Here is a 55,631-nt window from a genome sequence, read left to right on the forward strand (position 1 = left end):
GCCTGCGCCTGTCGACACCGGCATTGTGTTTTGTCGTGCCGACCTGGACCCTGTGGTGCAGATTCCTGCTCGCGCAGAAAATGTTGGCGAAACCACGATGTCGACCACTCTGGTCAACGGTGACGTCAAAGTGGACACGGTGGAGCACTTGCTCTCGGCCATGGCTGGCCTGGGCATCGATAACGCCTACGTCGAGCTCTCCGCGTCCGAAGTCCCGATCATGGATGGTAGCGCCGGACCCTTCGTATTCCTGATTCAATCTGCTGGCCTCGAAGAACAGGACGCAGCTAAAAAGTTCATCCGCATCCTTCGTGAAGTGACCGTGGAAGACGGCGACAAGCGCGCCACTTTCGTGCCTTTCGATGGTTTTAAAGTGAGCTTCGAGATCGATTTCGATCACCCGGTTTTCCGTGACCGCACCCAGAGTGCAAGCGTGGACTTCTCCAGCACTTCGTTTGTAAAAGAAGTCAGCCGCGCCCGTACCTTTGGTTTCATGAGTGACATCGAGTACCTGCGCAAGCACAACCTCGCACTCGGCGGCAGCGTGGAAAACGCCATTGTGGTCGATTCGGATGGCGTACTGAATGAAGACGGCCTTCGTTACGAAGACGAATTCGTCAAGCACAAGATCCTGGATGCAATTGGTGACCTCTACCTGCTGGGCAATAGCCTGATAGGCGAGTTCAAAGGCTTCAAGTCGGGCCACGCACTGAACAACCAGCTACTGCGCAAGTTGATTGAGCAGAAAGATGCCTGGGAAGTCGTGACCTTCGAAGACGCCAGTACTGCACCGATCTCTTACATGCGTCCGGTCGCGGCCGTGTAAGTACTCTCTCTTTCCTTTTGTTTTTGAAGGCCATCCCCCCGGATGGCCTTTTTTTATGCCTGAGATTTCAGGCGCTGCGCGGGTAGCCGCTGTAGGACATGTTGGAAACCACCCGATTGCGACCGCTGTGCTTGGCCTGATACAGCGCCTTGTCGGCGTCGCTCACCCATTGTTCCAGAGCGATATCGGGATGGCCTGACCAGGTGTTGATGCCAATGCTCACGGTCAGTGGCGTGGCCTGCTCGCTGACGGCCGGCAAGGCGGCGATGCTGGCGCGGATCTTCTCCGCCAGGACTGCGGCGCCGGCACTGTCGGTCCCCGGCAGGACGACCGCAAACTCCTCGCCGCCAAAGCGTGCCGCCAGGTCCGACGGCCGCCCGACGCACGCATCCATGCATTGCGCCACCGCACGCAGGGCCTGGTCTCCCAGCGGATGGCCGAAGCGGTCGTTGAAGGATTTGAAGTGATCGACGTCGATCATCAATAGCGACAACGGCAGATGGGTGCGTCGGGCCCGTGCCCATTCGTTGCTCAGCACCTGATCCAGGGTACGGCGATTGGCCACGCCGGTGAGGGCGTCGACGGCCGCCAGGCGCGCCAGCGCCTGTTCGGCGTTCTGTCGGCGCCGCAGTTCGCGACACAGTTGCCAGGTCAGCCAGAACAGAGCGATGCACAGCCCCCCAGTGGCGCCGCTGATCAGCAGCGCGGTGCGTTGCCAGGCAGCGAAGACCTCGTCTATGGACAGCGCGACAATCACGATCAGCGGCAGATCGCCGACCTGGGAAAAGGTGTACAGGCGTTGCATCTGATCAACACTGGAAACGCTTATGAAGCTGCCATTGCCTTCGCGCAGGATGCGCACGAAGTTGGGACGATTGCTGAAGCTCTTGCCAATCAGGTCGTCCGCCAGGGGCGGCTGTTGGGCCAGCAGTACTCCATCGCGACTGATCAGATTGATCGAGCCGTTGCGCCCGATATCCAGATTCTTGAACAGCTCGTTGAAGTAGCTCAGGCGCATGGCCGCTTCGGCCACTCCGATGAACTGGCCATGCTCATCGCTGAGCCGCCGGCTGAAGCTGATTCGCCAATCGTGATCGGCGCCGCGGGCACGGAATGGCGGACTGATCATCATGCCCGGGTCCGGATTGTCGATGTGCGATCGAAAGTACTCGCGATCGGCGTAGTTGCCTGTGCGTGGCACGACCGAGGCCGAGTCGGCCAGCACGTCGCCATGCTTGTCCAGCAGCAGGATATCGCCCTTGTAGGGCGCTGCCGTGGCCCGATCGAACAGTGCCAGATGACGGATGGAAGCCGAAACATTCTTGAGGTCGTCGCGTTGCGTGGCGTCGATCAGGCCCTTGACTGACAGGTCGTAGAGCTCGACGTTGCGCAACACGTCGGCATCGATCAGCTGCACGATGTTGTTCGCGGCACGGGTCGCCGCCTGCTTGGCAGCCGCGTGTTCGCGGATCAACAGGTAGGTGACGATGCTGAGAATGGCCACGACGATCAGCGAGCTGGCCAGGACCACCAGGCGTTCCGTCTTTGACGCGATTTTCCCTGTGCGAGGGGGCGCACTGCTCACGTTCATGATTTTGATTTCTGCTACGTCGACAGGTGTCAGTCTAGTGTGGACGTGGGCTACAGAAATCGGTCACGCCGTCGCGCTTGTATAAATCCCGGAAACAAAAAAGGCCAGCAAAACATGCTGGCCTTTTTTGCCTGACGCGCCTTAGAAGACGTTGATCGGGTAGTCGATGATCACTCGGTATTCATCGGTGTCGTTATCCAGCGCGCCGTAACCGTTGCCGCCACGGTTGGTCGCCCATTGCAGGCGTACGGCGAGGTCCTTGGCGCTGCCGCCCTGGACCACGTACTTCAGATCCAGATCGCGTTCCCAGTGCTTGGCGTTCTTGCCGTCGGCACTGTACCAGGAGGCGTAGCCACGGCTTTGCGGATCGACCTTGGTCAGGTCCAGTTCACCGTGGGAGTAGGACAGCGACGAAGTCAGGCCCGGCAGGCCGAGGCCGGCGAAATCGTAGGCGTACTTGAGCTTCCACGAGCGCTCGTTGGGGCCGTTGAAATCCGAGTATTGCTGGGAGTTGTCCAGGTAGATGCTGTCGCCTTGAGCGATGTAGTCGAACGGCGTGTTGCCGTTGACCCGCTGGTAGGCGGCAGTGACGCTGTGACTGCCCACGCCGACGGTGAAGTGCAGGCTGTAGGTGTTGTTGTCGATGTTGCCCAGCAGGGCCTGGCCGGTGTCCTGGGTGTGATAGAAGTGCAAGCCAGGGTTGAGGCTGACCAGGTCGTTGACCGCGTAGGTGTAGTCCAGGTCGTAGTAGTACTGGTTCCAGATGTCCTTGAGTTCGGCGGCGTAGAGATTGCTGGTCAGCCCCGGAACGCCGCTCCAGGCCACCCCGGCCCAGTTCAGGTGCCGGCTCTCGTCGCCATCGCGCAGACTGCCGTAGGAGCTGCCGATGCGTTTGTGTCCGCTCTGGTTGTAGGGTTTGGTGAAGCTGGCCTGGCCACCCTCGATCATCCAGCCGTCGAAGCTGCGGTTGGTCAGGCTGATGCCGCGGAAGGTCTGCGGCAGCATGCGGCTCATGCCCCCGGCAATCACCGGGTTGTTGAGAAACAGGTCGCCGGCCTTGAGCTCGGTGTCGAAGGCTCGCATCTTCAAGGTGGCGCCAGCGGTGGAGAACGCTCCGGGCGCTTTTCCGTTGCCATCGCTGATGGGCAGGATGCTCGAACTGTCGGTGCCGCCACCGCCATCGAGCTTGAGGCCGAGCATGGCATTGGCATCCAGGCCGAAACCCACAGTGCCCTGGGTGTAGCCGGACTCGAAGACACCGAGCAAACCCTGGCCCCACTCGATGTTGTCATCCGCCTGCTGCTGGCGGTTGCGGTTCATGTAGTAGTTGCGCGCATTGAGCTTGAGGCTCGAACCGGCGATGAAGCCTTCGTTCTTGCTCTCTTCGCCGGCCTGGGCCGAGGCGGGGATCGTTGCAGCGATTGCAATGAATAGTGGACTGGCTTTGAGCGAGATCCTGAACAACGTGTAGCTCCTTTGGTGAATGAACTTGGATTTTTATTGTGAATTCGCGAGTTGCTTGCTCTGGGCCCGATGCCTGGGGCGCGGGTTCTTGCATGGCAAAAAAAAGCCGCTGAAGTCAGCGGCTTTAAGACAACTTGCTCCGGGGTTGAAAGCAGAGAAGTTGTCGAGGGAAACGAGTCGGTAGCGCGGATCAGCTGTCTTTTCGAGCGTCGCTCTGGCTTTGCTCGGCCGTGACTTTCTGGGCTTGCTGACTGTTTTGCTGCTGGGCGGCCTGGGCGATCTGGGCTTGTTCGAAGGCGGCGGCGCGTGCGGCATTTCTGGCCACGAATCCCTGGGATTCCTCGGCCATGGCCATTGGCACCACGAACAGGGAAGACAAAACAAAGGCGCTGGCGATACCCATACTGTTGGACATTTCTGAAGACCTTCTTGCGGAGCAAGTTCAATTCGGTGCGACAAAAATATAACCAGTGGGCTGCAGGAAAAAGAGCTGAACAGGATAAGGACTGTTACCAAAAAAACAACAGTTGGCGCTGGCTTGCCAGCGCAAGCGTCATATCGCCTTGCAGCGGATGTGTTGACGTCTTCGCTGGGCGGCCAGCCGGCGCTTACAGAATCCGCCACTCAGAGAGGCAGATAGAGCCCAAAGGTATTGACACCCCGGTCGCTGCGCACGAACACGTCGCCGCCGTGCATCAGGGCGATGGCCTTGACGATGGCCAGCCCCAGGCCATGGTTGGCGCCGCTGTTGCTGCGCGAGGCGTCGACCCGGTAGAAGCGCTCGAACAACCTGGGCAGGTGTTCACTGGCAATGCTCTGGCCCGGATTGCTCACGGCGATCGTCACCTGATGTTCCTGCACCTCGATCCGTACTCGGATCACTTCGCCCGCCGCCGTGTGCTGCACGGCATTGCTCAGCAGGTTGATCAGGGCCCGGCGCAGGTGGGCAATCTCGATCCGCACCTGGGCATCGCCCTGGACCTCGACCCGCACCTGGGCGTCTTCGAGGATGAAATCCAGGTAGTCCAGGGTGGTGGCCACTTCCGCCGCCAGGGAGGTACTGGTGAGCTTGGTGGCCTTGCTGCCCTGGTCGGCGCTGGCCAGGAACAGCATGTCGTTGACGATGGAGCGCAGCCGTTCCAGTTCTTCAAGGTTGGATTGCAGCACCTCGAAGTAATGCTCCGCCGAGCGGCCACGGGTCAGGGCCACCTGGGTCTGGCCGATCAGGTTGGTCAGCGGCGAGCGCAGTTCATGGGCGACGTCGGCGTTGAACGATTCTAGGCGCGAGTAGGCCTGCTCGACCCGTTCCAGGGTGGAGTTGAAGGAGTTGACGAACTGGCTCAGCTCCGGGGGCAGGGGCGAGAGTTGCAGGCGCCCGGACAGCCGTGGCGGTGCCAGGCGCTGGGCCTCCTGGGACAGCTTGATCAGCGGCTTGAGGCCGATCCGCGCTACCCAGTAACCCAGGGCCGAGGCCAGCACGACGCCGACGATGGCCAAGCCGATCAGCGCCATCAGCAACTGGTGCTGGGTCTGGTGAAAGGTGTCGGTCTCGATGGCGATCAAAAAGCGCAGGGGCGGGCGTTGTTCCTTGGCCGGCAACTGGCTGACCAGCACCTTCAATGGATAGGGATGGTCGCTCAGGTTCAGGTCGCGCATGCCCAGCGGCCCTTCGGCGAATGCACGGATCTGCGGGTCAGGGTTGCCGTATTCATAACCGACGTCGTCGCTCACCGCCCAGAAACGGATGCGCCTGTCTTCCTCGCTGAGCAGCTTGAGCTTGGCGTTGATCTTGGCCCAGTGTTCCGGATTGCCATAGCGGTTCAGGGCCGACTCCAGCACGCTGTAGCGCGCGTCCAGCTCGGCTTCCGGCAGCAGCCCCAGGCCCTTGTCCACCTGTTGATAAAGGGCGCCGCCAATCAGCAGGAAGATCAGCAGGGCCACCAGGGTGAACAGCCCGCTCAGGCGCAGGGCGATGGAGTTACTCGCCACTGCGGTTCTCCAGCACATACCCCATGCCGCGGATGGTGTGCAGCAGCTTGTGCTCGAAAGGTCCGTCGAGCTTGGCCCGCAGGCGCTTGATCGCCACTTCGACGACATTCGCGTCGCTGTCGAAATTGATGTCCCAGACCATCTCGGCAATCGAGGTCTTGGACAGGATCTCGCCCTGGCGCCGGGCCAGCACGCTGAGCAGCGAGAACTCCTTGGCGGTCAGGTCCAGGCGGGTGCCGGCGCGACTGGCCTTGCGGCTGATGAGGTCGATCCACAGGTCGGCGATGCTGATCTGTACCGGCTCGTGCCCGCCACTGCGGCGGGTCAGGGCCTGCAGGCGGGCCACCAGTTCAAGGAAGGAAAAGGGCTTGCCCAGGTAATCGTCGGCACCCTCGCGCAGGCCGCGAATCCGGTCCTCGACGCGCTCGCGGGCGGTGAGCATGATCACCGGAGTCTGCTTGCGCGCGCGCAATGCCCGCAGCACGCCAAAGCCGTCCAGCCCGGGGAGCATGACATCCAGCACGATCACCGCGTAGTCGCTTTCCAGCGCCAGGTGCAGCCCCTCGATGCCATCCCGGGCCAGGTCGACGGTGTAACCCTGCTCGGTCAGCCCGCGGTGCAGATAGTCCGCGGTTTTTTCTTCGTCTTCGATAATCAGAACGCGCATGACCCGCCTCAGGTGTGGGTGTCCGGCAAAAGGGCTGGCCGGGGCCGGTGGAACAGCCGCTCGAGCCACAAGTATATGACTGGCGTGGTGAACAGCGTCAGCGCCTGGCTCACCAGCAGGCCGCCGACCACGGCGATACCCAGGGGCTGGCGCAGTTCGGCGCCGGTGCCGTAGCCGAGCATCAGAGGCAGGGCGCCGAGCAAGGCGGCCAGAGTGGTCATGATGATCGGCCGGAACCGGGTGATGCAGGCCTGGTAGATCGCTTCTTCAGGAGGCAGGCCGCCGTTACGCTGGGCTTCTAGGGCGAAGTCGATCATCAGGATGCCGTTCTTCTTGACGATGCCGATCAGCAGTACCAGGCCGATCAGCGCCATGATGGAAAAGTCCTGGCCACAGAGCCAGAGCATCAGCAAGGCGCCGAGCCCCGCCGAGGGCAGGGTGGAAATGATCGTCAGCGGATGCACGAAGCTTTCGTACAGCACCCCGAGAATGATGTACACGGCCACCAGCGCGGCGAGGATCAGGTACGGCTGGCTGGCCAGGGAGCTCTGGAAGGCCTGGGCCGCGCCCTGGAAGTTGCCGCTGATGGCCGCCGGCATGCCGATCTCGTTCTTGGCCTGTTGCAGCAGGATCACCGCGTCTCCCAGGGCCACGCCGGGAGCCAGGTTGAATGACAGGTTGGCGGCCGGGAACATGCCGTCGTGAGCGATCGACAGCGGGCCGATGCTGGGCGCATCGAAACGCGCCAGGGCCGACAACGGGACCATGTCCCCGGTCAACGGCGAGCGCAGGTAGAAGTAGTTGAGGCTCTCGGCCTTGCCCCGTTGCTGGGTGTCGAGTTCGAGGATCACGTTGTACTGGTTGATCTGGGTCTGGAACTCGTTGATCTGACGTTGGCCGAAGGCGTCGTACAGCGCTTGGTCGACATCGCTGGCGGTGAGGCCGAAGCGCGCGGCGGCGGTCCTGTCGATGTTGATGTGGGTGATGCTGCCGCCCAGTTGCAGATCGTTGGAGACGTCGCGAAACGCCGGGTTGCCGCGCAGTTTCTCGGTCAGGCGCTGGGTCCAGGTGGTCAGGGTCGGACCGTCGTTGCTTTTCAGCACGTACTGGTACTGGGCGCGACTGGGGCCGGAACTGAGGTTGATGTCCTGCCCGGCTCGCAGGTAGAGGACGATACCGGGCACCCGCATCAGTTGCGGGCGGATGCGGTCGATAAAGGCGCTGGCCGAGACATCCCGCTCGCTGCGTTTTTTCAGCGAGATCCAGAAGCGGCCGTTGGCGATGGTCTGGTTGCTGCCAGAGACGCCCACCGAATGGGAGAAGGCCTGCACCGCCGGGTCGGCGGCGACGATCTCGGCCAGCGCCTGGTGTTTCTTCACCATGTCCGGGTAGGAAATGTCCGCGGCGGCTTCGGTGGTGCCGAGCACGAAGCCGGTGTCCTGCACCGGGAAGAAGCCCTTGGGAATCAGGATGTAGCCGGCAATGGCCATGCTCAGGGTCAGGCCGAAAATCCCCAGCATCAGTTGCTGCCGGGCCAGGGCCCGGCGCAGGACACGCTCGTAGAGGGCCAGCAGGCGCTCGCCGAAGCCCGGCTTGGCGTGGGCCGGGTGCACCGGGGCGCGCATGAACAGGGCGGCCAGGGTCGGCGCCAGGGTCAGCGAGACCAGCACCGAAATCATGATGGTGGAGGTGGCGGTCAGGGCGAACTCCTTGAACAGCCGACCAACCACGCCACCCATGAACAGCAGGGGAATGAACGCCGCCACCAGGGAGAAACTGATGGACACCACGGTGAAGCCGATTTCACCGGCGCCCTTGATCGCCGCCTCGCGCATGCCGTCGCCGGCTTCCAGATGGCGGTGGATGTTCTCCACCACCACGATGGCGTCGTCGACCACGAAGCCCACGGCGATGACGATGGCCACCAGGGTCAGGTTGTTCAGGCTGAAGCCCATCAGGTACATCAGGGCGAAGCTCGCGGTCAGCGATACCCCCAGCACCGCGGAAACAATCAGGGTCGCCGACCACTGGCGCAGGAACAGTGCCATCACCGCCACCACCAGCAGCACCGCGATCAGCAGGGTGATCTCCACCTCATGCAGCGAGGCGCGGATGGTCTGGGTGCGGTCCACCAGCACCTTGACCTGCACCGAGGCCGGCAGCATCGCCTCAAGGCCCGGCAGGGCGGCCTGGATGCGATCCACGGTATCGACGATATTGGCCCCCGGCTGGCGCGAGATCACCAGGTTGACTCCCGGCTGATCGCCGGACCAGGCCTGGACGTAGGCGTCTTCCGGGCCGCTGACCACCCGGGCCACGTCCTGCAGGTGCACCGCTGCGCCGTCCTTGTAGGAAACGATCAGCTGAGCGTATTCCTCGGGATCGAACAGCTGATCGTTGGTGGACAGAGTGGAGATGCTCGACTCACCGTACAACGCGCCCTTGGCCAGGTTGAGGCTGGTCTGCTGGATCGCCAGGCGGATGTCGGCCAGGGTCAGGCCGATGGCCGCCAGCTTGTCCGCCGCGGCCTGGATCCGGATCGCCGGACGTTGCTGGCCGGTGATGTTGATCTGGCCGACGCCGTCGATCTGGCTGATCTGCCGGGCCAGCAGGGTTTCCGCGTAGTCGCTGAGCTCGGTGCCGGGCATCTGCGTCGAACTGATGCTGAGGATCAGCACCGGGCTGTCGGCCGGGTTGACCTTCCTCCAGGTGGGCAGGGTGGGCATGTCCTTGGGCAGTTTGCCGGCGGCGGTGTTGATCGCCGCCTGCACTTCCTGGGCCGCGGTGTCGATGCTCTTGTTCAGGGTGAACTGCAGGGTCAGCAGGGTCGAGCCCAGGGCACTGCTGGAGGTCATCTGGGTCATGCCGGGGATGGCACTGAACTGCACTTCAAGGGGCGTGGCCACCGAGGACGCCATGGTGTCCGGGCTGGCCCCGGGCAGGGAAGCGGAGACCTGGATGGTGGGGAACTCGGCCTCCGGCAGCGGCGCCACCGGCAGGCGCGGAAAGGCAACCGCTCCCAGCAACACCAGGGCAAAGGTCAGCAGCACGGTGGCGACCGGATGGTCGACGCACCAGGCGGATAGAGAGCCGTGCCCCTTCATGGCTTGGGCTCCCGTGCTGGCGCCTGCGGCGGGGCATCCAACACCTGGACCCGGGAGCCGGGCTTGAGCCGCGACTGGCCGTCACTGACCAGCACATCCCCGGCCTGGACCCCGGTAATGATGTTCAGCTCGCTGTCCTGGTACAGCACCTGTACCGGCACGCTTTCCACCTGCTGGCCCTTGATCCGGAACACGAAGTGCTGATCAAGGCCACGCTGGACCACCGTGGGCGGTACGGTCAGCGCACCCAGTTCCCGCGCGGTCTGGATCTTCACGGTCACCAGTTGCCCGGGCCAGAGCTTTTGCTGGGGATTGTCGAACTCCGCCTTGGCGCGCAGGGTCCCGGTGCTGGTGTTGATCTGGTTGTCGATCAGACTCAGATGGCCATTGCCCAGCAGGGTGCCGGTCTTGTTGCTGTCGGTGCCCAGGTAAGCCTGGACCGCCGCCGGGTCCTGGGCGCGGACCAGTTGCTGCAGGGTGGGCAGCATCTGCTGGGGCAGGGAGAACTCGACGGCGATGGGGTCGATCTGGGTCACCGAGAACAGGCCTTGCGCGTCGCTCATGCGCAGGAAGTTGCCTTCGTCCACGCTGCGAATGCCCACCCGGCCAGTGACGGGCGAGCGGATCTGGGTGTAGGACAGTTGGACCTGCGCGGCATCGATGGCGGCCTGGTTGCCCTGGGCCGTGGCGTTGAGCTGATTGACCAGGGCCGCTTGCTGGTCGTAGGTCTGTTTCGAGACGCCGTCATCCACCGACAGCAGCTTGTAGCGCTTGAGGTTGACCTGCGCCACCTGCAACTGGGCCTGGTTCTGTGCCAGCTGGGCCTTGGCCTGATCCAGGTTGGCGCGGATCGAGCGGTCATCGAGGGTGGCCAGCAGGTCCCCGGCCTTGACCAGTTGGCCTTCCTTGACCAGCAAGCGGGTGAGGATGCCATCCACCTGGGGACGGATGATCACGCTGTGCAGCGAAAGCACCGTACCGATGCCGCTGACGTAGCGCGGCACATCCTGCTGGACCACCTGCACCACTCGCACCGGGATTGCCGTGGGCGCGGCCAGCCTGGCGGTCGCCGGCTTGTTGAGAAACCAGGCCGCGCCAGCGGTGAGGCCCACCAGCAGCGCTGCGGTCACGACGGTTTTCTTGGCAATGGGCATAGAGGTAGAACGCCGGGGGCAATGGTGTCGAAGGTTGGCCATGATCTGTTGACAGTTATAGTCCGGCAACCCGGTCAACAGCGTGACCGCCAGCTGTCAGCGCTGTCAGAAAAGTACCGTCCGGCCGCCGCGCCCCAGGTCAAAGATCGCGGGTGCACAGGTATACTGCCGGCCACTGCGGCCCGTTCCCTGGCGCGGATTATCCTTCTCCCCTGGAGCTTCCATGACTTCCCCTGCACAACCTGCTGCGGATGACGGCCTGAACGCCGATCCCGCGGCTGCACCGGCCACTCCTGAAACCGAGGCCAAAGCGGCGATTCCGGCGTTCAAGTTTCCTTTCAAGCCGTCCGAGTTCGCGCCGGCCAAGAATGCCCAGCAGCCTTGGTACAAGAACGGCGTCAGCAACGGCCACACCAAGACCCCCGGCGCTGCGCCGCCCGGCACCCGTCGCTCCATGGGCAAACGCTGATATCGCCGACAATCGCAGACATTGCCCTGATTTGCGCTTTTTAATCGCAGTGATGGCTAATTGCTTTAAACCTGAGCTGGATCAGTATTTGTGGCATCAGTGCGCTTAGAGTCAGCAGCCCTGCCGACTCCTCCTAACAATTACGAGCGCGCTTGCCATGAAGATCAACCTGCCGGTTACTGGGCGAAACGTGGACTTTGCCCCTGATGCGAACATCCTTTCGACCACCGATCTGACCAGCGCGATCACCTACGCCAATCCTGATTTCATCAAGATCAGCGGCTACACCCGCGAAGAACTGCTGGGCTCGCCGCATAACCTGCTGCGTCACCCGGACATGCCCGCGGCGGCCTTCGGCCATATGTGGCGCACGCTCAAGCGCGGCCGCTCGTGGATGGGCATGGTCAAGAACCGTTGCAAGAACGGTGACCACTACTGGGTCAGCGCCTACGTCACCCCGGTGACGCGGGACGGTCAGGCGGTGGAGTACCAATCGGTGCGCACCAAGCCCAGCCCGCAACAGATCGCCGCCGCCGAGCAGGCTTATGCCCGGCTCAGGGAGGGCGGGCCTTCATGGTGGAGCCTGCTGCCGGTCATGAGCTTGCGCTTGCGCCTGTGGGCCGCCATCAGCGCCGGTTTTATCGGCAGTTTCGGAGTTTCAGCATGGCTGCTGCCCGAGTCCTGGATGCTCCAGGGCACGGTGATGGCTATGGGCTGGTGCCTGAGCCTAGTGGCGGTCGGTGTACAAATGCGCCCGCTGGATCGCCTGGCCGAGCGCGCCCGGCAGATCGGCGACAACCCCCTGAGCCAGGGCATCTACACCGGTCGTGCGGACGAATTCGGACGTATCGAGTTCGCCCTGCAGATGCTCGAAGCCCAGGTTGGAGCCGTGGTGGGGCGGATTGGCGATGCTTCCCAGCGCCTGGCCGGGCATGCCGCGGAGCTGGTGGAGCATCTGCACAGCAGCCATAACAGCACCCTGGAGCAGCAGGCGGAAACCGATCAGGTGGCCGCGGCCATTCATCAGATGGCCGCCAGCGTGGCCGAGGTCGCCACCCATGCCCAGCAGGCGTCTGAGGCCGCCGATCAGGCGGAGAGCGAAACCCGCGAAGGGCATCAACTGGTGGGTGAAAGCCGCAGCGCGGTGTTGCGCCTGGCCAGCGAGCTGGAGCGGGCCACCGAGGTCATCCATCAACTGGAAGGCCACAGCTCGGACATTTCCGGGGTGCTGGAGGTGATCCGCAGCATTGCCGAACAGACCAACCTGCTGGCCCTGAATGCGGCCATCGAGGCGGCGCGGGCCGGCGAGCAGGGACGCGGCTTTGCCGTGGTGGCCGATGAGGTGCGTGGCCTGGCCCAGCGGACCCAGGATTCCACCAACGAGATCCAGCGCATGATCAGCACCCTGCAAAATGCGGCACGCCATGCGGTGGAGGCCATGCAGCACAGCAGTGCGCACGTGGAAAGCAGCGTCGATCAGGCCCAGCGCGCAGCGGTGGCCCTGGACGGCATCAGCCAGCGGGTCAACCAGATCACCGAGATGAGCCTGCAGATTGCTGCGGCAGTGGAAGAGCAGAGTGCGGTCAGCGAGGACATCAACCGCAACATCATCGGTATTCGCAATGCCTGCGAAGTGACGGTCAGTGCCGGCCAGCTCAGCCACGTCAACTCAGGCGATGTGGCCGGGCTGGCGGGGGACCTGCGCCAGCTGGCCCATGAGTTCTGGCACAAGCGTGGCTAGGCCGCCGCGATTGACTCAGGCGGCGCGCAGGGAGATGAAGGCGTAGTCCAGGCCGGCGGTGCTGACCACCTGGGCTCCGGCGGCCAGGACCTGGCTGGCGATGTCGTCGCCGGACAGGTGAAAGCGCCAAGGCTGGCTCGCGGTCTGCGGGGCGGCGGCGCAGACCTGGTCGATGGCCGTGGCCAGGGCATTGATGTCGGGCAGGTAGGCGGTGAAACCGTCGCCCTTGAGAGCCGTGGTGCGGATTCCCAGCAAGGCGCAGATGGCTTCCTTGGCTTGGATGTCGTCACGGTCGGCCTGGCGCGAGCGCGCGATCAGCTCCGCCAGTTCCGGGTCCACCAGTTCACCGCCGAGGATCAGTTGCGGACCCTGTTCCCACGAATGCGGCGGGCAGTCCTTGGCCAATGGATTGAGCGGAATGTGCGGATTGATTTCCATCGGATAGATGCGACACACCAGCGGTCGCCGTTCATAGATGCGACAGCGCGACTCTTCGTCAAGATTCCGGCAGGGGCCGACGTTGTAGGCGGCGAAAGTGATCGCCACATAGGCCTCGGCGCTGCCACTGAACACCCGGCAGGAGCGGCGTTGTGCATGGTCGCGCTGCGCCACTGGCAAGCCCAGGCCAGTGCCGAGGAAGGCTTCCACCAGAACGATCACCTGACCGCCGTCAGCCGCCCAGGCCCGGGCTTCCGTGAGGGTCAGGGGCACGTGGTGATCGCTGCAGCACTTGCCGCAACCAACGCAGGAAAACTGGGTGTTCATGGATCGTGGAACCCTTCTGGGGCGATGGGGATCGCGTCGAAAAAAACACGTCGGCGCGGCTGGAGCAGGGGGCCAAGCAAGTTGCACGCCACCCTCCGCGGCTGGCGGGGGGGGGGGCGTGCCGGTGTTCAGGAACCCTGGGGCACGCGCTCGCGACGCAGGATCTGCATGCCGGCGCTTTCATACAAACGGCGGGCTCGCCGGTTGTCTTCCAGAACCCGCAGATCGACAAAGCCTTCCCGGCGTTCGGCGAACATCACGAAGGCCTGCTCGAGGAGGGCCCGCCCCACACCCTGGCCACGGGCGCGGGGATGCACCACCAGGTCCTTGATGTAGGCGCTGGTCCAGCATTGGGCGACACCGATCAGCCCGCTGGCATCCCGGGCCAGCAGACAGAGTTGCGGATCGTATTCGGCATCGCTTTCGAAGGACTGGCGCCAGCGCTCCAGGGTCGGCACGCTGCCACCGCCATCCTGGTAGCCCAGGTGCATCAGCTGATGCACCTGGGCAGCCAGCTCGGGCTGGTAGTGCAGCAGGGTGACACCGGGCGGCCACTGCGCAACGGCCAGCGTGCGGGTGAGATCGCGGCGCAGCAGCAGGCAGTGGATTTCGCTCATGGTTCAGGCCGCCTGGCTGGCGATGGTTTTGGCGGCGTCGATCAGGCAGCGGGTCAGTTCCGGCGAAGAGAACTTGGTGAGTACCGCATTGGCCCCGGCCTGACGCGCTTTTTCACTGTTCATGGCGCTGTCCAGGGAGGTGTGCAGCAACACGTAGAGGTGAGCGAAGTCCGGGGTTTCCCGCAGCGTCCGGGTCAGGGCGTAGCCGTCCATTTCCGACATCTCGATGTCCGAGACGATCAGGTTGATTTCGTTGGCCGTGCCCTGCAGTTCCAGCAGGCAGTCGATGGCCTCCTTGGCACTGCGGGCGGTGTGGCATTGCAGGCCGAGGTTGCGCAGGGTGTGCACCGATTGCTGCAGCGCCACCTGACTGTCGTCCACCACCAGGATCCGCGCGTTGCCCAGGGCTTCGGCGTCTTCCATGCTCAGTTCGGTGGGCGCCATCTCGATCTGGGCCGGGGCAATGCCGTGGATCACCTTCTCGATGTCCAGCACCTGCACCAGGGTGCCGTCCACCTGGGTCACGCCGGTGATGTAGGACTTGATACCGCCGGAACCAAAGGGCGGCGGGCGGATATCGGTGGTCAGGCAATGCACGATCTTGCTCACCGCCTGCACGTGCAGGCCCTGCTTGGAGCGGCTGACGTCGGTGACGATCAGGCAGCCGTTGTCCGGGTCGGCCAGAGGGCGCTCGCCAATGGCCCGGCTGAGGTCGATCACCGACAGCGAGTTGCCGCGCAGGGTGGCGATGCCTTTCACATGGGGGTGGGATTCCGGCAGCTTGGTCAGCGGCGGGCAGGGAATGATTTCACTGACTTTAAGCAGGTTGATCGCCATCAGCTTGCCGCTGCGCAAGGTAAACAGCAGAAGCGAAAGCGAATCTGCGCGGGCTTTGTTGGAGGACATAAAAACCTTCTCTGAAAAGTTGGCGTGTGGCTCGACCCACGCAGCACCATTGATAACGGGTTATCGACGTATTCAAGGCAGGCTTTAGCGGTGTTCCTGCTTTCCGTCGGCGCAGGGCGGGGCACGGGATCTGTTCTGTGCCCTGCGCTGGCAAGCCAGCTCCCACCACCCAACCCTGGTGTCTAGCGCAGGCCCAGGCGCTTGGCCAGGCGGCTGAGGTTGGCTCTGTCCAAGCCTAGCTCACGGGCGGCACCGGCCCAGTTGTGCTGATGCCGTTCCAGGCAGGCGTTGATCAGTTGGCGTTGATAGCGTTCGGTGGCCTGGCGCAGGTCGCCGTCCAGGGGCGCCGGCGTCAGGCTTTCCAGGGCTGGGGCGAGGGCGGTGGGGGCTTTTTCGCTGAGCCCGGGCAGGTCGAGGTCGGCTGCATCCAGGCTGAGAATCCTCGGTCGTTCGCGGCAGTTGCCCAAGGCTTTGAGGGCGCTGCGACCGATCAGGTGTTCCAGCTCGCGAACGTTACCCGGCCAGTTGTAGCCCAGCAGCGCCTGCTGCGCGTCGGCACTGAGTCGCAGGCTGCCCAGGCCCATGCGCGAACGGTTCTGTTCCAGGAAGTAGCCGCTGAGCAGCAGTACATCGCGACCCCGGTCGCGCAGGGCCGGCACGCGCAGCGGGTAGACGCTGAGGCGGTGGTAGAAGTCGGCACGGTAGCGTCCGCTGCGCACTTCCTCGGCCAGGTCGCGGTTGGTGGCGGCGATCAGGCGCACGTCCACCTGATGCTCCTTGTCCGAACCCAGGCGCTGCAACTGTCCGCTCTGCAAGACCCGCAGCAGTTTGGCCTGGACCGTGAGCGACAGCTCGCCCACCTCATCGAGAAACAGCGTGCCGCCATTGGCCAGCTCGAATTTGCCCCGGCGATCCTGGGTGGCTCCGGTGAAGGCGCCACGCACATGGCCGAACAGTTCGCTTTCCACCAGGGTGTCGGGCAGGGCCGCGCAGTTGAGGCTGATGAGCGGCTGTTCGGCCCGGGGCGAGGCGGCGTGAATGGCCTGGGCCACCAACTCCTTGCCGACGCCGGTTTCACCGGTGATCAGTACCGTCAGGTCGCTGCCGCCCACCAGGCTGATTTCTTCAAGCAGGCGCTTGTGGGCCTTGCTCTGGCCGATCATCTCGCGCTGCTGTCCGCTGGCCTGGCGATAGACCTCGGCCCGTTGATGTTCGTTTTCGGCCCGCAGAGCCAGGCGTTCGATGCGCTCGGCGGCACTGACCGTGGCCGCGGCGAGGCTGGCGAAGGCCTGCAGGGCGTCCAGCTCGATGGGCTCGAAACGCTGCGGATCCAGGGCGTCGAGGGTCAGCAGGCCCCAGGGCCGCTCATCGACGAACAGCGGGCAGCCCATGCAGTCATGGACTTCCAGGTGCTCGTCAAGACCTTCCACCAGGCCGTCATAGGGATCGGGCAGCTCACTGTCGCTGGCAAAACGGGTCGGGCCGGGGCTGGCGAGCAGGGCGGCAAAGCGCGGGTGCTCGCTGACCTTGAAGCGGCGGCCCAGGGTATCGGTGCTCAAGCCGTCCACGGCCAGTGGCACCAGCCATTGGCCATCCAGGCGCAGCAGCGCGGCGGCATCGCAGGGCAGCAAGGCGCGCAAGGCTTCCAGCAGGCGGCGGTAGCGTTCGCCCTCAGGCAGTTCCCGGGACAGGTCGGAGACCAGGGGGAGCAGGGTCGTGAGTAGGGATTTTGCGGTCATAATGACTCCGTCTAGTCTTAATGACTATAAATGCATGGGTGTCTTTATGACTAACTTAATTTTAAGTTGTTGATATATAACGATTTTAATCTTGGCATGAAAACTGACTGGATAAGAGAAACCTGCAAGCAGTCATAAAGTCCAGGAGTTGTCCTTATGCTAAGCGTTCAAGATCGCACCCTCATCAAAGCCACCGTGCCCCTGCTGGAGAGTGGTGGTGAAGCGCTGATCACCCACTTCTACCGGATGATGCTGTCCGAGTACCCCCAGGTGCGTCCGCTATTCAACCAGGCGCACCAGGCCAGTGGCGATCAGCCCCGCGCCCTGGCCAACGGGGTACTGATGTATGCCCGGCATATCGACCAGTTGGATCAACTGGGGGATCTGGTGGCCAAGATCATCAACAAGCATGTGGCCCTGCAGATCCTGCCGGAGCATTACCCCATTGTCGGGGGCTGCCTGTTGCGGGCCATTTCCGAGGTGCTGGGCAGCGAGATTGCCACTCCTGAGGTGATCAATGCCTGGGGCGCGGCCTACAACCAATTGGCGGATATCCTGATCGGCGCCGAGGCCGCGATCTACGACCAGAAGGCCCAGGCTCCGGGCGGCTGGCGTGGCGCGCGGGCATTCAAGCTGGTGCAGAAGGTGCAGGAGAGTGCGGAAATCACTTCCTTGTATTTCGCGCCGCAGGATCAGGGGCCGATCCTCGCCGCCGAGCCGGGCCAGTACATCGGCTTGCAGCTGTTCATCGACGGTCAGGAAGTACGGCGCAACTATTCGCTGTCGGCACTTTGCAGCCAGGGGCAGTACCGCATCAGCGTCAAGCGCGAACCCGGGGGCGTGGTTTCCAACTACCTGCATGACCAATGCGTGGTAGGCACGAGCATCATGCTGTTCCCGCCTGCCGGCGAGTTCACCTTGAAGCCAAGCGACAAGCCACTGGTGCTGATCAGTGGCGGCGTGGGCATCACGCCGACCCTGCCGATGCTGGAGGCGGCCCTGGCCACGGAGCGCCCGGTGCATTTCATCCACTGCGCGCGCAATGGCCAGGTGCATGCGTTCCGTCATTGGGTCGACGAACTGGCCCAGCGTTATCCACAGCTCAAGCGCTTCTACTGCTACGCCGAGGACGACGGTGTCAGCCCGGCGGCGGACAAGCTGGGGCTGCTGACTCGGGAGCAGTTGGCCGACTGGTTGCCGGAGCAGCGCGATCTGGACGCCTACTTCCTCGGCCCCAAGGGGTTCATGGCGGCCATCAAGCGCCACCTCAAGGCCCTGGGCATTCCCGAGCAACAGAGCCGCTATGAGTTCTTCGGCCCGGCGGCGGCCCTGGAATAACCCGGCTGGCTCCTGCACAACCTGGCCCCGCAACGGGGCTGGGTTGTTAATCCCTGCTTAACCTGCCTGGCGTTAATTCCCCCCGATGCCGGGATGGCGCAGCCATCACCGTCCTTTCATGGTGTGCCCCTGAGGCCCGTAAACCTTGGGTATTGCCTTCGAAGCAGTGCATTCAAAGGTCATGATCAGCGTGTAGACTTCCGGGCACCCGATGGCAATCAGATCAACTTCGCAATTCAATCGGCGGGCTGGCGCGGCAAGCACGGCTACGGCGGTTGAGCAGACAACAGAAAAAGGAATAGGGATGAGTGACGACAGACTGCGTTTAGGGCGTGAACGGCGCTTCCTGGTGCTGCTGGGGATTATCTGCCTGGCGCTGATCGGCGGGGCCCTGTACATGCAGGTGGTGCTGGGCGAGGCGCCTTGCCCGCTGTGTATCTTGCAGCGCTATGCCCTGCTGCTGATCGCTCTGTTCGCCTTCATCGGGGCGGCCCTGAGTTCGCGACGTGGGGTCACCGTGATGGAAACCCTGGTGGTTATCAGTGCCATCGCGGGGGCCGGGGTGGCCGGGCACCATGTGTACACCCAGTTCTACCCGGCGGTGAGCTGCGGCATCGATGTGCTGCAGCCCTTCGTCGACGGCCTGCCGCTGGCGAGCATCTTTCCCTTGGTCTTCCAGGTGGACGGTTTCTGCTCCACGCCGTACCCGCCGATCCTCGGCCTGTCCCTGGCGCAATGGGCGCTGTTGGCGTTCGTGCTGACGGTGATCCTGGTGCCCCTGGGCGTCGTGCGCAATCGCAAGAAAACCTACTGATTCACCCGGAAAAGCCCCGGTCCCTCAACAGGGGCCGGGGCTTTTTCATGTCGATTATCCGGCTGTTGAAAAGTCCGTGATTTGCAGCAAGTGAAGGGGCGGCAAAAGTGCGACATGTTGTCACACTGTCGCGGTCGCACGGGGGCGGAGAGAGGCTGGCTACAGACTGCATATCGGGCCATCGGTTCCCCTGAAGTCTGTCACTTTGTGTAAATCGCCAGGCTGGGTCAAATCCATAGCCTGCTATCTATACATCTCTTTACAAAGCCCGTATTACAAGGGTTGAAGCCCTATCCAAGGCGGCTTTCAGTCGCTCGTACAGCCTGTTCCAAGGGGGCGTAGGAAGTCCCTTTTGCGGCTTTTTATTGAGAATGAAAATCGATATGATTCTGATCCTTCGCAATAATCATGAGGGATTGTTGCGCCGGGGGATAAAAATTATTTCGGGATAAGACATGGTTTATAAAACGCGACATATCTACAATCGCCCGCACTGAATTTCCGACGCTGCTCATCCCTGAGCACACGAGGACGGTCGAGGGGCGGATTGAGCGCTCCGTGCGACTGCGGGTGTCGGCGCCTTCCAAACTTCCGCACCAAATGGAATTGGTCTGTAACAAGGCCTTTGACCACGAGATCGAATAAGAACCACTGCTAGCCCGGGATGTGTCGTTGAGCGTTTAACGCAACGGGCAGGCCCTTATTCAATTGAAGAAAAATGCCAACCCTTGGCAGGGTGAAGTGTTGGCGATCAAAACCCAACTGCATTGCGCAAGCTGCTTTAGAGGTCGTGAGATGAGTAAAAACAGGTACCCCAGATTACTAGGCTTATTGCCGCTGCTCGGCATGTTAATGCTGGGAGGCTGCAAATGGACCCTGCTTGATCCCAAAGGTCAGGTTGGTCTGGATGAACGAAACCTGATCATCACCGCCACCATCCTGATGCTGCTGGTGGTTGTGCCGGTCATCATCATGACCTTCGCCTTCGCCTGGAAATACCGCGCCTCGAACAAGGACGCGACCTACGCGCCCAAGTGGTCCCACTCCACCAAGATCGAGATCGCGGTGTGGCTGGTTCCGGTGCTGATCATCATTGCCCTGGGTTATGTCACCTACAAGTCGACCCACGCCCTGGACCCGTACCGTCCGCTGGAGTCCGACGCCAAGCCGGTGACCATCGAAGTGGTCGCCATGGACTGGAAGTGGCTGTTCATCTACCCCGACCAGGGCATCGCCACCGTCAACAAGATCGTGTTCCCGGCCCATACCCCGGTGAACTTCCGTGTCACCTCCGACACCGTGATGAACTCGTTCTTCATCCCGGGCCTGGGTGGCCAGATCTACGCAATGGCGGGCATGACCACCAAGCTGCACCTGATTGCCAACCAGAACACCGAACTTGAAGGGATCTCCGCCAACTACAGCGGCGCGGGTTTCACCGGCATGAAGTTCAAAGCGATCGCTACCAGTCAGGAAGATTTCGACGCCTGGGTAAACGAAGTCAAAAAGGCACCTAAACAGCTGGACACCGCTGAATACGAAGCCCTTTCCAAGCCGAGCCAGAACAATCCTGTCGAGCTCTACTCCGCCTACGCGCCGAACCTGTTCCAGACCGTCATCGACAAGTATGAAGGCATGAAACCGGGCAAGCCGCTCAAGCACGAGAAGAAAGAAAAGGAAGTGGCCGCAACCGAAGGGATGGACGTGAGTTCGCATTCAGCTGCCGGGGCAGAGGAGTAAACGATGTTTGGTAAATTAAGTCTGGAAGCGATACCGTTCCACGAGCCGATCGTCATGGTGACCGTTGCCATGATTCTGCTCGGTGGTGTGGCGCTGTTCGCGGCAATCACCTACTTCAAGAAGTGGACCTACCTGTGGACCGAGTGGCTGACGTCCGTCGACCACAAGAAAATCGGTGTGATGTACATCATCGTCGCCATGGTCATGCTGCTGCGTGGCTTCGCCGACGCCATCATGATGCGTACCCAGCTGGCCATGGCCACCGAGGGTTCGCCTGGCTACCTGCCACCTGAACACTATGACCAGATCTTCACCGCCCACGGTGTGATCATGATCATCTTCATGGCGATGCCATTCTTCACCGGCCTGATGAACCTTGTCGTGCCGCTGCAGATCGGCGCGCGTGACGTGGCCTATCCGTTCCTCAACTCCCTGAGCTTCTGGCTGCTGGTATCGGGCGTGGTGCTGATCAACCTGTCCCTGGGTGTCGGCGAATTCGCCAAGACCGGCTGGGTTGCCTATCCGCCGCTGTCGGGCCTGCAATACAGCCCGGGCGTGGGTGTGGACTACTACATCTGGGCGCTACAGCTATCGGGTCTGGGGACAACGCTGACGGGGGTCAACTTCCTGGCCACCGTGCTGAAAATGCGTACCCCGGGCATGAAGATGATGGACATGCCGATCTTCACCTGGACCTGCACCTGGGCCAACGTGCTGATCGTGGCTTCGTTCCCGATCCTCACCGCCACCCTGGCACTGCTGACGCTTGACCGTTACATGGATTTCCACATTTTCACCAATGAACTTGGTGGCAATCCAATGATGTACGTGAACCTGTTCTGGGCCTGGGGTCACCCCGAGGTGTACATCCTGATCCTGCCGGCGTTCGGTATCTTCTCCGAAGTGATCTCGACCTTCTCCGGCAAGCGCCTGTTCGGCCACCACTCGATGATCTACGCTTCCGGTGCTATCTCGATCCTGGGCTTCATGGTCTGGCTGCACCACTTCTTCACCATGGGTTCGGGTGCCAGCGTCAACGCCTTCTTCGGCCTGGCGACCATGCTGATCTCGATCCCGACCGGGGTGAAGCTGTTCAACTGGCTGTTCACCATCTACCACGGCCGTCTGCGCATCACCAGCCAGGTTCTGTGGACCCTGGGCTTCATGGTGACCTTCGCCATCGGCGGCATGACCGGCGTACTGCTGGCCATCCCGGGTGCCGACTTCGTTCTGCACAACAGCCTGTTCGTGATCGCGCACTTCCATAACGTGATCATCGGCGGCGCGGTATTCGGCTACATCGCCGGCTTCAGCTTCTACTTCCCGAAAGCCTTCGGCTTCAAGCTGCACGAAGGTTGGGGCAAGGCGGCGTTCTGGTTCTGGATCTCCGGCTTCTTCGTCGCCTTCATGCCGCTCTATGCACTGGGCTTCATGGGCATGACCCGTCGTCTGAACGCCACCACCAACCCTGAGTGGGTGCCATACCTGTACGTGGCCATGGTGGGTGCGGTGATGATCGCCGTGGGTATCGCCTGCCAGCTGATCCAGCTGTACGTCAGCGTGCGTGACCGCAAGCAGAACATGTGTGTGTCCGGCGACCCATGGAACGCCCACACCCTGGAATGGTCGACCTCGTCGCCACCACCGTTCTACAACTTCGCGGTACTGCCGAAAGCCGAAGGCATCGACCCGTTCACCGAAGCCAAGGAAGACGGCACTGCCTACGCGCAGCCAGGCCGCTACCAGCCGATCCACATGCCCAACAACACCGCTACCGGTCTGGTCATGGGTGCTCTGCTGACCGTGTTCGGTTTCGCCATGATCTGGCACATCTGGTGGATGGCCATCGCAAGCCTGGCCGGCACCGTGATCTATTTCGCGATCCACGCTGCCCGTGATGATCAAGGCTACATGGTGCCGGTCGAGACGATCGAGCGCATCGAAGCCGAACAGCACAAGCGTCTGGTATCGGAGAACAAGATCCCGGCTACCCGTGTTGAAACCTCGTTGGAACAGGCTTAATCCATGTCGAACTTAGTGACCAATGCTGGACACGCCCATGTCGATGACCATGGGCACGATGACCATCACCACGACTCGGGCGAGATGACCGTATTCGGTTTCTGGCTCTACCTGATGACCGACTGCATTCTGTTTGCGTCGATCTTCGCGGTATACGCGGTACTGGTGAACAACGTTGCGGGTGGCCCGTCGGGCCACGACATCTTCGAACTGCCTTACGTACTGGGCGAAACCGCTCTGCTGCTGTTCAGTTCGATCACCTACGGCTTCGCCATGCTGGCGTTCTTCCGGGGCAACAAGAAGCAGGTACTGGGCTGGCTGGCCATGACCTTCCTGTTCGGCCTGGGCTTCATCGGCATGGAGATCAACGAGTTCCACCTGCTGATCTCCGAAGGCTACGGCCCTAGCCGTTCCGGCTTCCTGTCCGGGTTCTTCACCCTGGTCGGTACCCACGGTCTGCACGTGACCAGCGGTCTGATCTGGATGGCGATCATGATGTACCAGGTGCAGAAAAACGGCCTGACGGCGACCAACAAGACCCGTCTGAGCTGCCTGAGCCTGTTCTGGCACTTCCTGGACGTGGTGTGGATCTGCGTATTCACCGTTGTTTACCTGATGGGGACTATGTAAATGGCCAACACACACTCCCACGACGAAGCCGGCCACGGCAGCGTCAAGTCCTACGCCATCGGTTTCATCCTGTCGGTCATCCTGACGCTGATCCCGTTTGGTCTGGTGATGTACCCGTCGCTGCCTAAAGACGTGACCCTGTGGATCGTCCTGGCGTTCGCAGTGATCCAGGTGCTGGTGCACCTGGTGTACTTCCTGCACCTGGACCGTTCCGCGGCACAGCGCAACAACGTGGTGGCGTTCATCTTCGCCGCGTTGGTCATTGTTCTGCTGGTTGGTCTGTCGTTGTGGATCATGTTCAGCATCCACACCGTCATGATGGCCAAGTGAGGTAGACCCGATGTCGCTCAAGCACTTTATCCAAATCACCAAACCGGGGATCATTTTCGGTAACGTGCTTTCTGTGGCAGGCGGGTTTTTCCTGGCCTCGAAAGGGCATGTCGATCTGGCCATCTTCCTGGCCGCGATGATCGGCACCTCGCTGGTGGTAGCGTCCGGTTGCGTGTTCAACAACTGCATCGACCGTGACATCGACCTGAAGATGGAGCGCACCAAGAACCGCGTGCTGGTCCAGGGCCTGATCTCCCTGGAAGTGGCCCTGGTCTATGCCTCCCTCCTCGGGATCGCCGGCGTGGCCCTGCTGTACTACGTGGCCAACCCGTTGGCCGCGTTGTTCGCGGTCATCGGCTTTGTCATCTACGTCGGCCTGTACAGCCTGTACCTCAAGCGCAAGTCGGTTCACGGCACGCTGGTGGGCAGTCTGTCCGGGGCCATGCCGCCAGTGATCGGTTATGTGGCCGTGAGCAACAGCTTCGACATGGCCGCGCTGACCCTGCTGGTGATGTTCAGCCTGTGGCAGATGCCGCATTCCTACGCCATCGCGATCTTCCGCTTCAACGATTACCTGGCCGCATCGATTCCGGTCCTGCCGGTAAAACGTGGGATTCGCGTGGCCAAGAAGCACATCCTGCTCTACATCCTGGCGTTCCTGGTGGCGACCCTGATGCTGACCTTCAGCGGTTACGCCGGCATGAGCTACCTGGCGGTAGCGGCGGCGATGGGCATGTACTGGTTGTACATGGCCTGGACCGGCTACAAGGCCGTGGATGACACCGTGTGGGCGCGCAAGCTCTTCGTGTTCTCGATCTTCACCATCACCGCGCTGAGCGTGATGATGTCGGTGGATTTCAAGGCCCCGACCGAGCTGTTGCTGACCTACGCGCACTAAGCTGACCAGGCTACAGAAAAGCCCCGCCTTCGAGAGAAGCGCGGGGCTTTTTTCATGTGGCGTGGGCGACGGTCACATCATTTAAAGCTTTTCGGGCCGAAGGCTCCACCTGGCCGGGTAAAATGCGCCGCTCGTGGATGAACCTGAGTGGATGTGATGCAAAGCCGTATTGAAATGAACGACTCCAAGGCGCGTTACGGTGCGGTCAGTCGTGGGTTGCACTGGGCCATGGCGCTGGCCTTTGCCTGGATCTATTGCTCGACCGCCGCCCATTACCTGCTGGAGGATTCGGCACTGGACAAGTTCCTCTGGCCGACCCACAAGCAAGTCGGGCTGCTATTGATGGGGCTGTTGCTGGTGCGGCTGCTCTGGAGCCTGCTGAACCGCCATCGTCGACCGCCGAGCCTGAACCTGGCCGCGCGCCTGGGGCATGGGTTGCTGTATGCGGGGATGTTCGCCATTCCGTTTCTCGGGCTGCTGCGCCAGTACGGTTCCGGGCGAGCCTTTTCCGCCTTCGGGCTGCCGGTGATGAGCGGCTTCGAGGGGCCGAAGATCCAGTGGATGACCGACCTGGGCAACAGCTTCCATGGCCTCCTGGGCTGGACCTTGCTGGTACTGATCGTGGGCCATGTAGCGGCGGTGATCCTGCACTGCATCAAAGGCCAGGGGCATATCCTGCGGCGCATGGCCGGTAGCATGACCTCGGACTGATTGGTCGTCCGAGCAGAGAAAACCCCGTCTTCGAGAGAAGGGCGGGGTTTTTTATTTAGAACCTATTGGCGGGATTCGGGATGATACTCAGTGCCAGATCATTTTGTCTGGTTGCTGCTCATGTATCTCTTGAACAGTGATCTTGCGCCATAAGCAGGCAAGATATTGAAGAGCGCAAAAAATACTTTTATCGCAATCTGAAAGAGGATCATGTTCAGGATGTCGCTGTTCTTCATCAATCCATAGAAGGCGATATAGCAAAACAGAAAGCTGTCGATAATGACCGCGAAGAATGTACTCAGGAATATTCGCAAGAACAAAAATCTGGAGTTTGTCAGCTCTTTTATCTTGCACAGCAAGTATGAGTTTATGTTTTCAGAAACAAGAAACGAAACAGAGGACGCTACCAGTACGGATGACACCTGAATGATCACATCATTGTAAGGTGTTTCCAGCTTCCAGCCGGGCATCCCTGGCAGGAAGGTCGAACCGTAGAGCAGGATGAATACCGTGGATGTGCTGGCAAACGCAAAGAAAATGGCTCTTCTGGCTAGCCGCAGCCCAAAGTTCTCATTTAACAAGTCGACGATCAAAAAAGTGATGGAGTAAAGGAATGTGCCAGGAGTAATGATGATGTCCAGCGACTCCAGGTAAATGGGTTTTGTCGCTGCAATGCTGGTGAATATATAAAATGTGACGAGCAGTAAGTTCAGGATGATATAGATCATCCATGAGTTTTCATGGCGATCATTCAGATCGTATGCGGTTAGTGTGTCTCCCTGGGAATAGAGCTTGCGATACAGATTCTTGATTTCCGTTTTGTTCAGGTTATCCATTATTTCACTGTTCAGTACCTCTCTTAGCTTGATTCTGATGACCTTGCCTGTGGCGATGATCATGATTACAGCAAGTTTTTTATTGTTCTCGAAACCCAGAAGCTTGTATTTGCTATTTTCTATTTCGCTTTCATGGGCCGTCATTGAACCGCTCCTCAATGATATCGCCCACTACAATCACGCGATCTGAATCGAAACAAACATCATTCAAGATAAGCAGCTTTCCTGCCAGTTTGTCGTAAATCAGTTTTTCTGTGTCGTCGGTCGATGAGCCCTTTTGTACGATCAACAGATCGCCGGGTTCATTCATGCCACTGATTTCGTTCTCCAGCAGTACCGCTATCAGGTTGTAGGAAGTGCCGAAGTAGTAAGTCAATGGATAGAGCGTCGCCAGTTCCCCAATTCGTTTGTTCATATTGGCTATCAGCAGGCTCTCCTTGATGATCGGAACAGCCGCTGGGTTCATGTTTCCTTGAGGGGAAATGCTGCTCTCGATGATCTCCTTTTCTTCAAAGTCGACAGTCTCTATTTCTTCGTAGGAGACGCCGAAAAAATCAGAGATTTTTCGAATGGTGGACTGCTGTACGTTGGTGACCTTGCCCTCCAGAATGTTGTAAATGGTCGTTCTGGTCAGGCCACTGGCGTTGCATAAAGACAGTTGTGTCTCACCACGGCTTTTTATCAGGTACTTGATGTTGCTTTTTAAATGCTCGGTTCTTTCTCTTTTGTGCATCAGATACTCACCACTTCCTTTTGGCCGTAACCCATTGAATCTTTTAAATTTATAGAGCTGTGCCAGGCATGCAGTTGCCCGACGCCGAGACGAGATCGGTCAGACCGATGCGGCCAATGTATGCCGGATTTTTCGTTGCCTGTACCAACCTATGCTCCTTTAGCCGGACTGCCTCCATCCTGGGGCTTTTGCAGTCGGTTTCTTGAGTGATCAAGCCTTCGGCAGGGGGGATCAGCGTCACCGAGGAAGAATTGTCCCATGCGCCGAGCATGACAATACAGTCCCGCAGGCTCGGCGTCATGGTTCTCGATAGTGAAGGTTCTCAGTAGCGCGAGGCTGAGGCTGCCCTTCTTCGATAAGAAAAGCATCATTAAATTTGAAAGATGTTTAATTCTTTGATTAATTTTGTTGCGCCTTATAGAGTCTGACGCCGAGGCTCGGATAAGCCCGATGCAGACAAACGAACGTGATACTCAGGAAGCGTGCTTTCGTTCGTGGCGCGCAACACTCAAGGAAGGGACACATCAGAATGGCAGCTGACACTGAACCACTCAGGACCCAGGCCGACCTGCTGCGACGTGGGCTGGCCGACCTGCGATGCGAAGACACCGAGCTGGCAAGCATTCTGGACGCGGAGGTCGCGCGTCAACACCGCACATTGTCCCTGGTGGCATCGTCCTGCGCCGCCGGCCCCAGAAGCTTGGCGGCATCAGCCTCGGCGCTGGTCAACGTCACCGTCGAGGGGGCACCTGGCCGGCGTCATCAGAGCGGGTTCGAAAACGTCGAACGGGTCGAGTCCCTGGCCATCCGCCGGGCTCGGGAGCTGTTCGCCGCGCAATACGCTTGCGTGCAATCGCACTCGGCTTCTAACGCCAATTACCAGGTACTGGCAGCCCTGGCCGAACCCGGGGATACGATCCTGGGCATGGCCCTGGATCATGGCGGCCACCTGGCTCACGGCGGCGCACTGAGCTTTATCGAGGCCAACTACAAGGCCGTTCGCTATGGCACCACGTCCCAGGGCGTTATCGATTACCAGGAAGTCCGCCAACTGGCGATGGCCCATCGCCCGCGCATCATCATTTGCGGTGCGACGGCTTATTCGCGGGTCGTGGACTTCCAGCGCTTTCGCGACATCGCCGATGAAGCCGGAGCCCTCCTGCTTGCCGACATTTCACACATCGCCGGGCTGGTAGCCACGGGCCGCCATCCGAGCCCGATCGACGTGGCGCATGTCACGACCACCTGCACCCACAAGCAGCTCGCCGGGCCGCGGGGCGGCCTGATTCTTTGCGGGCGCGATGCAGACACCAAGGTGCCCGGCCTGAGGTGGAGCTTTCGTCGGGCTCTCGACCAAGCGGTGTTCCCTGGAATGCAAGGCGCGCCCGCAGTCAACATGATTGCCGCCAAGGCGGCCGCGCTGGGTTATGCCATGTCCCCGCAGTTCGATGCCTACATGGGGCGGATTCGCGCCACGGCGGATGAACTGGCCGATGCGTTCATGGCGCGGGACTACGAGGTAGTCGGAGGAGGGACGGAGAATCACACGATCCTGCTGCGCCTGCGTGGCGGCATCAGCGGCACCATCGCCGAATCGGCACTGGAGAAGTGTGGAATCATCGTCAGCAAAAAGCCCGGTCCGGGGCAAACCCGGTCGTCATTTGCCGCCAATGGCTTGTGTATCGGCACGGGCTCCATCGCCCAGCGCTATGTGGACCCCCAGGGCTGTCGCCAGATCGTCGATCTGGTGTGCCGGGTGCTGGATCAAGTGAAGCCCGACGGCGAGCAGAAATACACCCTGGAGCCCGCATTGCAGGAGCAGTTCCGGCGAGAGACCGAAGCGTTTTGCGCGATGTATCCCATTCGCGAATACGGGGATCGCTGAAAAGTTAAAGCCCCGACTTTCTGCCGAAGTGCGGGGCTTTTTCTTCGGCGCTCAGCTTGGGCTGGCGCCTTCGCGAGCAAGCTCGCTCCTACAGTGCCGGGTTACAGCTGTTGTTGCGCGCTGTAGCCTTCGAACGCGGTCTGTTGCTGGATCGCGGTGACGATGTTCTTGCGGGTCGCTGGTTGCTCGTTGCCGTTCTTGTCGAGGAACATCTCGCTTTCCAGTTCCGCCTCATCACCTTCGCCTACAAAGCTGAAACCGAGGAACTCGAAGGCTTCACGGTCGACGTTGGCCTTGGAGCGCGGGCGCATCGGCAGGGTGACGCTGATGCCGTCCTTGCTGATGGCGAACACTTCCATTTCCTTCTTCGGCCGCGCCTTGCTCTTGCCACCGCTGGGGTTGCTGATGGCCTGGTGAGTCTGGTTCAGCACTTTCAGGGCCAGGCCGTAGACCAGCTCCTGGAAGTCCGGGTCGTCCTTGTAGCTGGAGAGAATCCGGCTGATGGGGAATTTCTTGCTCAAGTCTTCCAGGGCGGCCAGGTCGGCGGCCTCGGCGTCTTTGAGTTGCTTGAGCTGGCCCATGAGTTCATAGGCGGTGTCGTCGTCAAAGCGGTCGTGGGCCTGGCGAATCGCAGCACGCAGTTCGCGAATCTGGTCACTTTCTTTCGAGGTGTGGAAGGCGTCGAGCACCATCTCGCTGATGGTCTTGGCCTGGGACACGTGTTGCGAAAGATGAATGGCGTTTTCGTACTCGGCCTTGTTGGTCAGGGCGATTACGGATTCTTCGGTGTTGGAATCAGGCATTGAACATCCACTACTTGGTTTAACAGGTTTGAGGCGCGAAAGGCCCGGGGGGATTTTCGGGGGCGCCTAATCTATTGGACCGAGGCCCTATTGTCACGGACCAAGCGACCGGCCCGGCAGGATCGTCCCTACAGACCGGTTTGCGCAGCGAAGATTCCCCAGTGCCCGAAGAGCACGGCCGCGGGGCTTTCAGGCGTTGAGCCGCAACTGCAGGAAGTTGCGGTACAGCTTGAACGCCCGCCCGCAGAACAGACCAACGGTAAAGCCCGCGGCGGCGCCACTAATACCAAGCATCTGCACGCTGGTGGCCTGTTCGGGGTGCACGGCGGTTTGATAGCCGATCCAGTACTTCACGGCGAAGAACAGCAGCGAGATGCCGAGGATCTTCAAGGTGCCGGGCACCAGGATCGCCTCGCCGTCGGACTCCAGCAGCACGCCGGCGCTGGAGAACAGCAGCAGCGCCAGCAGGCTGCCCAGTGCGGCGCCGCCCGCCCAAGCGCCCAGCGCCAGCACGGCATGCTCGCCCAGGTTCACTGACCACAACGACCAGACCAGCAGGATCAGCGGGGTTAGCAGCAGCGAGCGACGGCTCTCACGCGTCGTGGTGAGGGCGCGCAGGCCGTAGTAGCAGATCAGGGCGAAGACGGCGTACACCCACAGCGGCGTGCCTTGAAGAATATCGAGCATCGGTAGCATCCTTGCCGGTCAGAAAAAGTGCGTTTCATAGTGCGCTTTCTACCCGACGACGTGAAGCTTTCCCCCCTCTACTGGCTTGCCGCTGCCGCTTGCGGCTAAACACTTGCCGCTTGAAGCTCAGCGCACCTGCGTATCGCTGACCCCGGCCTCCAGTTCCTGACGCAGATCGCTGCCCCGGCGGGCGATGAACACCAGTTGCGCGGCATGCTCGGTGGGTTGCCCGGTGGCCAGGGTGAACTGGCTGCGCTTGCCCACATGCTGCAACCAATAGGGTTGTTCATTGCCTTCCAGGCGCACCAGGCCCTTGAGGCGCAGCAGGTCGGCAGGCAGGTGCGCCAGCCAGTCGCGCAGCGCCTTGGGCTGCAGCGGTCGGGAGCTTTTCCACACCCAGCTTTCGAACAGCTCGTCGTGGGCCTGGGGCAGGGCCTTGAACAGCACTTCGGTGGAACGCACCGGCGGCGTCAGCAGCAGCTCGGGTGGCAGTTCGGCCTGCACCGTTTCGAACACCGGGGCGCGGCCGCCGAGGCTGGCGCGGATGCTCTGCAACTGTTCGGGGCTCACCAGGTCGGCCTTGTTCAGCAGCACCCAGTCGGCGCAGGCCACCTGGGCCCGAGACAGCCGGGCCATTTCCCCTTCCAGGTCCTGGTAGCCGCTGGCGTCCACCAGGGTGATCACCGCGTCCAGGTGCAGGCGGTTGCGCAGTTGCGGGTAGCCGATGGTCTGCACGATGCGCTGCGGATCGGAGACGCCGCTGCACTCGATGACGATCCGTTCCAGGGCCGGGCGCAGCTTGGACAGGCTCAGCAGTTGCGCCAGCAGGTCCTCCTGCACGGTGCAGCAGATGCAGCCGTTCTGCAGGCTGTACACCGCGTCGGTGACCTCGGCAATGATCGCCGCATCGATGTTCAGTTCACCGAAGTCGTTGACGATCACCGCCAATCGGCCGCTGTCGGCGCGCTGCACCAGGCGGTTGAGCAGGGTGGTCTTGCCGGCGCCGAGAAAGCCTGCAACCACGGTCACCGGAATGCTCGGGGTGCTGTTCATTGTTCCTTGCCCTCGATCTCCGGTGGCAGGCCTTCCCACACCGCCTGCAACGGCGTGTCGCTGAAGATGCCCAGGCGGTCGTAGACCAGTTGCCCTTCGACGAAGGTCAGTTGCACCTGGGTGTGGTGGATGTAGTTGCGCGCGTCCTGGGCGAACAGGTTGCGGTCGAGGACGATCAGGTCCGCCGACTTGCCGGCTTGCAGGCTGCCGGTCAGGTGTTCCAGGCCCATGGCGTGGGCGCCGTTGAGGGTCGCCACTTGCAGGGCCTGCTCCAGGCTGATGGGGTCGCCGAAGGTGTCGGGTTCCTGGTTCCACGGGTTCTGCCGGGTGACCATGGTTTCCAGGGCCAGCCACGGGTCGATGGACGCCACCGGCCAGTCGGTGCCAAAGACCGCGATGCCACCGGCCGCCAGCACGCCCTTGAAGTCATAGATGCGCTTGAGGCGCTCCTGGCCGTAACCGGAGCGGGCACCGCTGGCGAACGGGGTCGGGTACCAGGCGGCCGGGGAGAACTCGGCTATCACGTCCAGGCTCTGGAAGCGCTTGAGGTTGCCCGGGTGCAGCAGGGTGCTGTGGGCGCATTGGTGACGGATGCCGCTGTTGCCGTTGCGCCGCCGGGCTTCGGCCACGGCGTCGAGGAACACGTCGGAAGCGCCGTCGCCGGTGCAGTGGGCGATCACCCGCAGGCCGCGCTTGTCCATGTCCACCACCATGTCGGTGATGTGTTCCGGGGTCAGGTTGAGCTTGCCGCGCCAGCTCGATTCTTCCGGCCAGGGGGTCAGCAGGTAGGACGACTTGGGCTCCACGGTGCCGTCGAAGTGGAACTTCACCGCGTTGGCGCTCAGGCGCGCGCTGCGATAGAAATGCCGCTCGCCGCTGAGCAGCTCCCAGCGCCGACGCACCGGGAAGATGTCGTCCTGCCAACTGATGGCGGCTTCCACCCGCAGGGTCAGCTCGCCGGCATCGTCCAGTTCCTTGAGGGCCTGCAGGCGGTTCTCGCAGACGTGCACGTACTTGGTGGCGGTGACCCCGCGCGAGGTCTGGAAGTGCACGCCGTCGCGGTAGGCGCGGCGCAGCACCGACACCGGCGTCGGCGGCATGGCCGCGTGGATCAGGGCGTAGGCGCCGTCGATCAGCAGGCCGTTGGGTTCGCCGGTCAGTTCATCGCGCTCCAGGTAGCCGTTGCGCGGGTCGCTGGTGTGGCGGTCGATGCCGGCCAGTTCCAGGGCCTTGGAGTTGACCATCATGGTGCCCCACATGCGGTCCAGCAGGGCCACCGGGCGGTCGGGCATGACGCTGTCGAGCCACTCGCGGCCCGGTGTCAGGCCGGCTTCGCGGAAGGTGTAGCGCACCCAGTACTGGCCGTAGATCCAGCCGTCGCCGGGGTGGCTGTCGGCGTAGGCGTGGATCGCCGCCGCCAGTTGCTCGGGAGTCGGGTCCTCGATGCCCACGTCCAGGTCGTCGGCGTAGCGCGGCGCCAGGGCCAGGTCCGGGTGGGTGTGCATGTCGTGCAGGCCGGGCATGCAGAAGGCCCCGTCCAGGTCGTGCTGGCGGGTGTTGGGCCCGATCAGCGACGCCAGGGAGGCGAGGCTGCCCACCGCGATCAGCTTGCCCTGGCGGATGGCCACGGCATCGGCCCAGGGCTGGGCCGGATCGAGGGTGTACATCCGGCCGTTGTGCAGCACCAGTTCGGCGTATTGATCGACGGCGCTATGGGTGGAGTTGAATTGGTCGGAAGCGGTCACGGGGTCAACCTCTCAAGCAGGGGGGCCCTTCAAAGGTGGGCAGAAAAGTGGGCGACAAGCTCAGTTGCATTCTTGTTGTGCGGGCTACTGTGGCGAGGGAGCTTGCTCCCGCTGGGTGGCGTAGCCACCCCAAAGGCCGCGATCGCAAGGGCATGGCTGAACTGCGGGCCAGGCCTTTACGACTGCTTCGCAGCCGAACGGGAGCAAGCTCCCTCGCCACAATCGGGCTGTTGTTTAGCGTTGTGCCCCCAAGGTTTCGACAAAGCCGGCGATGCGCTGGCAGGCGTCCTTCAGCACTTCGTCGGCGACGGTGAAGGAGATCCGCACGAAGCCCTCGGCGCTGGCCCCAAAAGCCTGGGCGTCGAGCACCGAAACCCCGGTGGCGCGGAACAGCTGCCAGGCGAAATCCATGCTCGACAGCCCGGTGCGGCGCACGTCCACCAGCATGAACATGCCGGCCTCGGGCTCGCGGCAATCGAGCAGTTGCACCGACTTGAGTCCGGCCACCACCAGGTCGCGGCGCCGGCGATAGACCTCGCGGGCGCTGCCGATCACTTCTTCATCCAGCTCCAGGGCCTTGAGCGCGGCTTCCTGGATAAACCCGGGCAGGCCGTAGAGCATGCACAGCAGCAGGTTGTCCAGGTGCCCGACCAGGGCGGGCGGGGCGATCACCCAGCCCACGCGCCAGCCGGTCATGGCGTGGGTCTTCGACAGGCTGTTGAGGATCACCGTGCGCTCGGCCATGCCCGGCATCGAAGCGATGCTCAGGTGTTCGCGGTCATAGGTCAGTTGCCCGTAGACCTCGTCGGAGATCACCCACAGGTCGTGCTTGCGCGCCACTTCGGCCACGGCTTCCAGCTCTTCGCGGCTGTAGACGTTGCCGGTGGGGTTGCACGGAGTGGCCAGGGCGATGCCCCGGGTCTTGTCGGTGAGCGCGGCTTCCAGGGCTGCGGCGGTCAGGCGAAAGCCGTTGGCCGCCGGCTGTTGGACGCAGGCGATCTGCGCACCGGAGGCATGCACGCAGGCCTCGTAGGTCAGGTACATGGGTTCGGGCACCAGCACTTCGTCGCCACTGCCGAACAGGCACAGGCAGGTGGCGAACAGGCCGTTCTGCGCACCGGCCACCAGGGCCACGTTGTCGGCGCTGACCTCGACCCCCAGCAGGCGCCGCTGCTTGGCGGCGATCGCCTCGCGCAGGGCCGGGCGGCCGAGGACGTGGGTGTAGTGGGTGTCGCCTTGCTCCAGGGCGGCGTTGGCGGCGGCGCTGATGCGTGCATCGGTGGCGAAGTCCGGATCACCGACGCTGAGGACGATCACGTCCTCGCCGCGGCCCCGGGCTTCGATGGCTGCGTAGTGAATGTCCCAGGCGCTGACGGATTCGCCGCTGATGCGCTGAACGAAAGGTGAGTAACGCATGCTGTTCTCCTCACGGGCCTCATTGCCCGCGCAATAAATGGGTTCAGGCCTGACGCTGGGGCCGCTGATGCTGCGAGGCGTTGCCCAGGCGTGCGCACAGGTGTTCGATGACAAAGGCCAGGACGATGTAGATCAGCGCCACTGCCAGCAGCGGTTCGTAGACCTTCAGGGTCTGGGCGCGCACCAGGTTGGCGGCGCCGAGCAGGTCGGTGACCGCCACGGTGGAGGCCAATGCGGTGGCCTTGAGCAGCAGCACGCATTCGCCCACCAGCGTCGGGCGTACCAGCTCCAGGGCCCGGGGCAACCAGACCCGGCGCAAGGTCAGCCAGTAGCCCATGCCATAGGCGCGGGCGGCTTCCAGTTCGCCTCGGGGCACGGCCCGCAGGCCGCCGCGCAGCACTTCGCCGACATAGGCGCCGACACTCAGGGTCAGGGCCAGGGCCACGTACCAGAAGCCTTCACGCAGGTAGGGCCAGAGAAAGCTGCCGCGGATCGGCGGGTAGGCGGCGAACAGGCTGCCGACCCCGTAATAGAGGATGTAGATCTGTACCAGCAGCGGCGTACCGCGGAACACGCTGATGTAGAACTGCATGGGCGCACGCAGCAACGGATTGCGCGACACCCGGCCCAGGCCCACCACCACCGCCAGGGCGAAGCCGCAGATTCCGCTCAGCAGCAGGAGCTTGAGGGTGATGCCCAGGCCGCGCAGCAGCTCTGTGGAAAAACCGTTGATCCAGGAAAAGTCCATCCGAGTCTCCTAGTGCTGGGGCAGCCAGCGGTTGGTGCGACGTTCGAGCACACGGAACAGGCGGCCGGACACCAGGGTGATGACGAAATAGAAGGCCGCGACCGCCAGGTAGAACACCAGGTAATGCTTGGTGGAACCGGCCGCCTGCTTGCCCACCGAGAGCAGCTCGCTGTAACCGACGATGCTGATCAGCGCGCTGTCCTTGACCAGCACCAGCCACAGGTTCGACAGCCCGGCCATGGCGTAGGGCAGCATGCTCGGCAGCAGGATGCGCCGCACCAGCAGCCAGCGCTCGATGCCGTAGGCCCGCGCCGCTTCGATCTGGCCGTGGGGAATGGCCTGGATCGCGCCGCGGATGATCTCCGCCGAATAGGCGCCCTGGACAATCCCCAGCACCAGTACCGCCGCGATGAAGCCGTTGACCGTGACGCTCGGCCGGTCCATGGCGGCCATGGCCATGTTCAACAGGTCGGTGCCGGCGTAGTACAGCAGCAGGATCAGCAGCAGCTCGGGCATGGCCCGGTACAGGGTGGTGTAGACGTTGGCCAGCTGTACCAGCCAACGCGGGCCCTTGAGCTTGATCAGCGCCGCCAGCAGGCCGATGCCCAGGCCGAGGACGAAGGCCCCGGCGGAAATCTGCAAGGACACCAGCGCGCCCTGGGCCAGGGCGCCGAGCCAGCCGTCGGCGACGAACAGTTGGGAAAGGTCGGACAGAGAAATCATGACGTATCCAGTCAACGCCGGCGGCCCGCGCAAACGGGCACGCCGGACGGCTTAGTTGGCAGAAATGTCGACGCTGAAGTAGCGGCTGCGGATCTTGTCGTAGGTGCCATCGGCCTTGAGCGAGGCCAGGGCGCTGTTGATCCGTTGCTGCAGGGCGCCGTCGCCCTTGCGCAGGCCGACGCCGATACCGGAGCCGAACAGCGGGTCTTTCGGCGCCAGGCCCTTGTCCGCCAGGCCAGCACCGGCGGCGGTCTTGAGGATCGGCTCGATGGTCAGGGCGTCGGCCAGCATCACGTCGATCCGCCCGCTCTGCAGGTCGGCGATCATGTCGTCCTGGGTGGTGTAGTAGCGCAGGGTCGAGGTCTTGCCGTAGTAGGTCTTGGCGAAGGTGGCGTTGGAGGTCGAGCCCTGCACGCCGATCAGCTTGCCCTTGAGGCCCTCGGGCGTGGTGACCAGCTCCAGGCTCTGGTCGGCGACCCACATGGCCGGGGTCTGGTAGTAGGGCGCGGAGAAATCGATGACCTTCTCGCGCTCCTCGGTGATGCTCAGGGAGTTGAGGATGGCATCGATCTGGCTCGATTGCAGGGCCGGAATCAAACCGTCCCAGGCCACTTCCTTGAGTGGGCACTGGGCCTGCATGCGTTCGCACAGGGCCTTGATCAGCTCCGGTTCGAAGCCGCTCCAGTCGCCGTTGCCGCTTTTCATCGAGAACGGCGGGTAGGGTTCCAAAGCAATGCCGAAGACGATCTTGTCGGCGGCCACCGCGTGGCTGGCCATTGCGCTGAACAGGCAACCGGTGGCGAGCACCTTGAGCAGGTTTTTCATGGCTTTACCCTTTATCGAAGTTGTTGTTTTCAAGGATTGAAGCGGGACGTCAGACGCGGTTTTCCTGGGCCATGACGAATTGCCGGCAGCGTTCGCTGACCGGGTTGAGGAACACTTGCTGCGGCGGGCCTTCTTCTTCCACCAGCCCCTGGTGGAGGAACATCACCTTGCTCGACACATCCCGGGCGAAGGCCATTTCGTGGGTCACCAGGATCATGGTGCGGCCTTCCTCGGCGATGCCCTGGATGACCTTGAGCACCTCGCCCACCAGTTCCGGGTCCAGGGCCGAGGTCGGCTCGTCCATCAACAGCACCTGGGGGCGCATGGCCAGGGCCCGGGCGATGGCCACCCGTTGTTGCTGGCCGCCGGAGAGAAAGGACGGGAAGGCGTCGCGCTTGTTGGCCAGGCCGACCTTTTCCAGCAGGTGCTCGGCGTGGGCGATGGCGTCCTTGCGGTCTTCACCGAGGACATACACCGGCGCCTCGATGACGTTTTCCAGCACGCTGCGGTGGGGCCAGAGGTTGAAGCTCTGGAACACCATGCTCAATTGCGTGCGCAAGCGCGCCACCTGGGCCGGGTCGGCAACCTGCGGGTTGCCAGCGCGATCGGTCTTCAGACGCACCTCTTCACCATTGATGCGCAGGCTGCCGCTGCAGGGGATTTCCAACAGGTTGATGCAGCGCAGCAGGGTGCTTTTGCCCGAGCCGCTGGAGCCGATCAGCGACACCACTTCACCTTCATTGGCGCGCAGGGCAATACCCTTGAGCACGTGGTGATCGGCGTAGCTCTTGTGCAGATCATCGATCGCCACCACGGGATTGACGGAGTTGGGCTGCGATTGCAAGGGTCGACCCTCTTGTTATTGTGCGATGGCCGGGCAGCACCCGGCACAGGGTAGGGCTGGAGAATTAGCCATCGATGGCCTGGGGTCAATCGAGCATTTTTAGCCCTATCCGGTAATTTTTTTCAGCAGTCGGGGATTTTTTCAGCGACGGGCAAGGCTATTGCCGGAGCACGATTGCGGCTATGGTGCGGACACTCGTTTTCTTGCAGTCGAGGCCTGATCGGTATGCGTTATCCCTCCATGACCGCCCTGCGCGCGCTGGACGCGGTGGCCCGCCTGGGCAGTGTCGCCGAAGCCGCCAATGAGCTGAACCTGACCCCCAGCGCCATCAGTCATCAGATCAAGAGCCTGGAGCAGACCCTCGGGTTCGCCCTGACCGAGCGCCAGGGCCGCAGCATTCGCATCACCTACCAGGGCGAGCGCTATGCCCGGGACATTCACCTGCTGCTGGCCAATATCCTTGAGGCCGGGCAGCGCTCCGACGGCCAGCAGGTCAGCGGGCGGCTGTGCATCAGCAGCCCGCCAGGGTTCGCCACCTATTGGCTGTGCACCCATATCGCCGAGTTCCAGGCGCTGTATCCCCAGGTCGAATTGCAGCTGGTGTCACCCCGCACGCCAGGCGACACCAGCGACAGCAGCGTTGATCTGTTCGTCGCCTACGGCATGGGCGACTGGCCCAACCAGCATGTGCAGAAGATCGTCTCCCTGCGCTATTTCCCGGTGTGCAGCCCGAGCCTGGTGAATGCCATGGGCGGATTGAAAACCCTCGACAGCCTGGATCACGCCCTGCTGCTGCACATGATCGACTACTCCGACTGGCGGGTCTGGCTGGCGGCAGCCGGGGCGCCGAATGTCGATGTGCGCCGGGGCATCGTGTTCGCCGACGCGCACTTTGTGCAGTCGGCCTGCATCGCCGGCCAGGGCATCGCCATGGGCGACAACCTGATCAGCGGCGAGGCGCTGGCCCGGGGGCAGTTGGTGCAACCGTTCGCCACCGAGATCGAGTCCAACCGCGGCTATTACCTGGTGGCCGATCTGCTCAAGGCCGAGCGCCCGGTGGTGCTGGCCTTCAGTGAGTGGGTCAAGTCGCAGTTGCAGGGCATCACCCGCCTGCACCCGGAGCCGCGTCGAAACGCCAAAGCGTGAATTTTATTGAGCAATCGCGACGATTTTTTTCGATTGTTGCCCCGCAGGGGCAGCGACTAATGTCCCTCGACATCAGTCGGGCGCAGGGTGTCGCCCGCGCATAAGAACAAGAGGAAGTAGTCGATGACCACCTGTGCCCAGTCACTGGTTCGTTTGCTGGAAGGTTATGGCGTGGACACGGTGTTCGGGATTCCCGGCGTGCACACCGTCGAGCTTTATCGCGGCCTGCACGGCAGCCGCCTGCGGCATGTCAGCCCGCGGCACGAACAAGGCGCCGGATTCATGGCCGACGGTTATGCCCGGGCCAGCGGCAAGCCTGGGGTGTGCTTCATCATCACCGGCCCTGGGATGACCAACATTCTCACCGCCATGGGCCAGGCCTACGCCGATTCGGTGCCGATGCTGGTGATCTCCACGGTCAACCGTCGCGAGCACCTGCGCCTGGGTCATGGCCATCTGCATGAACTGCCGGACCAGCGGGCGATGGTGGCCGGGGTCTGCGCCTTCAGCCATACCCTGCAAGCCCCCGCGGAATTGCCAGAGCTGCTGGCCCGGGCCTTTGCCGTGTTCAAGTGCGCGCGGCCACGACCGGTGCACATCGAGATTCCCCTGGATGTGCTGGACATGCCCGCCACCGACCTCAACCTGATGCCCCGCAGCCTGCCCGGTGCGCCGGCGCCTGCCGGAGCTTCGGTCGACGCGGCGGTGGCCTTGCTCAACAGCGCTCATCGCCCGCTGATCCTGGCCGGCGGCGGCGCCCGGGGTTGCGCCGAAGTCCTGCGGCAATTGGCCGAGCGCCTGCAAGCGCCGGTGGCCCTGACCACCAACGCTCGCGGCTTGTTGCCTTGTGCTCACCCGTTGCTGCTCGACGGCGTGCAGTCGTCGGCCCATGGCCGGGCCCTGATCGATGAGGCGGATGTGGTGCTGGCGGTGGGCACTGAGCTAGGGGAAACCGACTACGACTTCTTCGGCCTCGGTCCCCTGCGTTTCAAGGGCTCGTTGATCCGCCTGGACATCGATCCGATGCAGGTCATGGGCGTGCAACGGGCCCATGTCGGTCTGGTGGGCGATGCCCTGGAAGGCTTGCAGGCTTTGCTGGGCAAGGTGGTGCAACCCAGCTCGCGCGGGCGTTGGGCCGTGGACAGCGTGCAGCGGGTCAACCAGGCCGAACGTGCTGGCTGGACGCCCAAGCAACAAGGCCTGCAAGGTTTGCTCGACCTGCTGCGCGACACCCTGGGCGGCCCGATCCTGGTGGGCGACTCGACCCAGCCGGTGTATCAGGGCGCCAGCGGCTATCAGGCCCCGGCACCGGCCAGCTGGTTCAATGCCGGCAGTGGCTACGGCACCCTGGGCTACGGTTTGCCGGCGGCCATGGGGGCCAAGCTGGCACGGCCGGAGCGCCCGGTGGTGGCGCTGGTGGGGGATGGCGGCCTGCAGTTCGCCAGCAGCGAGTTGATCGCCGCCAAGGAAGCGCAGATCGGCGTGATCCTGCTGGTGTGGAACAACCAGTGCTACGGCGAGATCCGCGACTACATGCAGGCTCGGGACATCGCCCCGCTGGGGGTGGACATCCTCACCCCGGATTTCCAGGCCATGGCCCGAAGCTTTCACGTGGCGCACCATCGCGCCGACACCCCAGGACAACTGCAGGACTTGCTGCAGACCCTCAAGGACACCCGGCAGCCGGTGATGATCGAGGTCGACGCCCGGGCCTACCTGGCCCTGGACTGATCCGCCGACCGGTTCGGCGCCCCCGCCAAGAAGAGGCGGGCGTTCAAGGAACAAGGTGGGTTACATTGGCCTCGCTCGCCAGGACGCACCTTGTCACTTGAGGATTCAGGGATGAACTGCATTTTCTGCCAGATCGTCGCCGGCACCTTGCCGGCGGCCGTGGTCTACCGTGATGAACACTGCATGGCCTTCATGGACGTGCACCCGTTGGGGCAGGGGCATGTGCTGCTGATTCCCCAGTCCCATGTGGAAAAGCTCGAGCAATTGCCCGGCTTCGTCCGCCAGCACCTGTATCAGGTGTTCGACGGCCTGCTGGCCGCGCAACGGCGCGCCGGCTACGGCGTCGAAGGCACCCACTTGCTGGTCAATGATGGCCGGGCCACCAACCAGCACATCCCCCATGCCCATCTGCACCTGATCCCGCGCCAGCGTGGTGACGGCCTGGGCTTTGCCGGGCGCTTGCTGCTGCATTTCACTGGCGTGTTCGGGCGTCGCGCGAAACTGGAAGTCTTGCAGCAGCAGGCTGCCGGCATCGCCGAACAGGTGCGCGTGCCCTGGGTCAGCGAAACCCCGATAGGTGGCCGCTGATATGGATCACCGTCGCGCGCTGGCGCTGGAGTATGCGGAGCACCAATACCTGCGGACCCGGGTCCAGGGGCTGGCGAACCTGCCGGGCAATCCCCATGGGGCCAGCTTGCATGGCGAACCGGGCTGTGGCGCCTTTGTCGTCGCTGGCAATCCCAGTCCGATGATGAACCGGGTGCATGGCGACTGCGGGCAACAGGCCAGCAGTCTTGTCGATCTGTTGCAGACTTGCGCGGCCTACGCCCCGGCGATCGCCTTGATCGCCGAGTCGGTCAAGGTGGCGCCTGCCCCGGATCTGCAAGGGCAGCCGTTGCAGCGCCTCAAGGGCTGGACCCACGGGCAGTTGTTCGCCCCCTTGGCGGAGATTGTCGCGCCGCCTTCATTGTTGGATATCGAGCCGGTGAGTGCCTCGACCCTGGAAGACTTCTGCGCGCTGCATGGCGAAAGTTTCAACACCCCTGCTGCGGCGCGAACGATCAATCAGGCGGCCTTCGGCGGATTGCTCAATGAGGGGCGTGGGTACTTGTACCTGGTGCGCGAGCAGGGCATGGCGGTGGCCGGGGCGGCGTTGTTTCTCGCCGACAACGACGTGGCCTACCTGGGCACCGCCTTTACCACCAAGGCCGCCAGGGGCCAGGGTTATCACCGGGCCCTGATCGCCCATCGCTTGCAGCAGGCCGCCGCCCTCGGTGCCCGGAGTGTGGGTGCCACTGCCCTGGTGAACTCGCAAAGCCGGCGCAACCTGGAGCACTGCGGCTTGCGCCTGTCCCACCTGCAAACCCTGTATCGGGCTGTGCCTTAGTGCGGGTGCTATTGCGCCGCTGGCACCGGGGCGAAGCGGATCGAGTGCAGGATCGCGTCGAGTGTCGCGAAATCCTGGAAGAACCCCACGCTGTCAGCCACCACTTGACGCTGCCCGCTGTCGAGCAACGCCATCAGGCAGGTGCCACCATAGGCATGAAAACCGGTTTCCTCATCGCTGATGCCGCAGGTCTGATAGGCCCGCAATCCTTTCCAGCCGGGGCCTGATAGGTCTTGCACCGGGCTGGGAGCATCCCTGCCGGCGCTGCGCATCCAGACGCCGTTCTCCTGATAGAAAAACAGCTCTTCGGCGGCCTGTTCCAGGCTGCCCTGTCGCAGGCACAGGTGGAGGGTGTATTCCTCCTGGGGGCGTTTTTTCGGGTGGTCCAGGGTGAGGCAGTTCTGCGTCTGGCCGAGCTTCCAGCCTTTGGGGTACTGCAGGCTGAATCCCGGGCCCTTGAAGCGTGGCGAGTCCTTGGGTAATACCGCAATCCCGTCCTCCTCCCGCAAGGGTTCATACAGCCTGGGATCGCTGCGACAGGCGGACAGCGGGCGGGCCTGGGCCTTGTGCAATTGGTCGAGGCGATGCGTCCGGGGATCAGCACTGGCGCTGACGCAGGCACAGCCGTAGCCGTAATGGTTGTTGGTGCGCACCCATTGCTGGTCGTTGAAGGTGGGCCAGTCGCCTTCGGCCTGATAGCCGCCCTGGCTGGCAATTTCCCAGACGCCGTCACGGTCGGTCAGGGTGGCGTTGGCCGGTGTCGGGTTCTCGAACCAGCCGCAACGGCGTTCGACCTTGGCTGGCGCCGCGAACGCGGGCAGGGTGAAAACGCTCAGAAGGGTGCAAAGCATGACGCGCTGAAGCATGGAGCATCCTTGTTCGAGGGGCGGGGTGGGAACAGTGGGGCGCCGCTTGAGGCGCGTCAACCCGATAGGGGGCGTGAATGGCTGCGCCTCAGGACCAGGATGGCCCGAACCCTTGTAGCTGCCTGATGTTCTGCGCAGTTAAGGCTTCGCTAAGCCTGGCCGAAACAGCGGTTGGGAAATGGCGTAATCTCGCGCCTGGCCAACGAGCCGTCCACCTGCCCTGAGGCCCGTCATGCAAAGGATGCTGTGCAGTGTTTTAAGCCTGGCGATGATCCTGTCGTCGCTGGGCGCTTGTACCACGGCGCCGGTCAGGCCGGCGGTGGAGGGCCCGCAGGTGTATGGCTACACCCTCAATCAGCCCTTGAGCCGTGAGCAGGTGCAGCGGCTGACCGACACCGGCAAGCACTATATCGGGCCCCTCAAGCTGTATCAGCAGGTGTTGCCGGACGGCAGTCAGTTCGATTTCTACACCGACTACCGCAAGTGGCTGGATACGCTGGCCCGTACCAGCCGGGAGTTTCCTGCCGAGAGCGATTGCCAGGCGGCCCAACAGGCGGACCAGATGCAGCTCACCACCCTGATCGATGACTTCAACGCCGGTCAGGCCCGCCCGGCGGGAGTGCCGCGTCAGGTGGGGGAGGTCTATGCCGTCCAGGCGCTGGACGCCTGTCAGCGTGTCGCTGGCCAGGGGCCCGGAGCACAAGCCTTTCGCTACACCCTCTGGGCCACCCTGCAAACCGAAACGGCAGCCCATGAGCACGACTTTCAGCGCAAGGTCGAGGACCCGCATGCCCAGGCCCGGGACATCACGCAGGCGATACTCCTGTTGCCCTTTGTCGCGCTGGGCGCGTTCATGGGGGGCGGCTGCACCGATTTTCAGTCGCAACCGGATGATGGCGACGGCTACTGCGCCCGGCAGCGCGCAGGGGCAAGTAAATGAAGCACCAGGATCAATAGCGCCACTTGCGGCCCAGGTCTTCGCCGTAGCGCTGGCCGCTCAGCGCTTCGGCGCCGTCATCGTCGTCATGCACCTCGGCCAGGCACAGCAGCATCAAGGCATCTGCCCAGGTAGCCACCACCTGATGCTGCCCGCTGTCGAGCAACGCCATCAGGCAGGTGCCACCAGCGGCGGGTAAGCCGGTTTCCTCATCGTTGATGCCACAGGTTGCAACATGGAGCGTCCTTGTTCGCTGGGTGATGGGGCGGAGCTGGAGTACTCTCGCTCCAGGCTATTCAGTCGTTCATGGAAATCAGGGAGATTTTATGCAAAGGGGGCTGTGCACAGTAGTGAGCCTGTCGCTCATCGTTTCATCCTTGGGCGGATGCGCTTCGCAAGCCAAACCCAGAGTGGCGGGCCCTCAGGTTTATGGTTACACCCTCAATCAACGGCTCTCCGCCGACGAGTTCAAGGCGCTCTCCGATACGGGCCTGGAGACGATGAGCGGGCTCTCGATCTATGAGCTGAAAGCCCCTGCGGGTGCCAAGCTCAGTCTGTATCTGGAGCGCACCTTGTGGGTGGATAGAGTTGAGAAACTCAGCGGTCCATTCGAAGTCGCAAGTGATTGCGAAAATGCCTTCAAAGATGAGTCTGCGCAGTTGCAGGCGACGATTGCCGAGTTCAACTCCCGTCGGGCACGCCCGGGCGGGGCGCCTCGTCAGGTTGGAGATATCTACGCCAGCCAATCGACGACCCCTTGCGAGCGTAAAGGCGGAAGAGACACGGATGCCCAGAGCTACCGTTATCGGCTCGCTGCCAGCCTGAGCACCGAAACCGCGCCGGTAAAGCACGGACTGTCGGAAAAGGTTGAAAACGCCTACATGGGTATGTGGATGGGCGTCTTCACCATTGTTCTCTTGCCTTTTGCGTTGGTTGGCGCAGCAGTAGGCGCCGTCACTGACTGACCGCTCAATAGCGCCACTTGCGCACCAGGTCTTTGCCGTAGCGCTGGCTGATCAGCGCTTCGGCGCCGTCATCGTCGTCATGCACCTCGGCCAGGCACAGCAGCATCAGCGCATCCAGGTACTCCTCGGGCGAGTCGAAGAAGCGCGTCAGCGCTGTGCCTGTGTCGTGGTCGAAGTAGTAGACCGCGCCGCTTTCCCGGTGGAAGCAGAACAGGTTGCCGTTGCCCAGGTAGTCGCCGAAAGCGATCAACTGGTGCGCCAGCGCCAGGTCCAGATCGCTCTCGGGGATATCGACGATGCCGGGGTAGGCTTCCAGCAGTGGCTGGATGCAGAGGTTGCCGGGCTCGACGCTGCAGAGGGTTTCCGCCAGGGATAGCCCCCCCAGCTGCCGGTGATAGTCGCGTAGCGAGGGAGGCAGCGGACAGCCCAGGCGCTGCTCCAGGGCCTGCAGGGCGTCCTCGCCAACCGGCGTCAGTTGCGGCTCGTTGACGTGGCCTTCCCATAGCGCGCCATAGGCGCCGATGACCGCCAGGTACCAGTTCAGCCGCGCGACTTGATCAGGCAGTTCGGGCCAGGCCAGGGGCGGGCAACCGGCGGGAGGCCATTGTTCGGGGATGGTTTGATCGGTCATGCAGCGTCCTTGCAAGGGCGGGAAGGGGCAGCTTTTATCCATGGCTTGAACAGATGGGTCAAGCCTGATGAGCGCTGCGGACATTGTTGGCGGTGAGGTCCGGACCTAGCCTGTGCTTTCGATCTTGAATTCATAAGGGAGGACCGCCCAATGACCTTGCAAGCGGGAGTTATCGATGCCTGGGCGCAGCCGGCCAACGGCCGTGCCCGGGCGCTGTTGCCGGAAGTGGCGCGGTTGTTCGAGAAGTCCGGGTCCGCGCATTTGCTGGACCAGGCCTTGAGCATTGAGCACACCGTGGAACTGATGGACCAGGCAGGTGTGGAGAAACTCATGCTCTCGGCCTGGTGCCGGCCCGAGGGCTGGGTGTTCAGCAACGATGAGATTGCGGCTTATACCCGGGCCTTTCCCGAACGCTTCGTCGGCGTGGCCACGGTGGACCTGAGCCGGCCCATGGCGGCGGTGGCCGAGCTGGAGCGGGCCGTCAAGGAGCTGGGCTGCAAGGCCCTGCGCATCGTGCCCTGGTTGTGGAAACTGCCACCCAATCACCGGCTGTATTACCCGCTGTATGTGAAATGCATCGAGTTGGGTATTCCCTTTTGTACCCAGGTTGGTCATACCGGGCCGCTGATGCCTTCGGAAACCGGGCGGCCAGTGCCTTACCTGGATGAGGTGGCCCTGGACTTTCCCGAACTGGTGATCGTTGGCGGGCATATCGGGCATCCCTGGACCGACGAGATGATCGGCCTGGCCTGGAAGCACGACAACATCCACATCGATACCTCCGCTTATCTGCCCACCTACTACCCTGCGCAGTTGCTGCATTTCATGCGCACTTATGGTCAGGACAAGGTGCTGTTCGGCAGCAACTTCCCCCAGCTGTCGCTGAAAAAATGCCTGGAACAGGTGCAGGCTCTGGAACTTCCGCCGGCCATTGCGGACAAATTTCTCCAGGGCAATGCCCGTCGGGTATTCGGTTTGTAAGCGTCGGCATCAGGCGCCCACACCCCCGGGCGCCTGGACGCCGTTGCCGCGTGCGGCAGCGGTTTTTCTGGTGGGAGGTTTCTTGTTATCGTGGCCTCCCTCTTTCACGGACGAATATCGAGACAGCCCATGGCTAACTCCACCCCGTCACGCCTCGGCAAGATCCTCCAGGGTCTGCTGTTTGTTCTGATCGGCATCGGCCTGTTGGTCATCGCCGGCAACCTCACCCTCGACCGTCGCGAATTCATCGCCAGTGCCCAGACCGCCGACGGTATCGTCAGTGATCTGAACGCCGGTGGCTCGCACCCCGAAATTGCCTTTACTACCGGCAGCGGTGAGAAAATTTCCTACCCCCAGGGCGGCTTTATCTTCGGCTACCAGAAAGATCAGCCGGTGCGGGTGTACTACCAGCCCGAGCGACCGGCCAATAGTGCGGTTATCGATGACCCCGCGGCGCTCTGGGCGACTCCTGGCGTGCTGGGCCTGATCGGTCTGGTATTCGCCCTTGCCGGTCTTGTCGCTGTCGTCAGCCAGCGCGGTCGCCGCGCGCCCCAGCCATTAAAAGGACTTTGAATTCATGAGCTACAACATCCCCATCCCGGTCAATGAGAGCCGCTGGCAGTACCAGACCGCCAGCGGCGGCGGTTTGACCGTGGCCTTGGTGGCGGGCAGTGGCGGCTCGATCATCCTGCGCTCACCTCAGGGCCAGGATGTCAGCTATCGCTATGGCGGGCTGGGCGGGGGCGTGGGCTTCGGCGCGCGCCTGCCGCGCTTCGGCAAGATCAATTTCCAGATCAAGGGCAAGAGTGTCGCCGGCGCCGGCGCCGCCGAAGCCTTTCCCAGCACCGGCAAGGTGTTTGTCAGCGACGCCCTGGTCAGCCGTGACCTGACCAGCGACGACATCACCGGCCCCTGCATGTACACCGAAGTCGCCGCCGGTCTGGTGGTGGGCGGCTCGGCCACGGCGCTGCTGTTCGGCCTGGATCCGAAACTGCTGGCGCTGGCGGTAGCCTTGAATTCCAACCCGGCGACGTCGCTGATTGCCTCCTCAACGGTCAATCAGAAACTGGTGCAGTCGGCCAAGGGCGCGGTGGTCATGGCCGGCATGAATGCCGGCGTGCAGGCCGGTGGTGGCGTTGGGGTGTTCATGGGCTATCTGTTCTAGGGAAGGCCCACTGGCGTGCCTGGACTCACAGGCGCGCCAGGCAGTGTTGAAGAATGTCCAGGCCTTCCTCGAACACCTCCGGTTCCGTGGTCAGCGGCGCCAGCAGGCGGATGATGTGCCGCGACTTGCCGCTGGGCATCAGCAGCAACCCGGCTTCTCGGGCGCTGCCGAGCAGGGTGCTCAGGTGCTCCGGCGCCGGTTCGCCACGGGCGTTGACCAGCTCGATGCCGCGCATCGCGCCGACCCCGGTCAAGCGGCCCAGAAAGGGGCTCAGCCGATCGGTTTTCCAGGCCTCATAACGTTGCACAATCGCCTGTTCCTGGCGCTCGCCCCAGGTTTGCAGGTGCTCGTCGGTCATTTCCTCCAGGGTCGCCAGTGCTGCCGCGCAGGCAATCGGGTTCCCCGAGTAGGTGCCGCCCAGACCGCCCTTGGGCAACACGTCGAGCAATTCCTTGCGCCCCACCACGGCGCCCAGCGGCACCCCGCCGCCAATGCTCTTGCCCAGCAGGATCAGGTCCGGCTCGATGCCCAGGCGCGAGAAGGCAAAGCGCTGTCCGGTGCGGCCGAAGCCGGACTGGATTTCATCGGCGATCAGCAAAATGCCATGTTCGTCGCAGAAGCTGCGCAACGCCCGGGCGAAGGTCGCGTCCAGGGCCAGGAAGCCGCCTTCGCCCTGCACCGGTTCGAGGATGAAACAGGCCACTTCCTCGATATCGATTTCCACACTGAACAGGCGCTGCATGGCCTTCAGGGCTTCGTCGCAGGTGACGCCGTTGTCGGCGCTGGGATAGGGCAGGTGATACACCGGTCCAGGCAGCACGCCAACCTTCTGCTTGTAGGGCGCCACCTTGCCGTTGAGGTTGAGGGTGGCCAGGGTGCGCCCGTGAAAGCCGCCGTCGAAGGCGATGACCGCGCTGCGCCCAGTGGCCCCGCGGACGATCTTCAGGGCATTTTCCGCAGCTTCGGCGCCGCTGTTGGTGAGCATGCCGCTGACCGGGTAACGCACCGGGATGAAGTCCGCCAAGCGCTGCATGAGCTCGATGTAGGGCTCGTGCTGCGCGGCGTTGAAGGCGTAGTGGGTGAGTCGGGTGGCCTGCTGCTGGATGGCCGCGACGATGCGCGGATGGCAATGCCCGAGGTTGAGCACGCCGATACCGCCGACGAAGTCGATGTAGCGTTTGCCGTCGCTGTCCCAGACCTCGGCGTTGCGCCCGTGGCTGAGGCGGATCGGGTGAACGGTGGAAATTGAACGGCTGATGTTCTCGTGGCTCATGGATGCGGGCTCTGGGTGCCGGAAACGAGCCGTTATCTAAGCCGGGGCCGGGGGGCCGGGACAAACGAAATAAAGTCGCCGGGTCAGTATGAAAATTCCCGATGTGCCGCAGCCTCTACTTCATTCCTGTTGCGCCCTGCGCTGGTTGCGCAGATGCCGTACCAGCGCCATCAGGGCCACCAGCGCTATTACCCCGAGGAAGATCGGCAGGCGATAGGGTTTCAGGTCACCGAGGAAATGCTCCAGGGCTTCGCCAGCCCAGTAGCCGCCGCTGACGAACAAGATGGCCCAGACCGCCGCGCCCAGCACGTTGAGCAGGGCGAAGCGCCAGGGCGCCAGGCCGCTGGCGCCGATCACCATGGGGCCGACCAGGCGCATGCCGTAGAGAAAGCGCACGGCGAACACCGAGGTCGATGGGTAGCGCTGGATCAGCCCCTGGACCCGTTCGATGGCCGCCTGATGGCGCTTGAGCCTGGGCAGCAGGCGCGCTCCCGAGTAACGGCCGGTCCAGAACAGCAACTGATCGCCGAGGATGCCGCCCAGGGTGGCCCAGCCGATCACTTGCGGCCACTGCAGGCTGCCCTGATGCGCCGCCATGCCGCCGAGAATCAACACGGTTTCGCCTTCCAGCAGGCAGCCGATGAAGATCACCCAGTAGCCGTAGGCGGCGATCAGCGCGTTGAGGTCGAGGTGTTCGAGCATGGGCAAGGGCTTCCGCAGGAGGCATGAAAACAAGCCGGGCGATGATCAGGTTACACATGGCTCTGATTCCCTTCACCGGTACAAGTGCCCGGGATCTTCCAGTGCAGGTACCGCCAGGGCGCCGGCCAGTCCATCAGAACCTAGCGTAGACGCCAGCTTCGGCGGCGGACAAGGGTGGGCCTACGGGCCATTGCTTGCGTGGAGCAAACTGGGTTCGGCGGGTGTGTGAAAGCCCCTGTGATTGCAGACTGGATGAGCGAGCAGGATCAGTCGTTATCTGCGTCGGCTTGCTCGGCCCAGGCGGACTTGGACGAGGGATAGCGTACTTCAACCTGGGCGCCGGCTTGAATCAGGGCCTCCTGCCAGACCCTGAACTGTTGCGGCCAGGCCTGGATCACCTTGAAGGGGACGCCGGTCAGCAAGTTTCTGGCCACGTTGGGGCTGAGGCCCATGGCTTGCCTGATCAGCGCGAAGATCTTCGCGGGGTTGGGGCCCACCTCGGTGATCCAGAGTGCTGGATCTCTGGAGACGAGGGGCGGGTAGTCCACAAGCGGAGCATACTGCCGGGTGAGCGCTGCCCTGGCATCGTTATAGCTCAGCGAAGCCAGGGCCCGGGCACTGGCCAGATGTTCATCGCAGAACCACTCGTAGCCATGAGGGTGCCCCGCGCACCCTTGGCCCAGCGGGCGATAATCGGCGAACTGCACCATGCCACCGCCAGTTCCGGCATGGCACATCTCCGAGGAAAAATCGTTGTGGCACAGGTCGCATACGGGTGGCTTCATCGATCGATCACTCTGGGCATGCTCGGCCTCTGGGCTGAGGTCACGCCGTCTGCCCCAACACCCACGCCCAGAACATCCCCGCCATGTACAAGCCCAGCCCGAACACCGAGTGCGCCATCAGGCTGCGTAGCCGGGCCACATTCGGCTTGGGCATCTTGCTTGCCGCGACACCTGCGCCCATGCCCGGTTGCATCAGCAGGAACGGCGCAGCCACCGTCAATACGCCGATGATCAGGGCCGGTGCCAGGGCCGGTTGGCGCGCCCACTCCAGGCCGCAGACCAGCAGCAACAAAGCGGCGAAGACCACGCCGATCAGGTAGTGAGCCAGCCAGCCAAGAGCATGTTCCCCGGGTACCGCGTTGGCCTGGGCAATGCTCTGGTGCAGGAACTGGCCACGAGGAAAGTGGCCGATCCAGCGTCCGACCATGGCCCAGTTAGGCCCGGGAATGTTCAGTGCCCTGGCCAGAAACAATGTCCACAGATCGAGGATCAAGGTCGCGCCGAAACCGATCAGCAACGCCGGTAAAATCAATGCCAGGTACTCATGCATAACGACTCCTTGCTGCACGATGGGCAGCGGTTCAGATCGGCGTATGGGTGTGATAATGTTTAATTCAATTAATTTGTTGAATGATTGATAAATCAGCAGGAGCTGTCAATGACCGATTCGTTTTCCCCCCAGCAGCCCCTGGCGGACATGGCTGAGCTGGCGCGCATTCTCGGCCACCATCACCGGCTGATCCTGCTGCAGCACATCGCTCGCGGCGAGCTGCCGGTGGAGCGTCTGGTGGAAGCCTCGGGCCTTTCGGTGGCCAACACCTCCCAGCATCTGCAGCAGTTGCGGCGCGGCGGTTTCGTACAGACCCGGCGCGATGGCAAACGGGTGCTCTACAGCCTGAGCCCGGGGCCGCTGGCGGGGCTGTTGGACGCTTTGCGTCAGTACGTCGATTACAACCATGGGCTGATTCGCCAACTGCTGACCGATAGTGAGCAGCAGCCGGTGCGACTGGAGGGCATTTCCCGTGAAGAACTGCGCCAACGCTTGCAGGAAGGCGGCATGACCCTGCTGGACGTGCGCTCACCGGAAGAGTTCGCTCAAGGACATTTACCCGGGGCAGTCAACATTCCGCTGGATGATCTGGAACAGCGTCTGGCCGAACTGCCTGCCGATCAGGATCTGGTGGCTTACTGCCGTGGCCCGTACTGTGTGCTGTCACACAATGCCGCGGCCCTGTTGCGGGCCAAGGGCTTCAAGGTGCGGCGCCTGGAGCAGGGGTTCACCGATTGGCAAGCGGCGGGATTGGGGGTGGAAACCAGCGAGTAAAAGCGCCACCTGGGCCGGCATACAGGACATTGCCTAGGGCGTCATGATCCATATCAACAGGGTTTTCAGAAAAATCCGCTACAAGGGCAACAGGCTCGGACCCACAAGGTATCGAGCTCCGGGCCCGCACCCTGAGGGCCGGGATAACCAATAAGAACCTTTGTGGACATCGGCCGAGGGGACCACCCCAGGCGGATTTTAAAGGAATAACCTGATGGCTTTCTCTCTGTCGCGCCTGTCCCTGCTGGGCGCCGCGTTGCTCTGCGTACCTCTTTTGCATGCCAGCGAGCCGACCCCGGCAGCGGCGCTTTCCACCCCTGACTCCGAGTTGATCCAGCGTGGCCAATACGTGGCCCAACTGGGCGATTGCATTGCCTGCCACACCGCCAAGGGCGGGGCCACCATGGCGGGTGGCCTGGAGCTGAAGACGCCCATGGGCACCATCTACTCCAGCAACATCACCCCGGATAAAGACACCGGTATCGGCCGCTACAGCTTCGAAGAATTCGACCGCGCCATGCGCGACGGCGTCACCCCTGACGGCAGCCATCTGTACCCGGCCATGCCGTATCCGTCCTACGCCAAGATGACCGAAGAGGACATGCACGCCCTCTACGCCTACCTGATGCACGGCGTGGAGCCGGTGGCCCAGGGCAACCTGGAAGCCGACATGGGCTTCCCCTTCAACCAGCGCTGGGGCCTGTGGTTCTGGAACCTGGCCTTCGTCGACAAACAGCCGTTCAAGCCCGATCCAGCCAAGGACGAGCAACTCAATCGCGGCGCCTACCTGGTCCAGGGCCTGGGCCACTGCGGTTCCTGCCACACGCCACGGGGCATTGCCTTCCAGGAGAAGGCCATGAGCGACACCGAATCCGGCGGCCGGCACTACCTGGCCGGCGAGACGGTGGAAGAGTGGCGGGCCCTGAGCCTGCGCAACCTGTGGACCGTGGAAGACACGGTGCAACTGCTCAAGACCGGGCAGAACCGCTTCGCCACGGTGTCCGGCAACATGGCCGATGTGATCCATCACAGCACCCAGCATTTCACCGACGCCGATCTGACGGCCATTGCTGCCTACCTCAAGTCCTTGCCGGCCGGTAAGGACGATCTGCCCATGCCTGCGGTGGCCCTGACTCCGGCGGCCCCGCCGAGCAACCTGTTCACCTCCCGCGGTGGCCTGGGCTACGCGCAGTTCTGCTCCGACTGCCACCGCCAGGATGGCGCCGGCGTGCCGCAGATGTTCCCGTCCCTGGCGGGCAACCCCAGCGTCGCCTCGGCCAACCCGACCTCCTTGCTGCACATCACCCTGACCGGCTGGCAGACCGCGCAGACCGCGGCTCATCCGCGGGTCTACACCATGCCTGGCTTCGCCCAGCTGGCGGATGGCGAGATCGCCGAAATCCTCAGTTTCATCCGCAGCAGCTGGGGCAACAACGGCTCGGCCATCAGCGCCGAGCAAGTGAAAAAGATGCGCGCGCAATTGAGCCCGCAAGTGGAAAACACCCTGTTCGAAACCCCGCGCCTGGCCAACCTGCTGGCGGCACCGAATGCCGAGCAAGTGGTGCGCGGCATGCGCCTGCACCTGGAAACCAAGGCCCTGCTGCCGGACAACGTCGGCAACTCGCTGAACTGCACCAGCTGCCACCTCAACGCTGGCACCGTGGCCGACGGTTCACCCTTTGTCGGTGTCTCGGCGTTCTTCCCCGGCTATGCGCCGCGGGCGGGCAAGACCATCACCCTGGAGGAGCGCATCAACGGCTGCTTCCGGCGTTCCATGCATGGCAAGCCGCTGCCGGTGAACGGTGCCGACATGCAAGCCATGGTGGCCTATTTCGAGTGGATGAAAATGAACACCCGTCCCGAAGACAAGGTGGCCGGGCGCGGCGTGGGCAAGATCGACCCGGCCCTCAAGCCCAACGCCGACAACGGCAAGCAGGTGTACGCCAAGCAATGCGCGGTGTGCCATGGCGCGGATGGCGAAGGCCTGAAACGTGCCGACGGCAGCCTGATCTTCCCGCCGTTGTGGGGCGATCAATCCTTCAACATCGGCGCGGGCATGGCCCGTACCTACACCGCCGCGGCCTTCGTCAAACGCAACATGCCGATTGGCTTCCACGAGAAATTCCCCCTGGGCCAGGGCGGCCTGTCGGACCAGGAAGCGTTGGACGTGGCCGAGTACTTCTCCCACCAACCGCGTCCGGACTTCCCGGACAAGGTCAAGGACTGGCCCAATGGCGGCCGTCCGGCGGACGCCCGCTACTGATCGCTGCCGCAGACTGCAACGAGGCCCTCAAGAGCGCGCGCTCTTGAGGGCTTCGCGGTCTTTGGTGGCCGCTGCGGATTGTGCAGAAAAGTCTGTGGAGGCGCAGAGGCGCCGCGGTAAGATCGCCGTCCTTTGCCCGCCGTCCGAGCGGGCGGTCCTTCAAGGATGAATCATGCGGCTTCGCTCGATCCTGTTGCTGACCCTGTCCCTGGGGCTCGGCGGTTGTGCCTTTGTTTCTGCGCTCAAAGCGACCACTGTCAGCTACCGGGTGCCGGCCGATGCCGGTGAAACCGCATTGATCCGCATTGTGGCCCAAGGGATGGTCCGTGGCGTGCCCTACAGCGACTGCATCGACTGGAGCAAACCGGCGTCGGGGCTGATGGTTCGCCCCCATCGCGGCATCGCCAATCCCAACTTCCGCAACCTGCACATTCCGCTGACCGCTGCCACCGATCGCATGCGGCGCCAGGAGGGCTTTGGCGCCAACGAGCTGAAGATCCCGGCCAATCGTCCGTTCGCCTTCATGTTCTACAACACGGAACCGGGGATGGATAAGGATTACCGCGCGGTGTGCGAACAAAGCGTGACCTTCGTGCCCGAGGCCGGCGCGACCTATCAGATGGAGTTTCTCCAGGACCAGATGTGCACCGCCCGGCTGCGCAAGATCGATGAGCGTGGCGAGGCGCTGCCGGACCTGGTGGTTCTGCGGCCCACCGGTTTTTGCCGGGCCGACGCGCAATAGGGCGTGAACCTAGGGGGCGTCGTAGTGCTTGCAGATTTCTTCCCAGATGTAGGCGCCGCGAAAGCGGATCCAGCGGATGAACAAGCGCCCGCGAAACGCCTGCCAGCGGCTGTTGCGCCGTAGCGCAAGGCTTGCCTCGATCTCCTCCAGCAAGGGCTCGCGAGCGAAGCCCATCCAGATTTCCGGGATCACCGCCATCAGGTTGACGTAGCACACCGGCGCGACCTCTTCGTAGAGAATGCGCTCGACCTCGGCTCGGTCATAGTTCTGGGTTTCGCGGGCGATGTAGGCGTAGTCCACCTCGTTGTCCACAAAGGCGTCCGATAACACGTAGCGAATATCGTCCCGCTGCTTCGGGGTGATGTCTGATGACACGCGGTGCTCCTTCCTTGGGCTTTCGGGGATCTGCCTGACGCGCTGGCGGATTCTATCTTGGGGCGATCATCCGGGTCGGCGCCGCGCCATCGGCATTGTGCTGGAGAATGGCCACCGGCTGCCCCTGCGGATTGAAAAACACCTGACCTATCCCTGAGGAATTCCACAGCCGCTCGCCGGCTTCGGCATGCTCGGGCACGTGGGGCATGACCTTCATCCGTCGGCGCTTGGTGAACCAGTTCAACGGCGAGCGCGGCGAGTAGAGCCAGCGGTTGAGACGGTCGAACCATTCCAGCAGGGCGGCGGGGAATTCGTTCTTGATGCCGCTGCTGGTGATCTGCCAGATCCGCGGGCCGCCTTTTCGATGGCGGATCAGCACTTCGTAGACGAAGGAATAATGCACGTCGCCGGAGAGAATCACGTAGCTGCCCGGGGTTCGCGAGTGGCGGAAGATGTTCAGGATCACTTGGGCCGATCCGCGGTGGGCCATCCAGTTTTCCGCGTCCACCAGCAGCGGGTAGCCGCACCAGCTGAAGACTTTCTGC

The 55,631-nt window shown here is 62.7% G+C and carries 55 protein-coding genes (2 of these 55 only partly in view); 24 read left to right on the plus strand and 31 right to left on the minus strand.

All coding sequences use genetic code 11. From position 1 onward, the window contains the following. Positions 1-826, plus strand: the 3' portion of a protein-coding gene (gene lpxC, locus DNK59_RS00845; protein WP_011063304.1) for a UDP-3-O-acyl-N-acetylglucosamine deacetylase. It extends 86 nt beyond the left edge of the window; 826 of the gene's 912 nt are visible here — the last part of the coding sequence; the start codon falls outside the window, past its left edge; its stop codon occupies positions 824-826. Between the two features lie 67 nt (positions 827-893). Here lpxC and DNK59_RS00850 read toward each other — a convergent pair whose 3' ends face one another. From DNK59_RS00850 to DNK59_RS00880, 7 genes are all read right to left on the minus strand, one after another. Beyond that, positions 894-2,417, minus strand: a complete 1,524-nt coding sequence (locus tag DNK59_RS00850) for a diguanylate cyclase (protein WP_092310536.1) — start codon at positions 2,415-2,417, stop codon at positions 894-896. Positions 2,418-2,558: 141 nt separating this feature from the next. Then, the gene (locus DNK59_RS00855) at positions 2,559-3,881 is read right to left on the minus strand and encodes an OprD family porin (RefSeq protein WP_110721982.1); all 1,323 of its coding nucleotides are present in this window, start codon (positions 3,879-3,881) and stop codon (positions 2,559-2,561) included. 190 nt (positions 3,882-4,071) lie between these two features. Next, the gene (locus DNK59_RS00860; protein ID WP_092310542.1) at positions 4,072-4,296 is read right to left on the minus strand and encodes a hypothetical protein; all 225 of its coding nucleotides are present in this window, start codon (positions 4,294-4,296) and stop codon (positions 4,072-4,074) included. A gap of 209 nt (positions 4,297-4,505) precedes the next feature. Beyond that, entirely contained in the window at positions 4,506-5,870 is a 1,365-nt protein-coding gene (locus tag DNK59_RS00865; RefSeq protein WP_110721983.1) for a heavy metal sensor histidine kinase, read from the minus strand. Beyond that, positions 5,860-6,537 carry a heavy metal response regulator transcription factor gene (locus DNK59_RS00870; RefSeq protein ID WP_092310548.1) on the minus strand — a complete coding sequence of 226 codons (678 nt, stop codon included), beginning with the start codon at positions 6,535-6,537 and terminating at the stop codon, positions 5,860-5,862. Before DNK59_RS00870 ends, DNK59_RS00865 begins: the two co-directional genes overlap by 11 nt. 8 nt (positions 6,538-6,545) lie before the next feature. Further along, the gene (locus DNK59_RS00875) at positions 6,546-9,641 is read right to left on the minus strand and encodes a multidrug efflux RND transporter permease subunit (protein ID WP_110721984.1); all 3,096 of its coding nucleotides are present in this window, start codon (positions 9,639-9,641) and stop codon (positions 6,546-6,548) included. Further along, entirely contained in the window at positions 9,638-10,795 is a 1,158-nt protein-coding gene (locus DNK59_RS00880) for an efflux RND transporter periplasmic adaptor subunit (RefSeq protein ID WP_110721985.1), read from the minus strand. Before DNK59_RS00880 ends, DNK59_RS00875 begins: the two co-directional genes overlap by 4 nt. Positions 10,796-11,018: 223 nt before the next feature. Here DNK59_RS00880 and DNK59_RS00885 point away from each other — a divergent pair, with 223 nt between their 5' ends. Beyond that, on the plus strand, positions 11,019-11,264 hold the full coding sequence (locus DNK59_RS00885) for a hypothetical protein (protein ID WP_110721986.1): 246 nt from the start codon (positions 11,019-11,021) through the stop codon (positions 11,262-11,264). 157 nt (positions 11,265-11,421) lie between these two features. Beyond that, the gene (locus DNK59_RS00890; protein WP_092310560.1) at positions 11,422-13,005 is read left to right on the plus strand and encodes a PAS domain-containing methyl-accepting chemotaxis protein; all 1,584 of its coding nucleotides are present in this window, start codon (positions 11,422-11,424) and stop codon (positions 13,003-13,005) included. A 15-nt stretch (positions 13,006-13,020) separates the two neighbouring features. Here the strand turns inward: DNK59_RS00890 and DNK59_RS00895 are convergent, their stop codons facing one another. The 4 genes from DNK59_RS00895 to norR form a co-directional block, all read right to left on the minus strand. Continuing rightward, the gene (locus DNK59_RS00895; RefSeq protein ID WP_110721987.1) at positions 13,021-13,770 is read right to left on the minus strand and encodes a YkgJ family cysteine cluster protein; all 750 of its coding nucleotides are present in this window, start codon (positions 13,768-13,770) and stop codon (positions 13,021-13,023) included. Positions 13,771-13,898: 128 nt separating this feature from the next. After that, on the minus strand, positions 13,899-14,387 hold the full coding sequence (locus DNK59_RS00900) for an N-acetyltransferase (protein ID WP_110721988.1): 489 nt from the start codon (positions 14,385-14,387) through the stop codon (positions 13,899-13,901). 3 nt (positions 14,388-14,390) lie between these two features. Beyond that, positions 14,391-15,293: a chemotaxis protein CheV gene (locus DNK59_RS00905; RefSeq protein ID WP_110721989.1), complete on the minus strand. Its 903-nt coding sequence runs from the start codon at positions 15,291-15,293 to the stop codon at positions 14,391-14,393. Positions 15,294-15,475: 182 nt separating this feature from the next. Next, positions 15,476-17,032 carry a nitric oxide reductase transcriptional regulator NorR gene (gene norR / locus DNK59_RS00910; protein ID WP_110721990.1) on the minus strand — a complete coding sequence of 519 codons (1,557 nt, stop codon included), beginning with the start codon at positions 17,030-17,032 and terminating at the stop codon, positions 15,476-15,478. A gap of 156 nt (positions 17,033-17,188) precedes the next feature. On the opposite strand from norR, the gene hmpA reads away from it, so the two are divergent. The 8 genes from hmpA (at position 17,189) to DNK59_RS00955 (ending at position 25,515) form a co-directional block, all read left to right on the plus strand. Next, entirely contained in the window at positions 17,189-18,370 is a 1,182-nt protein-coding gene (hmpA, locus tag DNK59_RS00915; protein ID WP_110721991.1) for an NO-inducible flavohemoprotein, read from the plus strand. A gap of 304 nt (positions 18,371-18,674) precedes the next feature. Beyond that, on the plus strand, positions 18,675-19,184 hold the full coding sequence (locus DNK59_RS00920) for a disulfide bond formation protein B (protein ID WP_092310575.1): 510 nt from the start codon (positions 18,675-18,677) through the stop codon (positions 19,182-19,184). 795 nt (positions 19,185-19,979) lie between these two features. Beyond that, positions 19,980-20,924, plus strand: a complete 945-nt coding sequence (cyoA, locus tag DNK59_RS00930) for a ubiquinol oxidase subunit II (RefSeq protein WP_060840944.1) — start codon at positions 19,980-19,982, stop codon at positions 20,922-20,924. Positions 20,925-20,927: 3 nt separating this feature from the next. After that, positions 20,928-22,946: a cytochrome o ubiquinol oxidase subunit I gene (gene cyoB, locus DNK59_RS00935; RefSeq protein WP_110721992.1), complete on the plus strand. Its 2,019-nt coding sequence runs from the start codon at positions 20,928-20,930 to the stop codon at positions 22,944-22,946. A 3-nt stretch (positions 22,947-22,949) separates the two neighbouring features. Beyond that, the gene (locus tag DNK59_RS00940; protein ID WP_011063285.1) at positions 22,950-23,576 is read left to right on the plus strand and encodes a cytochrome o ubiquinol oxidase subunit III; all 627 of its coding nucleotides are present in this window, start codon (positions 22,950-22,952) and stop codon (positions 23,574-23,576) included. Beyond that, entirely contained in the window at positions 23,577-23,906 is a 330-nt protein-coding gene (gene cyoD / locus DNK59_RS00945; RefSeq protein WP_092310581.1) for a cytochrome o ubiquinol oxidase subunit IV, read from the plus strand. A gap of 10 nt (positions 23,907-23,916) precedes the next feature. Then, on the plus strand, positions 23,917-24,804 hold the full coding sequence (cyoE, locus tag DNK59_RS00950) for a heme o synthase (RefSeq protein ID WP_060840941.1): 888 nt from the start codon (positions 23,917-23,919) through the stop codon (positions 24,802-24,804). 156 nt (positions 24,805-24,960) lie between these two features. Further along, positions 24,961-25,515 carry a cytochrome b gene (locus tag DNK59_RS00955; RefSeq protein WP_110721993.1) on the plus strand — a complete coding sequence of 185 codons (555 nt, stop codon included), beginning with the start codon at positions 24,961-24,963 and terminating at the stop codon, positions 25,513-25,515. 98 nt (positions 25,516-25,613) lie between these two features. On the opposite strand, the gene DNK59_RS00960 is transcribed toward DNK59_RS00955, so the two are convergent. Continuing rightward, positions 25,614-26,495, minus strand: a complete 882-nt coding sequence (locus tag DNK59_RS00960; protein ID WP_092310588.1) for a queuosine precursor transporter — start codon at positions 26,493-26,495, stop codon at positions 25,614-25,616. Then, entirely contained in the window at positions 26,482-27,084 is a 603-nt protein-coding gene (locus DNK59_RS00965) for a helix-turn-helix transcriptional regulator (RefSeq protein ID WP_110721994.1), read from the minus strand. Before DNK59_RS00965 ends, DNK59_RS00960 begins: the two co-directional genes overlap by 14 nt. A gap of 529 nt (positions 27,085-27,613) precedes the next feature. On the opposite strand from DNK59_RS00965, the gene glyA reads away from it, so the two are divergent. After that, positions 27,614-28,969, plus strand: a complete 1,356-nt coding sequence (gene glyA, locus DNK59_RS00975; RefSeq protein WP_110721996.1) for a serine hydroxymethyltransferase — start codon at positions 27,614-27,616, stop codon at positions 28,967-28,969. Between the two features lie 101 nt (positions 28,970-29,070). Here the strand turns inward: glyA and DNK59_RS00980 are convergent, their stop codons facing one another. The 9 genes from DNK59_RS00980 to DNK59_RS01020 form a co-directional block, all read right to left on the minus strand. Further along, positions 29,071-29,772 carry a hypothetical protein gene (locus tag DNK59_RS00980; protein ID WP_110721997.1) on the minus strand — a complete coding sequence of 234 codons (702 nt, stop codon included), beginning with the start codon at positions 29,770-29,772 and terminating at the stop codon, positions 29,071-29,073. A 189-nt stretch (positions 29,773-29,961) separates the two neighbouring features. Continuing rightward, the gene (locus tag DNK59_RS00985) at positions 29,962-30,459 is read right to left on the minus strand and encodes a DUF6622 family protein (RefSeq protein ID WP_092310600.1); all 498 of its coding nucleotides are present in this window, start codon (positions 30,457-30,459) and stop codon (positions 29,962-29,964) included. A 126-nt stretch (positions 30,460-30,585) separates the two neighbouring features. Further along, positions 30,586-31,512, minus strand: coding sequence for a GTP-binding protein (locus DNK59_RS00990; protein WP_110721998.1), 927 nt, complete (start codon positions 31,510-31,512; stop codon positions 30,586-30,588). Continuing rightward, positions 31,509-33,257, minus strand: a complete 1,749-nt coding sequence (locus DNK59_RS00995; RefSeq protein ID WP_110721999.1) for an amidohydrolase — start codon at positions 33,255-33,257, stop codon at positions 31,509-31,511. Before DNK59_RS00995 ends, DNK59_RS00990 begins: the two co-directional genes overlap by 4 nt. Positions 33,258-33,491: 234 nt before the next feature. Beyond that, the gene (locus DNK59_RS01000) at positions 33,492-34,673 is read right to left on the minus strand and encodes a pyridoxal phosphate-dependent aminotransferase (protein ID WP_110722000.1); all 1,182 of its coding nucleotides are present in this window, start codon (positions 34,671-34,673) and stop codon (positions 33,492-33,494) included. Between the two features lie 43 nt (positions 34,674-34,716). Beyond that, positions 34,717-35,421: an ABC transporter permease gene (locus tag DNK59_RS01005; protein ID WP_092310612.1), complete on the minus strand. Its 705-nt coding sequence runs from the start codon at positions 35,419-35,421 to the stop codon at positions 34,717-34,719. Between the two features lie 9 nt (positions 35,422-35,430). Further along, a complete protein-coding gene (locus tag DNK59_RS01010; protein ID WP_110722001.1) occupies positions 35,431-36,144 on the minus strand; it encodes an ABC transporter permease in 714 nt (237 codons plus the stop codon). A 51-nt stretch (positions 36,145-36,195) separates the two neighbouring features. After that, positions 36,196-36,969, minus strand: coding sequence for a transporter substrate-binding domain-containing protein (locus tag DNK59_RS01015; RefSeq protein ID WP_110722002.1), 774 nt, complete (start codon positions 36,967-36,969; stop codon positions 36,196-36,198). A 49-nt stretch (positions 36,970-37,018) separates the two neighbouring features. Continuing rightward, positions 37,019-37,813 carry an ABC transporter ATP-binding protein gene (locus tag DNK59_RS01020; RefSeq protein ID WP_016966681.1) on the minus strand — a complete coding sequence of 265 codons (795 nt, stop codon included), beginning with the start codon at positions 37,811-37,813 and terminating at the stop codon, positions 37,019-37,021. Positions 37,814-38,038: 225 nt separating this feature from the next. Between DNK59_RS01020 and DNK59_RS01025 the strand changes: the two genes are divergently transcribed. From DNK59_RS01025 to DNK59_RS01040, 4 genes are all read left to right on the plus strand, one after another. Continuing rightward, positions 38,039-38,959 carry a LysR substrate-binding domain-containing protein gene (locus tag DNK59_RS01025; RefSeq protein WP_177431188.1) on the plus strand — a complete coding sequence of 307 codons (921 nt, stop codon included), beginning with the start codon at positions 38,039-38,041 and terminating at the stop codon, positions 38,957-38,959. A gap of 123 nt (positions 38,960-39,082) precedes the next feature. Then, the gene (locus DNK59_RS01030) at positions 39,083-40,690 is read left to right on the plus strand and encodes a 5-guanidino-2-oxopentanoate decarboxylase (RefSeq protein WP_110722003.1); all 1,608 of its coding nucleotides are present in this window, start codon (positions 39,083-39,085) and stop codon (positions 40,688-40,690) included. A gap of 111 nt (positions 40,691-40,801) precedes the next feature. Beyond that, positions 40,802-41,278 carry an HIT family protein gene (locus DNK59_RS01035; protein WP_110722004.1) on the plus strand — a complete coding sequence of 159 codons (477 nt, stop codon included), beginning with the start codon at positions 40,802-40,804 and terminating at the stop codon, positions 41,276-41,278. Position 41,279: 1 nt separating this feature from the next. Further along, positions 41,280-42,077 (plus strand): GNAT family N-acetyltransferase, encoded by a 798-nt coding sequence (locus DNK59_RS01040; RefSeq protein WP_110722005.1) that lies wholly within the window; start codon positions 41,280-41,282, stop codon positions 42,075-42,077. Between the two features lie 8 nt (positions 42,078-42,085). Here the strand turns inward: DNK59_RS01040 and DNK59_RS01045 are convergent, their stop codons facing one another. Further along, positions 42,086-42,943, minus strand: coding sequence for a DUF4087 domain-containing protein (locus tag DNK59_RS01045; protein WP_110722006.1), 858 nt, complete (start codon positions 42,941-42,943; stop codon positions 42,086-42,088). Positions 42,944-43,175: 232 nt separating this feature from the next. Between DNK59_RS01045 and DNK59_RS01050 the strand changes: the two genes are divergently transcribed. Then, a complete protein-coding gene (locus DNK59_RS01050; protein ID WP_146249871.1) occupies positions 43,176-43,883 on the plus strand; it encodes a hypothetical protein in 708 nt (235 codons plus the stop codon). A 10-nt stretch (positions 43,884-43,893) separates the two neighbouring features. Here DNK59_RS01050 and DNK59_RS01055 read toward each other — a convergent pair whose 3' ends face one another. Then, positions 43,894-44,052 (minus strand): hypothetical protein, encoded by a 159-nt coding sequence (locus DNK59_RS01055; protein ID WP_256596278.1) that lies wholly within the window; start codon positions 44,050-44,052, stop codon positions 43,894-43,896. A gap of 154 nt (positions 44,053-44,206) precedes the next feature. On the opposite strand from DNK59_RS01055, the gene DNK59_RS01065 reads away from it, so the two are divergent. After that, positions 44,207-44,845, plus strand: a complete 639-nt coding sequence (locus DNK59_RS01065; RefSeq protein WP_110722008.1) for a hypothetical protein — start codon at positions 44,207-44,209, stop codon at positions 44,843-44,845. Positions 44,846-44,849: 4 nt separating this feature from the next. Here DNK59_RS01065 and DNK59_RS01070 read toward each other — a convergent pair whose 3' ends face one another. Next, entirely contained in the window at positions 44,850-45,476 is a 627-nt protein-coding gene (locus DNK59_RS01070) for an SMI1/KNR4 family protein (RefSeq protein ID WP_110722009.1), read from the minus strand. 150 nt (positions 45,477-45,626) lie between these two features. Between DNK59_RS01070 and DNK59_RS01075 the strand changes: the two genes are divergently transcribed. The 3 genes from DNK59_RS01075 to DNK59_RS01085 all read left to right on the plus strand — a co-directional run bounded on the left by DNK59_RS01075 (position 45,627) and on the right by DNK59_RS01085 (position 47,622). After that, positions 45,627-46,457, plus strand: coding sequence for an amidohydrolase family protein (locus DNK59_RS01075; RefSeq protein WP_110722010.1), 831 nt, complete (start codon positions 45,627-45,629; stop codon positions 46,455-46,457). Positions 46,458-46,586: 129 nt separating this feature from the next. After that, on the plus strand, positions 46,587-47,030 hold the full coding sequence (locus DNK59_RS01080) for a DUF3592 domain-containing protein (protein WP_177431189.1): 444 nt from the start codon (positions 46,587-46,589) through the stop codon (positions 47,028-47,030). Positions 47,031-47,034: 4 nt separating this feature from the next. Beyond that, the gene (locus DNK59_RS01085; protein WP_110722012.1) at positions 47,035-47,622 is read left to right on the plus strand and encodes a hypothetical protein; all 588 of its coding nucleotides are present in this window, start codon (positions 47,035-47,037) and stop codon (positions 47,620-47,622) included. A gap of 25 nt (positions 47,623-47,647) precedes the next feature. Here DNK59_RS01085 and DNK59_RS01090 read toward each other — a convergent pair whose 3' ends face one another. From DNK59_RS01090 to DNK59_RS01105, 4 genes are all read right to left on the minus strand, one after another. Beyond that, complete coding sequence (locus DNK59_RS01090) at positions 47,648-48,895, minus strand: aspartate aminotransferase family protein (protein ID WP_110722013.1); 1,248 nt, start codon at positions 48,893-48,895, stop codon at positions 47,648-47,650. Between the two features lie 120 nt (positions 48,896-49,015). Continuing rightward, positions 49,016-49,597 (minus strand): DedA family protein, encoded by a 582-nt coding sequence (locus tag DNK59_RS01095; protein ID WP_110722014.1) that lies wholly within the window; start codon positions 49,595-49,597, stop codon positions 49,016-49,018. A 266-nt stretch (positions 49,598-49,863) separates the two neighbouring features. Continuing rightward, on the minus strand, positions 49,864-50,382 hold the full coding sequence (locus tag DNK59_RS01100; RefSeq protein WP_110722015.1) for a hypothetical protein: 519 nt from the start codon (positions 50,380-50,382) through the stop codon (positions 49,864-49,866). Between the two features lie 40 nt (positions 50,383-50,422). Further along, the gene (locus DNK59_RS01105; RefSeq protein WP_110722016.1) at positions 50,423-50,932 is read right to left on the minus strand and encodes a DUF2938 domain-containing protein; all 510 of its coding nucleotides are present in this window, start codon (positions 50,930-50,932) and stop codon (positions 50,423-50,425) included. Positions 50,933-51,040: 108 nt separating this feature from the next. On the opposite strand from DNK59_RS01105, the gene DNK59_RS01110 reads away from it, so the two are divergent. From DNK59_RS01110 to DNK59_RS01120, 3 genes are all read left to right on the plus strand, one after another. Then, positions 51,041-51,706, plus strand: a complete 666-nt coding sequence (locus DNK59_RS01110; RefSeq protein ID WP_110722017.1) for a metalloregulator ArsR/SmtB family transcription factor — start codon at positions 51,041-51,043, stop codon at positions 51,704-51,706. Between the two features lie 214 nt (positions 51,707-51,920). Then, positions 51,921-53,969 carry a c-type cytochrome gene (locus DNK59_RS01115; RefSeq protein WP_110722018.1) on the plus strand — a complete coding sequence of 683 codons (2,049 nt, stop codon included), beginning with the start codon at positions 51,921-51,923 and terminating at the stop codon, positions 53,967-53,969. Positions 53,970-54,141: 172 nt separating this feature from the next. Further along, entirely contained in the window at positions 54,142-54,711 is a 570-nt protein-coding gene (locus tag DNK59_RS01120) for a hypothetical protein (protein ID WP_110722019.1), read from the plus strand. Between the two features lie 9 nt (positions 54,712-54,720). Here the strand turns inward: DNK59_RS01120 and DNK59_RS01125 are convergent, their stop codons facing one another. Continuing rightward, positions 54,721-55,086, minus strand: coding sequence for a hypothetical protein (locus DNK59_RS01125; RefSeq protein ID WP_177431190.1), 366 nt, complete (start codon positions 55,084-55,086; stop codon positions 54,721-54,723). A gap of 52 nt (positions 55,087-55,138) precedes the next feature. Continuing rightward, a protein-coding gene (locus tag DNK59_RS01130; protein ID WP_110722239.1) for an alkaline phosphatase D family protein crosses the window boundary here: on the minus strand, positions 55,139-55,631 show its final stretch. Its footprint extends 1,436 nt past the window's final position; 493 of the gene's 1,929 nt are visible here — the last part of the coding sequence; the start codon falls outside the window, past its right edge — the gene reads right to left on this strand; the stop codon is at positions 55,139-55,141.

The sequence above is a fragment of the Pseudomonas sp. TKO26 genome (genome assembly GCF_003225665.1).
Classification (GTDB): Bacteria; Pseudomonadota; Gammaproteobacteria; order Pseudomonadales; family Pseudomonadaceae; genus Aquipseudomonas; species Aquipseudomonas saponiphila.

What these genes read in the sequence shown, in the direction of transcription:
- DNK59_RS00850 (WP_092310536.1), bottom strand. Translation starts at nt 2,417, where the DNA reads ATGAACGTGAGCAGTGCGCCCCCTCGCACAGGGAAAATCGCGTCAAAG.
- DNK59_RS00860 (WP_092310542.1), bottom strand. Translation starts at nt 4,296, where the DNA reads ATGTCCAACAGTATGGGTATCGCCAGCGCCTTTGTTTTGTCTTCCCTG.
- DNK59_RS00870 (WP_092310548.1), bottom strand. Translation starts at nt 6,537, where the DNA reads ATGCGCGTTCTGATTATCGAAGACGAAGAAAAAACCGCGGACTATCTG.
- DNK59_RS00875 (WP_110721984.1), bottom strand. Translation starts at nt 9,641, where the DNA reads ATGAAGGGGCACGGCTCTCTATCCGCCTGGTGCGTCGACCATCCGGTC.
- DNK59_RS00880 (WP_110721985.1), bottom strand. Translation starts at nt 10,795, where the DNA reads ATGCCCATTGCCAAGAAAACCGTCGTGACCGCAGCGCTGCTGGTGGGC.
- DNK59_RS00885 (WP_110721986.1), top strand. Translation starts at nt 11,019, where the DNA reads ATGACTTCCCCTGCACAACCTGCTGCGGATGACGGCCTGAACGCCGAT.
- DNK59_RS00890 (WP_092310560.1), top strand. Translation starts at nt 11,422, where the DNA reads ATGAAGATCAACCTGCCGGTTACTGGGCGAAACGTGGACTTTGCCCCT.
- DNK59_RS00895 (WP_110721987.1), bottom strand. Translation starts at nt 13,770, where the DNA reads ATGAACACCCAGTTTTCCTGCGTTGGTTGCGGCAAGTGCTGCAGCGAT.
- DNK59_RS00900 (WP_110721988.1), bottom strand. Translation starts at nt 14,387, where the DNA reads ATGAGCGAAATCCACTGCCTGCTGCTGCGCCGCGATCTCACCCGCACG.
- DNK59_RS00905 (WP_110721989.1), bottom strand. Translation starts at nt 15,293, where the DNA reads ATGTCCTCCAACAAAGCCCGCGCAGATTCGCTTTCGCTTCTGCTGTTT.
- norR (WP_110721990.1), bottom strand. Translation starts at nt 17,032, where the DNA reads ATGACCGCAAAATCCCTACTCACGACCCTGCTCCCCCTGGTCTCCGAC.
- hmpA (WP_110721991.1), top strand. Translation starts at nt 17,189, where the DNA reads ATGCTAAGCGTTCAAGATCGCACCCTCATCAAAGCCACCGTGCCCCTG.
- DNK59_RS00920 (WP_092310575.1), top strand. Translation starts at nt 18,675, where the DNA reads ATGAGTGACGACAGACTGCGTTTAGGGCGTGAACGGCGCTTCCTGGTG.
- cyoA (WP_060840944.1), top strand. Translation starts at nt 19,980, where the DNA reads ATGAGTAAAAACAGGTACCCCAGATTACTAGGCTTATTGCCGCTGCTC.
- cyoB (WP_110721992.1), top strand. Translation starts at nt 20,928, where the DNA reads ATGTTTGGTAAATTAAGTCTGGAAGCGATACCGTTCCACGAGCCGATC.
- DNK59_RS00940 (WP_011063285.1), top strand. Translation starts at nt 22,950, where the DNA reads ATGTCGAACTTAGTGACCAATGCTGGACACGCCCATGTCGATGACCAT.
- cyoD (WP_092310581.1), top strand. Translation starts at nt 23,577, where the DNA reads ATGGCCAACACACACTCCCACGACGAAGCCGGCCACGGCAGCGTCAAG.
- cyoE (WP_060840941.1), top strand. Translation starts at nt 23,917, where the DNA reads ATGTCGCTCAAGCACTTTATCCAAATCACCAAACCGGGGATCATTTTC.
- DNK59_RS00955 (WP_110721993.1), top strand. Translation starts at nt 24,961, where the DNA reads ATGCAAAGCCGTATTGAAATGAACGACTCCAAGGCGCGTTACGGTGCG.
- DNK59_RS00960 (WP_092310588.1), bottom strand. Translation starts at nt 26,495, where the DNA reads ATGACGGCCCATGAAAGCGAAATAGAAAATAGCAAATACAAGCTTCTG.
- DNK59_RS00965 (WP_110721994.1), bottom strand. Translation starts at nt 27,084, where the DNA reads ATGCACAAAAGAGAAAGAACCGAGCATTTAAAAAGCAACATCAAGTAC.
- glyA (WP_110721996.1), top strand. Translation starts at nt 27,614, where the DNA reads ATGGCAGCTGACACTGAACCACTCAGGACCCAGGCCGACCTGCTGCGA.
- DNK59_RS00980 (WP_110721997.1), bottom strand. Translation starts at nt 29,772, where the DNA reads ATGCCTGATTCCAACACCGAAGAATCCGTAATCGCCCTGACCAACAAG.
- DNK59_RS00985 (WP_092310600.1), bottom strand. Translation starts at nt 30,459, where the DNA reads ATGCTCGATATTCTTCAAGGCACGCCGCTGTGGGTGTACGCCGTCTTC.
- DNK59_RS00990 (WP_110721998.1), bottom strand. Translation starts at nt 31,512, where the DNA reads ATGAACAGCACCCCGAGCATTCCGGTGACCGTGGTTGCAGGCTTTCTC.
- DNK59_RS01000 (WP_110722000.1), bottom strand. Translation starts at nt 34,673, where the DNA reads ATGCGTTACTCACCTTTCGTTCAGCGCATCAGCGGCGAATCCGTCAGC.
- DNK59_RS01005 (WP_092310612.1), bottom strand. Translation starts at nt 35,421, where the DNA reads ATGGACTTTTCCTGGATCAACGGTTTTTCCACAGAGCTGCTGCGCGGC.
- DNK59_RS01010 (WP_110722001.1), bottom strand. Translation starts at nt 36,144, where the DNA reads ATGATTTCTCTGTCCGACCTTTCCCAACTGTTCGTCGCCGACGGCTGG.
- DNK59_RS01015 (WP_110722002.1), bottom strand. Translation starts at nt 36,969, where the DNA reads ATGAAAAACCTGCTCAAGGTGCTCGCCACCGGTTGCCTGTTCAGCGCA.
- DNK59_RS01025 (WP_177431188.1), top strand. Translation starts at nt 38,039, where the DNA reads ATGCGTTATCCCTCCATGACCGCCCTGCGCGCGCTGGACGCGGTGGCC.
- DNK59_RS01030 (WP_110722003.1), top strand. Translation starts at nt 39,083, where the DNA reads ATGACCACCTGTGCCCAGTCACTGGTTCGTTTGCTGGAAGGTTATGGC.
- DNK59_RS01035 (WP_110722004.1), top strand. Translation starts at nt 40,802, where the DNA reads ATGAACTGCATTTTCTGCCAGATCGTCGCCGGCACCTTGCCGGCGGCC.
- DNK59_RS01040 (WP_110722005.1), top strand. Translation starts at nt 41,280, where the DNA reads ATGGATCACCGTCGCGCGCTGGCGCTGGAGTATGCGGAGCACCAATAC.
- DNK59_RS01045 (WP_110722006.1), bottom strand. Translation starts at nt 42,943, where the DNA reads ATGCTTCAGCGCGTCATGCTTTGCACCCTTCTGAGCGTTTTCACCCTG.
- DNK59_RS01050 (WP_146249871.1), top strand. Translation starts at nt 43,176, where the DNA reads ATGCAAAGGATGCTGTGCAGTGTTTTAAGCCTGGCGATGATCCTGTCG.
- DNK59_RS01055 (WP_256596278.1), bottom strand. Translation starts at nt 44,052, where the DNA reads ATGGCGTTGCTCGACAGCGGGCAGCATCAGGTGGTGGCTACCTGGGCA.
- DNK59_RS01065 (WP_110722008.1), top strand. Translation starts at nt 44,207, where the DNA reads ATGCAAAGGGGGCTGTGCACAGTAGTGAGCCTGTCGCTCATCGTTTCA.
- DNK59_RS01070 (WP_110722009.1), bottom strand. Translation starts at nt 45,476, where the DNA reads ATGACCGATCAAACCATCCCCGAACAATGGCCTCCCGCCGGTTGCCCG.
- DNK59_RS01075 (WP_110722010.1), top strand. Translation starts at nt 45,627, where the DNA reads ATGACCTTGCAAGCGGGAGTTATCGATGCCTGGGCGCAGCCGGCCAAC.
- DNK59_RS01080 (WP_177431189.1), top strand. Translation starts at nt 46,587, where the DNA reads ATGGCTAACTCCACCCCGTCACGCCTCGGCAAGATCCTCCAGGGTCTG.
- DNK59_RS01085 (WP_110722012.1), top strand. Translation starts at nt 47,035, where the DNA reads ATGAGCTACAACATCCCCATCCCGGTCAATGAGAGCCGCTGGCAGTAC.
- DNK59_RS01090 (WP_110722013.1), bottom strand. Translation starts at nt 48,895, where the DNA reads ATGAGCCACGAGAACATCAGCCGTTCAATTTCCACCGTTCACCCGATC.
- DNK59_RS01095 (WP_110722014.1), bottom strand. Translation starts at nt 49,597, where the DNA reads ATGCTCGAACACCTCGACCTCAACGCGCTGATCGCCGCCTACGGCTAC.
- DNK59_RS01100 (WP_110722015.1), bottom strand. Translation starts at nt 50,382, where the DNA reads ATGAAGCCACCCGTATGCGACCTGTGCCACAACGATTTTTCCTCGGAG.
- DNK59_RS01105 (WP_110722016.1), bottom strand. Translation starts at nt 50,932, where the DNA reads ATGCATGAGTACCTGGCATTGATTTTACCGGCGTTGCTGATCGGTTTC.
- DNK59_RS01110 (WP_110722017.1), top strand. Translation starts at nt 51,041, where the DNA reads ATGACCGATTCGTTTTCCCCCCAGCAGCCCCTGGCGGACATGGCTGAG.
- DNK59_RS01115 (WP_110722018.1), top strand. Translation starts at nt 51,921, where the DNA reads ATGGCTTTCTCTCTGTCGCGCCTGTCCCTGCTGGGCGCCGCGTTGCTC.
- DNK59_RS01120 (WP_110722019.1), top strand. Translation starts at nt 54,142, where the DNA reads ATGCGGCTTCGCTCGATCCTGTTGCTGACCCTGTCCCTGGGGCTCGGC.